The sequence below is a fragment of the Luteimonas sp. Soil_C_5 genome, assembly GCF_057656615.1.
In genome coordinates, this window is the sequence record NZ_JBDGKA010000003.1 from 1 (window position 1) to 55682 (window position 55682).

At 69.6% G+C, this 55682-nt stretch carries 57 protein-coding genes, 1 tRNA gene and 2 riboswitches (1 of these 60 running past the window's edge); of the genes, 32 read left to right on the top strand and 26 right to left on the bottom strand.

All coding sequences use genetic code 11. The annotated features are described in order from the left end of the window. Positions 1–349: 349 nt before the first annotated feature. On the bottom strand, positions 350–1993 hold the full coding sequence (locus tag AC3A5K_RS08485; RefSeq protein ID WP_487617088.1) for a hypothetical protein: 1644 nt from the start codon (positions 1991–1993) through the stop codon (positions 350–352). 27 nt (positions 1994–2020) lie between these two features. Beyond that, positions 2021–2614, bottom strand: a complete 594-nt coding sequence (locus tag AC3A5K_RS08490) for an NfuA family Fe-S biogenesis protein (protein ID WP_487617089.1) — start codon at positions 2612–2614, stop codon at positions 2021–2023. Between the two features lie 87 nt (positions 2615–2701). On the opposite strand from AC3A5K_RS08490, the gene AC3A5K_RS08495 reads away from it, so the two are divergent. After that, positions 2702–3043 (top strand): 4a-hydroxytetrahydrobiopterin dehydratase, encoded by a 342-nt coding sequence (locus tag AC3A5K_RS08495; protein ID WP_487617090.1) that lies wholly within the window; start codon positions 2702–2704, stop codon positions 3041–3043. Further along, a complete protein-coding gene (locus AC3A5K_RS08500; RefSeq protein ID WP_487617091.1) occupies positions 3040–3465 on the top strand; it encodes an energy transducer TonB in 426 nt (141 codons plus the stop codon). The genes AC3A5K_RS08495 and AC3A5K_RS08500 overlap by 4 nt, the downstream gene beginning before the upstream one ends. 280 nt (positions 3466–3745) lie before the next feature. On the opposite strand, the gene AC3A5K_RS08505 is transcribed toward AC3A5K_RS08500, so the two are convergent. Next, entirely contained in the window at positions 3746–4705 is a 960-nt protein-coding gene (locus AC3A5K_RS08505) for an RluA family pseudouridine synthase (protein ID WP_487617092.1), read from the bottom strand. 402 nt (positions 4706–5107) lie between these two features. On the opposite strand from AC3A5K_RS08505, the gene AC3A5K_RS08510 reads away from it, so the two are divergent. After that, a complete protein-coding gene (locus tag AC3A5K_RS08510) occupies positions 5108–8323 on the top strand; it encodes an Rne/Rng family ribonuclease (protein WP_487617093.1) in 3216 nt (1071 codons plus the stop codon). Positions 8324–8786: 463 nt separating this feature from the next. On the opposite strand, the gene AC3A5K_RS08515 is transcribed toward AC3A5K_RS08510, so the two are convergent. The 3 genes from AC3A5K_RS08515 to AC3A5K_RS08525 all read right to left on the bottom strand — a co-directional run bounded on the left by AC3A5K_RS08515 (position 8787) and on the right by AC3A5K_RS08525 (position 11369). Beyond that, positions 8787–9434: a response regulator gene (locus tag AC3A5K_RS08515; RefSeq protein ID WP_487617094.1), complete on the bottom strand. Its 648-nt coding sequence runs from the start codon at positions 9432–9434 to the stop codon at positions 8787–8789. Between the two features lie 95 nt (positions 9435–9529). Further along, positions 9530–10114 carry an SCO family protein gene (locus AC3A5K_RS08520; RefSeq protein ID WP_487617095.1) on the bottom strand — a complete coding sequence of 195 codons (585 nt, stop codon included), beginning with the start codon at positions 10112–10114 and terminating at the stop codon, positions 9530–9532. 109 nt (positions 10115–10223) lie between these two features. Beyond that, positions 10224–11369: a pyridoxal phosphate-dependent aminotransferase gene (locus AC3A5K_RS08525; protein ID WP_487617096.1), complete on the bottom strand. Its 1146-nt coding sequence runs from the start codon at positions 11367–11369 to the stop codon at positions 10224–10226. Between the two features lie 71 nt (positions 11370–11440). On the opposite strand from AC3A5K_RS08525, the gene AC3A5K_RS08530 reads away from it, so the two are divergent. The 12 genes from AC3A5K_RS08530 (at position 11441) to AC3A5K_RS08585 (ending at position 20675) form a co-directional block, all read left to right on the top strand. Continuing rightward, positions 11441–11923: a DUF3293 domain-containing protein gene (locus AC3A5K_RS08530; RefSeq protein ID WP_487617097.1), complete on the top strand. Its 483-nt coding sequence runs from the start codon at positions 11441–11443 to the stop codon at positions 11921–11923. Positions 11924–11993: 70 nt separating this feature from the next. After that, positions 11994–12629, top strand: a complete 636-nt coding sequence (gene ccmA, locus AC3A5K_RS08535) for a heme ABC exporter ATP-binding protein CcmA (protein ID WP_487617098.1) — start codon at positions 11994–11996, stop codon at positions 12627–12629. After that, positions 12626–13318 (top strand): heme exporter protein CcmB, encoded by a 693-nt coding sequence (gene ccmB, locus AC3A5K_RS08540; RefSeq protein ID WP_487617099.1) that lies wholly within the window; start codon positions 12626–12628, stop codon positions 13316–13318. The genes ccmA and ccmB overlap by 4 nt, the downstream gene beginning before the upstream one ends. Positions 13319–13442: 124 nt before the next feature. Further along, positions 13443–14204, top strand: a complete 762-nt coding sequence (gene ccmC, locus AC3A5K_RS08545; protein WP_487617100.1) for a heme ABC transporter permease CcmC — start codon at positions 13443–13445, stop codon at positions 14202–14204. After that, a complete protein-coding gene (gene ccmD / locus AC3A5K_RS08550; protein ID WP_487617101.1) occupies positions 14201–14374 on the top strand; it encodes a heme exporter protein CcmD in 174 nt (57 codons plus the stop codon). The genes ccmC and ccmD overlap by 4 nt, the downstream gene beginning before the upstream one ends. Continuing rightward, the gene (ccmE, locus tag AC3A5K_RS08555; RefSeq protein WP_487617102.1) at positions 14371–14853 is read left to right on the top strand and encodes a cytochrome c maturation protein CcmE; all 483 of its coding nucleotides are present in this window, start codon (positions 14371–14373) and stop codon (positions 14851–14853) included. Before ccmD ends, ccmE begins: the two co-directional genes overlap by 4 nt. 48 nt (positions 14854–14901) lie before the next feature. Beyond that, positions 14902–16842 carry a heme lyase CcmF/NrfE family subunit gene (locus tag AC3A5K_RS08560; RefSeq protein ID WP_487617103.1) on the top strand — a complete coding sequence of 647 codons (1941 nt, stop codon included), beginning with the start codon at positions 14902–14904 and terminating at the stop codon, positions 16840–16842. Then, positions 16839–17402 (top strand): DsbE family thiol:disulfide interchange protein, encoded by a 564-nt coding sequence (locus AC3A5K_RS08565; RefSeq protein ID WP_487617104.1) that lies wholly within the window; start codon positions 16839–16841, stop codon positions 17400–17402. Before AC3A5K_RS08560 ends, AC3A5K_RS08565 begins: the two co-directional genes overlap by 4 nt. Next, positions 17399–17842: a cytochrome c-type biogenesis protein gene (locus tag AC3A5K_RS08570; protein ID WP_487617105.1), complete on the top strand. Its 444-nt coding sequence runs from the start codon at positions 17399–17401 to the stop codon at positions 17840–17842. Before AC3A5K_RS08565 ends, AC3A5K_RS08570 begins: the two co-directional genes overlap by 4 nt. Further along, positions 17842–18852 carry a tetratricopeptide repeat protein gene (locus AC3A5K_RS08575; protein WP_487617106.1) on the top strand — a complete coding sequence of 337 codons (1011 nt, stop codon included), beginning with the start codon at positions 17842–17844 and terminating at the stop codon, positions 18850–18852. Before AC3A5K_RS08570 ends, AC3A5K_RS08575 begins: the two co-directional genes overlap by 1 nt. A gap of 58 nt (positions 18853–18910) precedes the next feature. Beyond that, entirely contained in the window at positions 18911–20026 is a 1116-nt protein-coding gene (gene metX / locus AC3A5K_RS08580) for a homoserine O-acetyltransferase MetX (protein ID WP_487617107.1), read from the top strand. 46 nt (positions 20027–20072) lie between these two features. Next, positions 20073–20675 carry a cysteine dioxygenase family protein gene (locus tag AC3A5K_RS08585; RefSeq protein ID WP_487617108.1) on the top strand — a complete coding sequence of 201 codons (603 nt, stop codon included), beginning with the start codon at positions 20073–20075 and terminating at the stop codon, positions 20673–20675. Positions 20676–20739: 64 nt separating this feature from the next. Here the strand turns inward: AC3A5K_RS08585 and AC3A5K_RS08590 are convergent, their stop codons facing one another. Beyond that, on the bottom strand, positions 20740–21240 hold the full coding sequence (locus tag AC3A5K_RS08590; RefSeq protein WP_487617109.1) for a hypothetical protein: 501 nt from the start codon (positions 21238–21240) through the stop codon (positions 20740–20742). A gap of 114 nt (positions 21241–21354) precedes the next feature. Here AC3A5K_RS08590 and AC3A5K_RS08595 point away from each other — a divergent pair. Both AC3A5K_RS08595 and AC3A5K_RS08600 read left to right on the top strand, forming a co-directional pair. Then, positions 21355–21440: transfer RNA gene (locus tag AC3A5K_RS08595), tRNA-Leu, on the top strand. A 94-nt stretch (positions 21441–21534) separates the two neighbouring features. After that, a complete protein-coding gene (locus AC3A5K_RS08600; RefSeq protein WP_487617110.1) occupies positions 21535–22341 on the top strand; it encodes an NRDE family protein in 807 nt (268 codons plus the stop codon). Between the two features lie 12 nt (positions 22342–22353). Here AC3A5K_RS08600 and AC3A5K_RS08605 read toward each other — a convergent pair whose 3' ends face one another. The 6 genes from AC3A5K_RS08605 to AC3A5K_RS08630 form a co-directional block, all read right to left on the bottom strand. Then, complete coding sequence (locus tag AC3A5K_RS08605) at positions 22354–22857, bottom strand: hypothetical protein (protein ID WP_487617111.1); 504 nt, start codon at positions 22855–22857, stop codon at positions 22354–22356. Between the two features lie 207 nt (positions 22858–23064). Then, entirely contained in the window at positions 23065–23523 is a 459-nt protein-coding gene (locus AC3A5K_RS08610; RefSeq protein WP_487617112.1) for a hypothetical protein, read from the bottom strand. Positions 23524–23530: 7 nt separating this feature from the next. Next, complete coding sequence (locus AC3A5K_RS08615) at positions 23531–23728, bottom strand: PspC domain-containing protein (RefSeq protein WP_487617720.1); 198 nt, start codon at positions 23726–23728, stop codon at positions 23531–23533. 34 nt (positions 23729–23762) lie between these two features. Then, positions 23763–24830, bottom strand: a complete 1068-nt coding sequence (phaC, locus tag AC3A5K_RS08620; RefSeq protein WP_487617113.1) for a class III poly(R)-hydroxyalkanoic acid synthase subunit PhaC — start codon at positions 24828–24830, stop codon at positions 23763–23765. A gap of 1 nt (position 24831) precedes the next feature. Further along, entirely contained in the window at positions 24832–26637 is a 1806-nt protein-coding gene (locus AC3A5K_RS08625) for a poly(R)-hydroxyalkanoic acid synthase subunit PhaE (protein WP_487617114.1), read from the bottom strand. A gap of 58 nt (positions 26638–26695) precedes the next feature. Continuing rightward, positions 26696–27316, bottom strand: a complete 621-nt coding sequence (locus AC3A5K_RS08630) for a CDP-alcohol phosphatidyltransferase family protein (RefSeq protein ID WP_487617115.1) — start codon at positions 27314–27316, stop codon at positions 26696–26698. A 118-nt stretch (positions 27317–27434) separates the two neighbouring features. Between AC3A5K_RS08630 and AC3A5K_RS08635 the strand changes: the two genes are divergently transcribed. The 6 genes from AC3A5K_RS08635 (at position 27435) to AC3A5K_RS08660 (ending at position 31092) form a co-directional block, all read left to right on the top strand. Further along, positions 27435–28286, top strand: a complete 852-nt coding sequence (locus tag AC3A5K_RS08635; RefSeq protein WP_487617116.1) for an SPFH domain-containing protein — start codon at positions 27435–27437, stop codon at positions 28284–28286. Continuing rightward, positions 28286–28627, top strand: a complete 342-nt coding sequence (locus tag AC3A5K_RS08640; RefSeq protein ID WP_487617117.1) for a hypothetical protein — start codon at positions 28286–28288, stop codon at positions 28625–28627. The genes AC3A5K_RS08635 and AC3A5K_RS08640 overlap by 1 nt, the downstream gene beginning before the upstream one ends. Then, on the top strand, positions 28624–28815 hold the full coding sequence (locus tag AC3A5K_RS08645) for a type II toxin-antitoxin system antitoxin (RefSeq protein WP_487617118.1): 192 nt from the start codon (positions 28624–28626) through the stop codon (positions 28813–28815). Before AC3A5K_RS08640 ends, AC3A5K_RS08645 begins: the two co-directional genes overlap by 4 nt. Next, positions 28808–28987: a DUF4177 domain-containing protein gene (locus AC3A5K_RS08650; RefSeq protein WP_487617119.1), complete on the top strand. Its 180-nt coding sequence runs from the start codon at positions 28808–28810 to the stop codon at positions 28985–28987. The genes AC3A5K_RS08645 and AC3A5K_RS08650 overlap by 8 nt, the downstream gene beginning before the upstream one ends. Beyond that, complete coding sequence (locus tag AC3A5K_RS08655; protein WP_487617120.1) at positions 28984–29811, top strand: CPBP family glutamic-type intramembrane protease; 828 nt, start codon at positions 28984–28986, stop codon at positions 29809–29811. Before AC3A5K_RS08650 ends, AC3A5K_RS08655 begins: the two co-directional genes overlap by 4 nt. Positions 29812–30288: 477 nt before the next feature. Continuing rightward, positions 30289–31092, top strand: coding sequence for a M15 family metallopeptidase (locus tag AC3A5K_RS08660; protein WP_487617121.1), 804 nt, complete (start codon positions 30289–30291; stop codon positions 31090–31092). Between the two features lie 38 nt (positions 31093–31130). Here AC3A5K_RS08660 and AC3A5K_RS08665 read toward each other — a convergent pair whose 3' ends face one another. The 4 genes from AC3A5K_RS08665 to AC3A5K_RS08680 all read right to left on the bottom strand — a co-directional run bounded on the left by AC3A5K_RS08665 (position 31131) and on the right by AC3A5K_RS08680 (position 35478). After that, positions 31131–31502, bottom strand: a complete 372-nt coding sequence (locus AC3A5K_RS08665; RefSeq protein WP_487617122.1) for a DUF423 domain-containing protein — start codon at positions 31500–31502, stop codon at positions 31131–31133. A gap of 131 nt (positions 31503–31633) precedes the next feature. Further along, complete coding sequence (locus tag AC3A5K_RS08670) at positions 31634–32863, bottom strand: polyketide cyclase (RefSeq protein ID WP_487617123.1); 1230 nt, start codon at positions 32861–32863, stop codon at positions 31634–31636. Between the two features lie 704 nt (positions 32864–33567). Next, positions 33568–34209: a response regulator gene (locus tag AC3A5K_RS08675; protein WP_487617124.1), complete on the bottom strand. Its 642-nt coding sequence runs from the start codon at positions 34207–34209 to the stop codon at positions 33568–33570. 39 nt (positions 34210–34248) lie between these two features. Further along, positions 34249–35478: a sensor histidine kinase gene (locus AC3A5K_RS08680; RefSeq protein WP_487617125.1), complete on the bottom strand. Its 1230-nt coding sequence runs from the start codon at positions 35476–35478 to the stop codon at positions 34249–34251. Positions 35479–35636: 158 nt separating this feature from the next. Here AC3A5K_RS08680 and AC3A5K_RS08685 point away from each other — a divergent pair, with 158 nt between their 5' ends. Genes AC3A5K_RS08685 through AC3A5K_RS08705 form a run of 5 tightly spaced genes read left to right on the top strand, consistent with a single transcriptional unit; the run spans position 35637 to position 38610 of the window. Next, the gene (locus AC3A5K_RS08685) at positions 35637–36227 is read left to right on the top strand and encodes a GNAT family N-acetyltransferase (RefSeq protein WP_487617126.1); all 591 of its coding nucleotides are present in this window, start codon (positions 35637–35639) and stop codon (positions 36225–36227) included. Beyond that, entirely contained in the window at positions 36227–37006 is a 780-nt protein-coding gene (gene minC, locus AC3A5K_RS08690; RefSeq protein ID WP_487617127.1) for a septum site-determining protein MinC, read from the top strand. The genes AC3A5K_RS08685 and minC overlap by 1 nt, the downstream gene beginning before the upstream one ends. Positions 37007–37030: 24 nt before the next feature. After that, entirely contained in the window at positions 37031–37840 is an 810-nt protein-coding gene (minD, locus tag AC3A5K_RS08695; protein ID WP_487617128.1) for a septum site-determining protein MinD, read from the top strand. Positions 37841–37842: 2 nt separating this feature from the next. Continuing rightward, on the top strand, positions 37843–38106 hold the full coding sequence (minE, locus tag AC3A5K_RS08700; protein ID WP_096209372.1) for a cell division topological specificity factor MinE: 264 nt from the start codon (positions 37843–37845) through the stop codon (positions 38104–38106). 9 nt (positions 38107–38115) lie between these two features. Continuing rightward, positions 38116–38610: a hypothetical protein gene (locus AC3A5K_RS08705; RefSeq protein WP_487617129.1), complete on the top strand. Its 495-nt coding sequence runs from the start codon at positions 38116–38118 to the stop codon at positions 38608–38610. A gap of 16 nt (positions 38611–38626) precedes the next feature. On the opposite strand, the gene AC3A5K_RS08710 is transcribed toward AC3A5K_RS08705, so the two are convergent. Beyond that, positions 38627–39181, bottom strand: a complete 555-nt coding sequence (locus tag AC3A5K_RS08710; protein WP_487617130.1) for a hypothetical protein — start codon at positions 39179–39181, stop codon at positions 38627–38629. A 144-nt stretch (positions 39182–39325) separates the two neighbouring features. On the opposite strand from AC3A5K_RS08710, the gene AC3A5K_RS08715 reads away from it, so the two are divergent. Then, positions 39326–41323: a M2 family metallopeptidase gene (locus AC3A5K_RS08715; protein WP_487617131.1), complete on the top strand. Its 1998-nt coding sequence runs from the start codon at positions 39326–39328 to the stop codon at positions 41321–41323. Between the two features lie 68 nt (positions 41324–41391). Here the strand turns inward: AC3A5K_RS08715 and AC3A5K_RS08720 are convergent, their stop codons facing one another. Beyond that, positions 41392–42645 carry a multidrug effflux MFS transporter gene (locus AC3A5K_RS08720; protein WP_487617132.1) on the bottom strand — a complete coding sequence of 418 codons (1254 nt, stop codon included), beginning with the start codon at positions 42643–42645 and terminating at the stop codon, positions 41392–41394. Then, entirely contained in the window at positions 42642–43430 is a 789-nt protein-coding gene (locus AC3A5K_RS08725) for a hypothetical protein (protein ID WP_487617133.1), read from the bottom strand. Before AC3A5K_RS08725 ends, AC3A5K_RS08720 begins: the two co-directional genes overlap by 4 nt. Before the next feature lie 168 nt (positions 43431–43598). After that, a riboswitch (glycine riboswitch) is annotated at positions 43599–43684 on the top strand. Beyond that, positions 43685–43805: riboswitch (glycine riboswitch) on the top strand. Positions 43806–43897: 92 nt separating this feature from the next. Between AC3A5K_RS08725 and gcvP the strand changes: the two genes are divergently transcribed. Both gcvP and AC3A5K_RS08735 read left to right on the top strand, forming a co-directional pair. Next, entirely contained in the window at positions 43898–46786 is a 2889-nt protein-coding gene (gene gcvP / locus AC3A5K_RS08730) for an aminomethyl-transferring glycine dehydrogenase (RefSeq protein WP_487617134.1), read from the top strand. Between the two features lie 210 nt (positions 46787–46996). Continuing rightward, positions 46997–49060 carry a putative bifunctional diguanylate cyclase/phosphodiesterase gene (locus tag AC3A5K_RS08735; RefSeq protein WP_487617135.1) on the top strand — a complete coding sequence of 688 codons (2064 nt, stop codon included), beginning with the start codon at positions 46997–46999 and terminating at the stop codon, positions 49058–49060. Positions 49061–49069: 9 nt separating this feature from the next. Here the strand turns inward: AC3A5K_RS08735 and AC3A5K_RS08740 are convergent, their stop codons facing one another. From AC3A5K_RS08740 to AC3A5K_RS08765, 6 genes are all read right to left on the bottom strand, one after another. Continuing rightward, a complete protein-coding gene (locus AC3A5K_RS08740; RefSeq protein ID WP_487617136.1) occupies positions 49070–49336 on the bottom strand; it encodes a hypothetical protein in 267 nt (88 codons plus the stop codon). Next, complete coding sequence (locus AC3A5K_RS08745) at positions 49326–50042, bottom strand: glycosyltransferase family 2 protein (RefSeq protein WP_487617137.1); 717 nt, start codon at positions 50040–50042, stop codon at positions 49326–49328. The genes AC3A5K_RS08740 and AC3A5K_RS08745 overlap by 11 nt, the downstream gene beginning before the upstream one ends. After that, positions 50039–50647, bottom strand: coding sequence for a class I SAM-dependent DNA methyltransferase (locus AC3A5K_RS08750; RefSeq protein ID WP_487617138.1), 609 nt, complete (start codon positions 50645–50647; stop codon positions 50039–50041). Before AC3A5K_RS08750 ends, AC3A5K_RS08745 begins: the two co-directional genes overlap by 4 nt. Next, positions 50644–51414 (bottom strand): PIG-L deacetylase family protein, encoded by a 771-nt coding sequence (locus tag AC3A5K_RS08755; protein ID WP_487617139.1) that lies wholly within the window; start codon positions 51412–51414, stop codon positions 50644–50646. Before AC3A5K_RS08755 ends, AC3A5K_RS08750 begins: the two co-directional genes overlap by 4 nt. Continuing rightward, complete coding sequence (locus AC3A5K_RS08760) at positions 51402–52301, bottom strand: acyl-CoA dehydrogenase (protein ID WP_487617140.1); 900 nt, start codon at positions 52299–52301, stop codon at positions 51402–51404. The genes AC3A5K_RS08755 and AC3A5K_RS08760 overlap by 13 nt, the downstream gene beginning before the upstream one ends. Positions 52302–52510: 209 nt before the next feature. Further along, positions 52511–55408, bottom strand: a complete 2898-nt coding sequence (locus tag AC3A5K_RS08765; RefSeq protein ID WP_487617141.1) for a bifunctional diguanylate cyclase/phosphodiesterase — start codon at positions 55406–55408, stop codon at positions 52511–52513. A gap of 270 nt (positions 55409–55678) precedes the next feature. On the opposite strand from AC3A5K_RS08765, the gene AC3A5K_RS08770 reads away from it, so the two are divergent. After that, positions 55679–55682, top strand: partial view of a hypothetical protein gene (locus AC3A5K_RS08770; protein WP_487617142.1) — the beginning only. The gene runs 287 nt beyond the window's last position; only the first 4 of its 291 coding nucleotides appear in the window; its start codon is at positions 55679–55681; the stop codon falls past the right edge of the window.

Here is a 55682-nt window from a genome sequence, read left to right on the forward strand (position 1 = left end):
AAAGGAACCAAAAAGCCCGTTCGCCGGACGCGATCCGGCACGGCTGCGCCGCGCCGGTGCCCTGCGCTTCTCGGACAACGGGGCACGCAGCCCAAACTCGCTGCGCTCAGACATGGGCTGCTCTACGGCCCCGCCGTCCTGCGATGCTCGGCTCGCTTTACGGCTCGGCAGGTCAAGAGCAGACAGCCAGAGCCGAAGCAAGAGCCATAGCCGAAGCCGAAGCCAGCGCTAGAGCTAGAGCTAGAGCCAGAGCCAGAGCCAGAGCAGGCGCCGGCGCCGGCGCCACAGCGGAATCGAAAAACGAAAATCGAGGCAAGGCCCACCCGCATCCGCGGGGAGCACCCCTACCTCACCCGCCCAGGCTGTCCTGGTCTTCCTGCAATTCCGGCTTCCACGGCACATCCGGCGGCGGCCGACCGTCCGTCTCCACATCCTGCAGGTTGGGATCCGAAATCCCGCACCCGCCCCCGAACGCCAGCAGCGCGACGTTGCACTGGATGGTCTTGCTGGTGCCGGGAATCGGGATCAGCACGGTCTTGATGCTGCGGCGGACCCATTCTTCCAGCAGGGTTTCGCTGGGCACCCAGAAGCGGTCGAAGCTGGTCGGCTCGTATTCGGTCGGCGGACGCCGCAGCCACGTGCCTTCGCGGTCGATCTTGGCGAAATCCTCGGTGATCGTGCCCGGCGGCAGGCCGCCGCCGACACGGCCGCCGTCGGCCAGGCGCGGGCGACCATCGGCGCCGAGCAGACCGGAAGGGCGTCCCAGCTGGCCACCGTCACGCGCGGTCGCGCCGTCGCCCCAGTCGTCCGCAGCGCGCGCCGAAGGCGCGGCGCCGGGGGGCGCGCCTGCGGTCGGGCCACGCCCGGGTGTCGGCGCAGGCGCGCGGGCGCCCTGCCCGGTTAAGGGCGTCGGCGCGGCGCCGCCTGCGGTGGACGGGGACGGCTGCGGATTCGCCGCGACCGCGGCGGGCGCAGGCGCGGGATCAGGGGACGGACGCGGCGCAGGGTCGCGCATCGGCACCGCACGATCGCGGGCGGTGAGTTCGGGCGCCGTTCGCGCCGGCACGGTCGGGGCGTCCAGCGCCACCTCGCGCCGCCGCACATCGGGGACCGGCGCGCGCTCGACGATCTCGGCCATGGTGCGTTCGCGGACCTCGACCTGGACCTCGCGCGGCCGTACGGCCTCCGGTGTCGCCGCGACCGGCGTCGGCGTGCGCAGGACCGGCACCTCGACCGCCTGCATCGGCGCGCCGGCGATCTCGCGCTCACGCACTGCGACTTCGGGCATCGCCTCGCGCGGACGCGGCGGCGGCAGGGTGAACGCGATGTCCGGCATCGGCGTTTCAGTGACCTGCAGCACCTGCGCAGGCGCCGTATCGCCATCGGCCGTCGGCGCGTCGGCCGGCTCGGAGATCTCGACTTCGGGCGGCGATGTCGACGCCACGGGCACGGCATCGGCTGCAGGCGCTGGGGGCGCTGCCGTGGCGGCAGCTTCCTGCGGCTGCGGGGTCTCGTCGGCCGCGCCGCCGCCTGTGTCCTCGGGCGTACCGGCGCCGATGAAGACCGCCTGCACGACGTGTTCCTCGCCCAGCGCAGCCGGCGCTTCGGCGCCCAGGAAACGCGCGTTCATCAGGACGAACAGCAGGCTGATCCAGACCACCTGGATCAGCAGGGTCGTCGCCAGCGACAGGCGCCGCATGCCGCGCTCATCGCGTGGCCGGGGTTCCCCCAGCGGATACGCCAGGCTCGCCCAGGCGCCGAGACGCGTGCGCGGTCCTTCGATGCGTGGGCGCGGACGCGGCGCGCGCGCGGTGAGTACCGCGATGATCGCCGCGGCAGTGGCACCGGTCACCGCGCCGACCCGGACCCGGACCCGCATCGAGGCGAACCAGTCCAGCCACCCCGGCGGAAACCCGTCGCCTGCCGCCTCGGGCCGGATCGAACGCCGCCGACGACGGCGGAACACATCGATCAGGTCGGCGGAGGTGAACATCCGTTCGCGTGCGCCCGGGGCTGGCGGTTACGCGGCGTCGCGCGGCATGTAGGGCGCGTCGCCGGTCTCGTGATCGGTCGCGTCGCGCACCGCGGTCACGCCGGGCACCTTGTCCATCAGCGTCTTCTCGATGCCCTGCTTGAGCGTGACATCGACCAGGCCGCAGCCGTGGCAGCCGCCGCCGAAGCGCAGCACGACCACGCCATCGGCGGTCACTTCCTGCACGGTGACGTTGCCGCGGTGCTGGGCCAACTGCGGATTGACGTCGTTCTCGACCACCCAGCGCACGCGTTCCACCAGCGATGCGGCTTCCGGCGGCGCCTCGCCCTTGATCCGCGGTGCGCGGATCTGCAGCTGGCCACCGGTGGCGCGGGCTTCGTAGTCAATCTCGGCGCCGTCCAGGTACGGCACGCTCGGCGCATCGAGCCACAGCGTAAAGCCGTCGCAATCGATGGCCCATTCGTCGCCGGTCAGATCGCCGCTGTCGGCGAACTCCAGGCGCACGTCGGCGCGGCTGGTGCCGGCGTGCACGGCGGAGAGGCGGACGCCGAGTCCCGGTGCCGACTCGCGCTGGAGCAGCGTGCGGAAGTGGGTCTGGGCGGTTTCGGAGATGTTGATCATGGGGCGTATTCTAGCGGGCCTGCGCGTCGGCACGTGGTCGTGTCCGTCTGCCGCATGAACGTCCCCGCGTCTCCAGGAGCCTGCCGCATGTCCGACCTCATTCCCCTCGCCCAGACCCACTGCATCCCGCGCCGCAGCGCCGAGCACCGCCTGCCCGAGGCGCGCGTGCGCGAACTGCTGCCGGACGTGCCGGAATGGACCCTGGCCGAAGACGGCGCGGCGCTGACCCGGACATTCCGGTTCGACGACTACTACCGCACGATGGCGTTCGTGAATGCCTTGGCCTTCATCGCCCATCGCGAAGATCACCATCCGGACCTGGGCGTGCATTACGACCGCGTCGAGGTGCGCTATTCCACCCACGATGTGGGCGGACTGTCGGAGAACGACTTCATCTGCGCAGCCAAGGCCGGGGCGCTGACCGCATGAGCGGGGCCCGTCCGCGCCCGATGGCGCATCGCGTCCTTGGTCTGGCCCGTCCGCGCGCCGCACGGCCTGCCGTTGCCGCGCTCGCGCTAGCCGGCGCGCTGCTGGCGGGCCTCTGCGCACCGGTCTTCGCGGCGCCGGATCACGGCCCATCGGTCAACATCGCGTCGAAGAACATGAACCCGCCGGCCTACCCGGTGTCGGCCTACCAGGCCGGGATTGGCGGCACGGTGTTTCTGCGCGTCGCGGTCGATGCCGCGGGCACGCTGACCAGCGTCAAGATCGACACCAGCAGCGGGCACGACGCACTCGACGAGGCCGCCATGGCCGCGGCGCATCGCTGGACCTACGCCGCCGGCAACGAAGACGGCAAGCCGGTCGCCGGCACGTTGCGGATTCCGGTGGACTACAGCACCGCGCCCTGACCGAGCGCAGCACGGCCGCGGGCGATCGCGTCCACCGCCTGAAGAATCAGAGCCGTGTGCCGTCGGACCGGCCTGGACACCGCATGCCGCGCGGGTGTGGGCATCCGGCGGTGCGCCGACCGCACGCTGTCAGAGGAAGGCGCCAACCTGGTGCAGCTCGCGCCCTGGGCGTCGCCCTCTCCGGCTGCCGCCCGGGCGACCCGGTCAAGAAACGGAGAGCCGCTACCGGACGCGGGATCGGGGCGCCCGGGACACGCCCGCCTGTCGGCGGGTCATCGGTTCAGCGCAAGCGGTCCAGCGCCTCGCGCAGATCGTCGGCCAGCGGTGCGTTGAGGACATAGGCCTCGCCATCGTCGAGGGTGAATTCCAGCGAAGACGCGTGCAGGAACAGACGCTTGAGCCCGATCTGCTCGCGCAGGCGCTTGTTGACCTCGACATCGCCGTACTTGTCGTCGCCCGCCACCGGGTGGCCGATGTGCTGGGCGTGCACGCGGATCTGGTGGGTGCGGCCGGTCTCGATCCGGACCTCGCAATAGGACTGGCCACCGCGCCGCTCCAGCACGCTGAAGTGGCTCAGCGACCGCTTGCCCTGCGGATTGACCTGCACGTGCCGCTCGCCGCCCTGGCGCAGGCCGACGTGCAGCGGCGCATCGACGCTCATCCGGCCGTCGGGCATGCGGCCGGCCAGCAGCGCCAGATAGCGCTTGCGGATGCCGGCGCCGTGATCCTCACGCAGCAGGGCCTGCAGCTGGGTCAACGCCGAGCGCTTCTTGGCCAGCACCATCAGGCCGGAGGTGTCGCGGTCGAGCCGGTGCACCAGTTCCAGCGACTGCTTGGGCCGCAGCGCGCGCAGGGTCTCGATGACGCCGAAGCTGATCCCGCTGCCACCGTGGCTGGCGATGCCGGACGGCTTGCTGATCGCCAGCAGGCGTGCGTCCTCGAACACGATGCTGGCCTCCATGGCCGCCAGCAGCCCCTTGGACGGAGTGCCGACCTCGCCCGGCGTTTCCAGCCGCACCGGGGGAATCCGCACCTCGTCGTCGGCGTCGAGTTTGCGCTCGGCCTTCGCGCGTCCGCCATTCACACGGACCTGTCCGCTGCGGATGATCTTGTAGATGATCGACCGCGGCGCGCCCTTGAGATAGCCGAACAGGAAATTGTCGAGGCGCTGGCCATCGCGGTCGTCGGACACGCGTACCAGGCGTACGCCGCCGGGGGGGTTGGGGCTGGGATCGGTCATCTCAAAGCTTTATCTGCTACACTCGCGCCGCGATATAAGGTGCTGATTTCTCTGGAAGAACCCGGGCCAAAAGCCTGCCTTCCAAAGGCCTCCGGACAGTGCGCGGCCACCGCCTCAGGGGCGGCCATGTTAGCGGCTGTTCGGCAACACCGGTTATCGCCCGATGCCTGGCATCGGCGCTGAACACGTCCCGCTGGGCGTTTTCGACCCGTCGACACGACCGGTCGTGCACGCCCGCGGCCCTGCACCACCCAGAGAACAACGAGCGCTCCCGCGGCCCGCCGTGGTGTCGTAGCGCTGGACAACCCGGTACGTCGCTGCGCTTGCGCGGCGGCCTCAGGCCTCATCCAGGCGAAACGCCCCGGCGTTCCGCGCGCGAGAGCGCGTTAAGGAACGTCCACCATGAAGCGCATGCTGATCAACGCGACGCAGGCAGAAGAACTGCGCGTCGCCATCGTTGATGGTCAGTCCCTGTACGACATCGACATCGAACAGCCGTCCAGGGAACAGAAGAAGTCCAACATCTACAAGGGCCGGATCACCCGGATCGAACCCTCCCTCGAGGCCGCGTTCGTCGAGTACGGCGCCGCCCGCCACGGCTTCCTGCCGCTGAAGGAAGTCTCCCGCGACTATTTCCAGGCAGGCGCCGACCCGAACAAGGGCGTCATCAAGGAACTCCTGCGCGAAGGCCAGGAAGTCGTGGTCCAGGTCGACAAGGAAGAGCGCGGCAACAAGGGCGCCGCCCTGACCACGTTCATCTCGCTGGCCGGCCGCTACATGGTGCTGATGCCCAATTCGCCGACCGCCGGTGGCGTGTCGCGCCGGATCGAAGGCGAAGACCGCGCCGAGCTGAAGAAGGCGATGGACGCGCTCGACATCCCCGACGAGATGGGCGTGATCATCCGCACCGCCGGTGTCGGCCGTGACGCCGAAGAGCTGCAGTGGGATCTCGACTACCTCCTGAGCATCTGGCGCGCGATCGCCGAAGCCGCGTTGAGCAAGCCCTCGCCGTTCCTGATCTACCAGGAATCGCGCCTGATCACCCGCGCGCTGCGCGACTACATGCGCGCCGATATCGCCGAGATCCTCGTCGATACGCCGGAGATGTACGCCGAGGCGAAGGAATTCGTCGAGCAGGTGATGCCGCACAACCTGCGCAAGCTCAAGCACTACACCGACGATGTGCCGCTGTTCAACCGCTACCAGATCGAGTCGCAGATCGAGAGCGCCTACGAGCGCACCGTGCGCCTGCCGTCGGGCGGCGCGCTGGTCATCGACCAGACCGAAGCCCTGACCGCGATCGACGTGAACTCCGCCCGTGCCACCAAGGGCGGCGACATCGAAGAGACCGCGTTCAACACCAACCTGGAAGCGGCCGAGGAAGTGGCCCGCCAGCTGCGCCTGCGCGATCTGGGCGGCCTGGTGGTCATCGACTTCATCGACATGTCGTCGAACAAGCACCAGCGCGATGTCGAGAACAAGCTGCAGAACGCGCTCAAGTACGACCGCGCCCGCGTGCAGCAGAACAAGATCTCGAAGTTCGGCCTGCTGGAGATGAGCCGTCAGCGCCTGCGCGCGTCGCTGGGCGAGTCGAGCCAGATCGTCTGCCCGCGCTGCGAAGGCCACGGCCGCATGCGCAGCATCGAGTCGCTGTCGCTGTCGATCATCCGCGTCGCCGAAGAGCACGCGATGAAGGACAACACCGGACAGGTGCTGGTGCAGGCCCCGGTCGAGATCGCGAACTACCTGCTCAACGAGAAGCGCAGCGCGCTCGAGGAAATCGAGAAGCGTCACGACGCGCCGATCATCATCGTCGCCGACGAACAGCTGCACACCCCGCACTACGATGTCTCGCGCATCCGTGAGAACGAGCTCGGTGAGGAAACCGCGCGTCCGAGCTACCAGCGCGGCACGCCGCGTCGCGTGGCGACGATCGCGTTGAGCAAGAACAACCTCAACGTGCCGCCGCCGGCCGTGACCAACGTGCGTCCGACGCAGCCGGCTCCGGTCCGCGAACCGCGTCCCGAGGCGGTCGCCGCGCCCGCCCCGGCACCGGCCGCACCCGCACCGGCGCCCACGCCCGTCGCAGCACCCGCTGCCGTCGGCTTCATGGGCTGGCTCAAGGCCCTGTTCGCACCGCCTGCCGCCGAGCCGGCCGCGCCGCAGCGTCGCAACGACAAGCCCGCTGCACGCCAGGATGCGCCGCGTGACGGCCAGCCGCGTGGCGAAGGTCGCGGTGATCGCGGTCGCAACGGCCAGCGTCGCGACCGTCGCGGCAACCGCCAGGGCGGTCAGAACGGCGCGCCGCCGTCGACCGGCCCGCGTGACGAGCAGCCCAGCGCGCAGCGCGAACCGCGTCGCGAGCAGGCAGTACCGGAAGCCCGCAAGGAGCGGTCGCCGGAACGTCAGCAGGAGCGTCGCCAGAAGCAGAAGACGCCGCGCCCGCCGCGCCAGCCCCGCGCCGAATCGGACGCCGAAGTGACGTCGGATCTGGCGGCAACGTCGGCCATCGTGGCAGCGGCGCCGGGTGTCGAGGCCATCGTGGCCCCGACGACCGACCGCCCGCGCACCGACGCAGCCACTGCCGAAGCCCCGCAGCCCACCCACGTTTCGACGCCGCGCGATGCGGATGACGACGTGCCGGTGCAGGTCGATGGCGCCCGTCCGGCCGATGCCGAGGACGAGCAGAACGGTGACGACGAGGCAGGCGGCGCAGGCCGTCGCCGCCGCGGACGTCGCGGTGGACGCCGTCGTCGTCGTGGCAAGGGCGAGAATGGCGCAGCCGGCGACGACGCGCAGCAGGATGGCGACCACGAGGACCAGGACGAGGACGCCGAGATCACGCCGTCGGACCGCGCCCAGCCCGAGTTCGACTTCGACGATCTGCCGGCGGCGACGCCGGTGGCCAAGCCGGCACTTGCCGCCGTGCAGCCGGTCGAGTCAAAGCCCGTCGCGCCGGTCGCGGCCGCGGCAGCGTCGGCGGCAGTGCTCACGTCCGTGCCGGCATTCGCTGCCGACACGGAGGCAGCACGCCAGCCGGCGACCGAAGCCGCCGATTCGGTGAGCCGCGACACCGCCGATGCAGCGCCGCAGGCCAGCACCGCTGCCGACGCGTCGCCGACCCCGGATGCGGACACCGTCCAGGCCCCGCCTGCTGCGCCGCCCTCCCCGGTCGAGGCCACGCCGCCCGCACCGGTCGAAACGCTGCCGGAGGCGCCGGTCGTGACGGCGTCGCCGACGGACGCGTTCGAGCCGCAGACCGCCGACACGACGGCGCCCGAGTCCGTTGACGCCGACCCGGTCGATCCGATGGCGACATCGCAGCTGCAGGCCCCGGAGGCCGATCCGGTCGCCGTCGCATCGCCCGACCCGGTGGTGCATGCCGAGCCGGTCGGAACGCCTGCGCCGCAGGCGCCGGTCGCGCCGGGCCTGTTCGACGCCGCACCTGTCCACGCACCGGAACCGGCGCGCGAGGCGAGTGCCGACGTCGCTGCGGTGAACGATCTCCACGAAGACGCCGAAGCAGCCGAGACGTCGGAGACGGACGACAACGTGAGCCGCGTGTCGCATGACGACACGGCCCACGACGACACGTCGACGCCGCGACGCAACGCCTGACGTTCGCTCGCAGTTCGATGAAACGCCCCGGTCCTGCCGGGGCGTTTTTTTTGGGGTCATCGGAGTGCTGCGGCGGCGACTCCGGCACCCGTGCATCCGGTCAGTCGCGGACCGTCCCGGCTCCGCCCGCGCGTCGCCCGTCGCTCCATCCGCCAGGCACCCGGCTGTCGCGCATCTGCTGCTGCGCCGACGACCAGACACGACGCGCGCATCAGCACGCGCGGCCCGGGTCCTGCCAGCGGAACTTGCCTGGATGACGACGTGGCCGTTGCCCTGCGCGCTCGCACATCGGCCAGCGACGCAGTGCAGGCGCAACGACACTGCAGGACGCGTCAACACGCCGCTCGCCCGCCTCGCCAAGAACGACGCCTGCCGCGCGCCGCACGACGGAACGCCCCGGTTTTTTGCCGGGGCGTTTGCTTGAAGGCGTTGCGCGGAGTGGAAGCGCCGCGCGCTGTGCAGATCAGACGGCCTGGTCGGGTGCGACGATGCCGTACTGCCCCACCAGACGGGCCAGCGTGATGCTGTCCTGGATCTGCAGCTTCGCGAACAGGCGCGACTTGTGGGTATTGATGGTCTTCGCGCTGAGGCTGAGCCGCTTGGCGATGTCTTCCTGCCGCAGTCCCTGCACCAGCAGCATCGCGACTTCGAGTTCGCGCGGCGACAGCGCGTCGAAGGGCGTGCCATCGCCGCCGATGCCCGACAGCGCGAGGTTCTGCGCGATGTTGCTGGCGAGATAGCGCTTGCCGCGCGCGACATCACGCACCGCCCGCACCAGTTCCTGCGCATCGCCGCCCTTGCCCACGTAGCCGGACGCCCCGGCCTCGATCATCCGCCGCGGCATCGGTCCGTTCTCGAGAATCGACACCACGATGACCCGCGTCTCCGGCTGTCCACGCACGACACGCTCGGTCACTTCCAGCCCGCTGATACCGGGTAGATGCAGGTCGCACAGCACGATGTCGGGCTTGAGCCTGCGGATCTGCGGCAAGGCGATTTCACCGCTGTCGGCTTCGCCGACGATCTCGATGTCGTCCTCGTTGGCCAGAATCATGCGCAGCCCGGTGCGCACAAGCGCATGGTCGTCGACCATGAACACACGAATCTTCATCTCGTCCTTGACTCCCCTCGTCTCCATCCCCCCGGGGGCCGAGGCTACGACGGGCATTGTCGATGCCGCAAGTCAGGAAAACCCCGAGTCAGTCGTCAGCCGGGGGTCTGCGCACCGTGCATTGCACGCTGGATATCTTCGACGATCTCCGACGCAGGCTGGTCGTACTGGAACGCGAGGCGCAGGCGTCCGTCGGGGCCGATCAGGTAGTTCACCATCGTGTGGTCCATCGCGTACGACGAACTGGTCGGCACCTCGCGATAGGTCACGCGGAATGCCTGGGCGACGAGCCGCGTCTGCATGTCGTCGCCACGCAGCGCGATGATGTCCGGACCGAAGGCACCGACGTAGTCGGCCAGGATCTCGCCGGTATCGCGCTTCGGATCGACGGTGACGAACACGATGCGCAAGCGCTCGCCGTCTTCTGCCAGCGCGCGCCGCACCTGTGTAGCTTTCAGCAGACTGGTCGGGCACACCTCGGGGCAGTGCGTATAGCCGAACGACAGCAGCACGTAATCGCCCCGGAAATCGCCGAGTCCGCGCAACTCGCCCTCGGTGTCGACGAGATCGAGGGTGCGGCCGTAGGAGACGCCGCTCAGGTCGGTGCCGTGGTACGGGCTGGGCGGCGCGCCGCAGGCGGCGAGCAGCAACGCAAGCATCAGGGCGATCGACACACGCACGGGACACGGCACCTGCTGGCGGCCGCACGTCGCGACCGGGTCCGATTTTAAGGCCCCGGGCCTGAAGCGGCAGTTGCGACCAAAGGTCGCAGGGCGCCGACGGACTGGATCAGAGCGCCTGCAGGCGCGCGATCGCAGCGTCCAGCGTGGCTTCGTTCTTGGCGAAGCACAGCCGCGCCAGCCGCTGGCCGACCGGCGGCTGCGCGTAGAACGGCGACAGCGGAATCGCCGCGACGCCCTTCTCGATCGTCAGCCAGCGGCAGAACGCGGCGTCGTCCAGATCGCTGACCTCGGAATAGTCGACGAGCTGGAAATAGCCGCCCGGGACCGGAAGCGGCTTCAGCCGCGTGGTCGCGAGCTGCGCGGCGAAGGCGTCGCGCTTGGCCTGGTAGAAGGCGCCGAGCTGCTCGTAGTGTTCGGGTTCTTCGCGCAGCATCTCCGCGAACGCATGCTGCGCCGGCGCGAAGGTGCAGAACACGTTGTACTGGTGCACCTTGCGGAACTCCGCGCTCAGCGCGGGCGGCGCGATGCAGTAGCCGAGTTTCCAGCCGGTGCAGTGATAGGTCTTGCCGAAGCTGGACACGACGAACGCGCGTTCGCGCAGCTCGGGATGGCGCAGGATCGATTCGTGACGCGCGCCGTCGAACACGATGTGTTCGTAGACCTCGTCCGACAGCAGCACGATGTCGGTGCCCCGGAGCACATCGACCAGCGCGGCGATGTCGTCGGCGCCGAACATCGCGCCCGACGGGTTGTGCGGGCTGTTGACGATCAGCATCCGCGTCTTCGGCGTGATCGCATCGCGCACGCGCTGCCAGTCGACCGCGAAGCTGCGCGGATCCAGCGGCACGTGAACGGGAATCGCGCCGGCCAGTTGGATCGCCGGCTCGTAGCTGTCGTAGGCCGGATCCAGCACCACCACTTCCTCGTCGGCGCGGACCACGGCGTGGATCGCATTGAACAGCGCTTCGGTGGCACCGCTGGTCACGGTGATCTCGGCATCGGCATCCGGCCGGTGGCCATACACCCGCTCGGTCTTGTCGGCGATCGCCTGGCGCAGCGCCGGAATGCCCGTCATCGGCGCATACTGGTTGTGCCCCTGCCGCATCGCGGCCGCCAGGCTGTCGACCAACCGCTGCGGCACCTCGAAATCGGGAAAGCCCTGGCCGAGATTGACGGCCCCGTGCTCGGCCGCAAGTTGCGACATCACGGTGAAGATCGTGGTGCCGACCTTGGGCAGCTTGGTCCGGATCATGGGTGTCTTTCCGTTGGGATGCAGAAGGGCCACGAGTGTACGGACGCGGGCGAAGGGGATAAACCGCAGGCATGAACGACCAGCATTCCATCGACGACACGCGGCTGATCGCGCTGCTGCACGCGTATCTCGATGCCCGCTACCGCTGGCAGTCGCGCGCCGACTGGCACGACGTGATCATCGGCCTGCCCACGCCGGGACTGGACCTGCGCTATCCGGACGCGCAGAGCTTCGGAATGCTGTCGGCCTGGAACCCGCTGTCGGTCTCGCGCGCGCCCACCGAGAACCGGCGCGCGGACAAGGCACTCGAAGCCGACCTCGCCGCGACCGGCCTGACGCACATCGCCGCGTTCGCCAGTGCCGCCGACCGCAGCTGGCGCGAGCCGAGCTGGATCGTCTTCGGCATGCCGGTCAGCGAATTCGATCTGCTGGCGCGCCGCTACGGCCAGCTCGGCACGCTGTGGTGGTCGCGCGAGACGCCGGTGCGCCTGCGCATGGACGCGCGCCGGCCCGACGGCCTGGCAGGCGACGGCGACGTCGACTGGCTGCGCTGACGCCGCGCCTGCACACCGCCTAAGATGGCGCGCGGCCGGCCGGGTCGCCGAACCGGATCCGTTGCGCCGCATGCCGTCTTCCGCCCCGCCCCTGCTCGCCGTCCGCCGCCTGTGCTTCACGCGCAACGAGCAGCCGGTGTTCGGGCCGCTGGATTTCGACGTCGCCGCGGGCGAGGCCTTGCTGGTGCGCGGCGACAACGGCGCCGGCAAGACGACACTGCTGCGGGTGCTGGCCGGCCTGCTCGAGGCCGGGTCGGGCACGGTCGATGTCGAAGGTCGTCCGGTTGCACGCGCCATGCGCGCCGGCAACATGGCCTATCTCGGTCATCTGCCCGGACTGAAGGGCGATCTCGACGCCCACGAAAACCTTGCCTTCCTTGCCGGGCTGCAGGGCTGCCGCGCCAGCCAGGACAGCGCGCGGGCACTTGCAGTGGTCGGACTGACGGCGCATGCGCATCTGGCGGTGCGCCGCATGTCGGCCGGCCAACGCAAGCGCCTGTCGCTGGCCCGGCTGTGGATGTCGCCGGCGGCGCTGTGGCTGCTGGACGAGCCCTACGCCAACCTCGACCTGCAGGGCATCGAACTGGTCAACCGCATGGTGCGCGCGCAGCTCGACGCGGGCGGCGCCGCGCTGATCACCACCCACGGCGCCTATGCGGCGCCGCCGGTGCGCACGCGCGATCTGCAGCTCGGAGCTCCGGCATGAGCGCGGGCGAGACTCCCACCCTGCCCGGCGCCGCGTGGGCCCTGCTCGCGCGCGATCTGCGCCTGCTGTGGCGACGCCGTGGCGATGCCCTGCAGCCCGCGCTGTTCGCGCTGCTGGTGGTGGTGCTGTTCGCGCTGGCGTTGGGCAACGAACCCACCATGCTGGCGCGGGTCGCGCCCGGCGTGCTGTGGGTCGCGGTGGTGCTGTCGGGGCTGCTGGCACTCGACACCCTGTTCCGCGGCGATGCCGAAGACGGTTCGCTCGAACAGTGGATGCTGGCTCCGGTACCGCTGGCCTGGCTGGTGCTGATGCGGACGCTGTCGCACTGGACGACCACGGCCCTGCCACTGCTGCTGGCCACGCCGCTGCTGGCGACGCTGCTCGGTCTGCCGACGGCGCAGTTGCCGGTGCTGATGGCCGGCCTGGCGCTGGGCACGCCGCTGCTCAGCCTGCTGGGCGCGGTGGTCGCGGCGCTGACCATCGGCATGCGGCGTTCCGGTATCCTGCTGGCACTTCTGGCCCTGCCCCTGTACGTTCCGGTGCTGGTGTTCGGCGCCGGGAGTGTCGCGATCGCGGCGCAGGGACACGATCCGTCCGGTGGCCTGTTGCTGCTGGCCGCAGGTCTGGTCACGGCGCTGGTGCTGGCGCCGGTGACCGCCGCTGCCGCCATCCGGATCGCACTCGATTGATCGGCCCCGCGACGGGTCTGGAGGGTCCCGTCGCCGACGTGAAATTGCTCGCCCCGTATCCGCAAGCGCGCCCGCGCCTGTGCGCTGCGGAACCGCCAGCCCGCCACGCCTCACGCCTCGTCGAATGAATCCGATCGTCCGCTGGTTCCACCAACTCGGTTCGCCCCCCGTCTTCGACCGCTTCGCGCGGCGCTGGGCGCCGTGGGCCTACGGCCTCGGCCTGCTGACGATGGCGGTCGGCCTGTACGGCGCGCTGTGGGCGGTGCCCGCGGATTACCAGCAGGGCGACAGCTTCCGCATCCTCTACATCCACGTGCCCAGCGCGTGGATGAGCCTCGCGGTGTTCGCGCTGATGGCCATCTACGCGGTGATCGCGCTGGTCTGGCGGATCAAGCTGTGCGAGATCCTGGCGATGGCCTGCGCGCCGATCGGCGCCGCGTTCACCGTGATCACGCTGGCCACCGGTTCGATCTGGGGACGTCCCATGTGGGGTGCCTGGTGGAGCTGGGACCCGCGGCTGACCACCGAACTGATCCTGCTGTTCCTCTATCTCGGCGTGATCGGCCTCTACAACGCGATCGAGGACCGCCGCGCCGCCGCGCGCGCCGCGTCGCTGCTGGCGATCGTCGGCGTGACCTTGCTGCCGGTGATCCGCTACTCGGTGGTCTGGTGGGATTCGCTGCACCAGGGCCAGACCATCCGCGTGTTCGGCGAATCGACGATCGATGCCAGCATGGCCTGGCCGCTGGTGTGGATGGTGGTGGCGACGAAGTTCTGGTTCGTCGGCTCGCTGCTGGCACGCGCGCGGGCCGACAACCTGCGTCGCGAGGCCGGCAAGGACTGGGTGCGGCGCCTCGTCGAACCCGCACCCGGAGACGCTGCATGAGTTATCTGGAATACGTGGTCGCGGCCTACGCGGTGTTCGGTGCCGTGCTGGCCTGGGATTTCGTCGCACCGCGCATCCGCATCGCGCACACGCTGCGCGCGGCGAAGTTGCTGGCGGCGCGCCGGCGGTCGGCTGCGGCGGCACCGGTGGACGGAGACCTGGTCCGATGAACACCGTACGCCGTCGCCGGATGTGGTTCGTCGTCGCACTGGTCGCGGCCAGCGCGCTGTCGATGACCCTGATCGCGTTCGCCCTACAGCGCAACGTGGCCTATCTCTACACGCCCCACGAAATCCTCGGCGGCGCGGCCGGGGAATCGGTCGAATCCGGCCAGGCCCGCTTCCGCCTCGGTGGCATGGTCGAGCGCGGCTCGTTCACCCGCGCCGAAGGTTCGATGGAGGCGCGCTTCCGCGTCACCGATGGCGACGCCGAACTGCCGGTGCGCTACACCGGGCTGCTGCCGGATCTGTTCCGCGAAGGCCAGGCCGTGGTCGCGACCGGGCGGATGGAGGGCGAGGTATTCGTTGCCGAGCAGGTGCTCGCGCGTCACGACGAGACCTACGTACCGAAGGAAGTCGCCGACAAGATGGGCCTCGCTCACGACCGGCATGGCGTGTCGACGCCCGCCGACGCGGTCGAGCGGCAGTGAGCGCTGTGCGCGCGCCCAGCGATCTGAAACGCGTCGGGGAGTCTGCCGTTGCTGCCTGAGCTGGGTCAGATCGCATTGCTGCTGGCGCTGGTCGCGTCGCTGCTGCAGACCCTGCTGCCGCTGCTCGGCGCGCAGCGCGGCCTGGCGCCGTGGATGGCCAGCGCGCGCCCGGCAGCGTATGCGCAGTGGCTGCTGATGTTCGCGGCGTGGGGCCTGCTGACGGCCGCGTTCGTGCTGCAGGACTTCTCGGTGCGCTACGTCGCCGAGAACTCCAATTCGCTGCTGCCGATGGTCTACCGGTTCACTGCGGTCTGGGGCGGCCACGAAGGCTCGCTGCTGCTGTGGGTGTTCGTGCTGTCGTGCTGGAACGCGGCGGTGGCCTGGCGATCGCGCTCGCTGCCCGATGTGGTGCTGGCGCGCGTGCTCGGCATCCTCGGCGCGGTGAGCTTCGGCTTCCTCGCGTTCCTGATCTTCACCAGCAATCCCTTCGACCGCATCCTGCCGATGCCGATCGAAGGACGCGACCTGAATCCGCTGCTGCAGGATCCGGGGATGATCATCCATCCGCCGATGCTCTACATCGGCTATTCCGGATTCATCGTGCCGTTCGCGTTCGCGATCGCCGCGCTGCTCGACGGCAAGGTCGACGCGCACTGGCTGCGCTGGACGCGGCCGTGGACGAACATCGCCTGGGCGTTTTTGACCATCGGCATCGCGCTGGGGTCGTGGTGGGCGTACTACGAACTGGGCTGGGGCGGCTGGTGGTTCTGGGATCCGGTCGAGAACGCCAGCTTCATGCCGTGGCTGGCCGGCGCCGCGCTGATCCATTCCCAGGCGGTCACCGAGAAGCGTGGCAGCTTCCACGGCTGGACGCTGCTGCTTGCGATCGCGACGTTTTCGCTGTCGCTGCTGGGTGCGTTCCTGGTGCGCTCGGGCGTGCTGACCAGCGTGCACAGTTTCGCCGCCGATCCGACGCGCGGCCTCTTCATCCTCGTCTTCCTCGGCATTGTCGTCGGTGGCTCGCTGCTGCTGTACGCACTGCGCGCGCCCGATGGCCGTGACGGCAAACCGTTCACTGCGACTTCGCGCGAGACCCTGCTGCTGGCCAACAACCTGCTGCTGGTCGCGGCCTGCGCCATGGTGCTGCTGGGCACGCTGTATCCGCTGCTCGCGGACGCGCTGGATCTGGGCAAGATCTCGGTCGGGCCGCCGTACTTCTCGCTGCTGTTCCTGCTGCTGATGACGCCGCTGGTGCTGCTGCTGCCCTTCGGCCCGCTGACCCGCTGGCAGAACGAGGACGCCGCGCGTCCGCTGCGCATGCTGCTGCCGTGGGCGGTGCTGGCGCTGGTCGCCGCCGCGCTCGCCTTCGTCGTCGCACCGCAGGGGCCGTGGAAGGTCGCGATGGGCGTTGCCGGTGCGGTCTGGGTCGGCGCGGGCACGCTGCGCTTCGTGTGGACGCGGATGCGGGCGCGGACCTCGGGCGCGCGTTTCACCGCGGAGATGGCGGGCATGGCGCTGGCGCATTTCGGGGTCGCGGTGTTCGTGGCCGGTGCGCTGCTGGTGGAGGCGCTGAACATCCAGCGCGAGGTCGCGCTGATGCCCGGGCAGACGCTGGAGATCGGCCGTGACGCCTTCGTGCTCGAGGGCGTCGCCCATCACGACGGCCCGAACTACGCCGCCGAGCGCGGCACCGTGCGCATGCTGCGCGACGATCGCCTGGTGACGACGCTGCACCCCGAAAAACGCACCTATGCCAGCGGTGGCCAGGTGATGACCGAGACCGCGATCCGGCCCGGCGTCACCCGCGATGTCTACGTCGCGCTGGGCGAGCCGCTGGGCGGCGGCGCCTGGGCGCTCCGCGTGCACGTGAAGCCCTTCGTGCGCTGGGTCTGGGCCGGTGCGCTGCTGATGGCGCTCGGCGCCTTCGTCGCCGCGGCCGACCGCCGCTTCCGGCGTCCACGCACGCCGCCGGCAGGACGCAGCGCATGACCGCGCCCGCGCCACGCACGTCGCATGCGCGCTGGCTGCCGCTGGTCGCCTTCGCGGTGATCGTCGCGCTGCTGGCCGCTGGCGTGTGGATCAGCCGCGATCCCGATCGCGACGCCCTGCCCTCACCGCTGATCGGCAAGCCGGCGCCGGCGTTCCGGTTGCCGCTACTGCACGAGGCCGGCCGCCTGGTCACGTCCGAGGAACTGCGCGGCGAACCCTACCTGCTCAATGTCTGGGGCAGCTGGTGCCCGGGCTGCCGCGAGGAACACGCGGTGATCAACGAATTCGCCAAGACCCGCCGCGTCCGGGTGATCGGCTACAACTGGAAGGACGAACACGCCGACGCGCTGCGCTGGCTGGAGCAGTTCGGCAATCCCTACTGGATGGTGCTGGTGGATTACGACGGCCACGCCGCGATCGACTGGGGCATCTACGGCGCGCCCGAAACCTTTCTCGTCGATGCCGACGGCATCATCGTGTGGAAGCACGTCGGGCCGATGCGTCGGGACACCCTGTACACGCAGCTGATGCCGCAGGTCGAAGCCTTGGAAGCGCGGTGATCAGAAGTCTTCTGCTCGCACTGGTGGTGTGTCTGGCCTGGCCCATGGCGGCGCGGGCGCAGGTCGCCGTGGACGCCACGCCGCTGCGCTTCGAGGATGCAGCCGAAGAACGCCGTTTCCACCGGCTGGTGACCGAACTGCGCTGCGTGATGTGCCAGAACCAGTCGCTGGCCGATTCCAACGCGCAGATCGCGCACGACCTGCGCCGGGAAGTGCTGACGCTGATGCGTCGCGACCTCAGCGACGCCGAGGTCAAGGACCATCTGGTGGCCCGCTACGGCGAGTTCGTGCTGTACCGCCCACGCGTGCAGCCCGCGACCTGGCTGCTGTGGTTCGGGCCGCTGGTGGTGCTGGGTGCAGGCGGTGTGGTCATCGCACGCATCGTCGCCGCACGCCGTCGCGGTCCCGCGCTGCCTCCCGACGACACACAGGCCTGGTGATGACGCTCTTCGTCGCGCTCTCGATCGGCATGCTGCTGGCGACCCTCGCCCTGCTCACCTTCGGTTTGCGCCGCGGCGCACCGCGCGTGGCCATCGCCGTGGCGCTGCTGGTGCCGGTATCGGTCGGCGGCCTGTATCTGCTGGTCGGCACGCCCGCCGCGCTGGACCCGGCCGCCATCCGCGCGCCGGATTCGCTGGAGGATGCGGTCGCACGCCTGGAAGGCGATCTGCAGCGCGACCCGCGGCAACCCGAAGGCTGGCTGCTGCTGGGCCGTGCCTACGCCGGCATGGACCGCGTGGACGACGCACGCGATGCGATCGGACGCGCTGCGCGCCTGATGCCGGAGGACGACGGCCTGCAGGTCGAATACGCCCAGGCGCGGGCCAACGCCGATCCGCAGCGCCGTTTCGACGCAGCCGCCGTGCAGGGGCTGCGTGCGGTTCTGGAACGCAATCCGGAGCACCAGCACGCGCGCTGGTTCCTCGGCATCGCCCAGCGCCAGGCCGGTGACGACGCGGGTGCGGCCGCGACCTGGACCCCGCTGCTGGCGCAGCTCGATGCCGGCACTGCCGCCACCCTGCGCGCGCAGATCGATGTCGCGCGCACCGCGGCCGGCCTCACGCCGCTGGAAGAGGGCGACGACACACCGGCAGTGGCGCCGACCCTGCGCGTGCGCGTGCAACTGGACGATGCCGCGCGCGTCCGGGTCGCAGCGCTGCCCGATGGCGCGCAGGTGTTCGTGATCGCACGCCAGGCAGACGGCGGCCCGATGCCGGTCGCCGTGCAGCGGCATCCACTCGCTGCCTTGCCGCTCGACATCGTGCTCGACGACGGCGACGGCCCGATGCCGACCCAGCGCCTGTCCGCGCTCGACACCGTCGACGTGATCGCGCGCATCTCCGTCTCCGGCAGCGCCGATCGCAGTGAAGGCGACCTGGAATCGGCACCCGTCCGCGTGCGCCTGCCTGCGCGCGAACCGGTCGACCTGCGGATCCGCGCCGGCGAGTAAGCCGCGTGCGATGGCGAGTTACACCGGGCACACCGGGCCCAGTCGCTACACTGCGCCGATGACCGAATTCATCCCTGCGGGCTCGCGCTTCGTCGACCTGCCCTCGCCGTTCCCGATGAAGCGTGGCGGCGCGCTGCACGGCGCGCGCATGGCCTACGAGACCTGGGGCACGCTGGACGCCGCGCGCGGCAACGCGATCCTCATCGTCACCGGCCTGTCGCCCGACGCCCACGCCGCGCAACACGTCGACGATTCCACGCCCGGCTGGTGGGAGGCGATGCTCGGACCGGGCAAGCCGATCGACACCGATCGCTGGTTCGTCGTCTGCGTGAATTCGCTCGGCAGCTGCAAGGGCTCGACCGGGCCCGCGTCGACCGATCCGGCCACCGGCGCGCCCTATCGCCTCGCGTTTCCCGAACTGTCGATCGAAGACGGCGCCGACGCAGCCGCGCACGTGGTGCACGCACTCGGCATCGAGCGCCTCGCCTGCGTGATCGGCAATTCGATGGGCGGCATGACGGCGCTGTCCCTGATCGCGCGCCATCCCGGTATCGCGCGCGGCCACATCAACATCTGCGGCGCCGCGCGGGCGCTGCCGTTCTCGATCGCGATCCGCTCGCTGCAGCGCGAGGCGATCCGGCTGGATCCGGCATGGAACGGCGGCGACTACGACGAGGCCGCGTATCCCGAAAGCGGCATGCGCATGGCGCGCAAGCTGGGCGTGATCACCTACCGCTCCGCGCTGGAATGGGACGGGCGCTTCGGCCGCGTGCGTCTGGAATCCGACCGGCGCGACGACGACGATCCCTTCGGACTGGAGTTCGAGGTCGAGAGCTATCTCGAAGGCCACGCGCGCCGCTTCGTGCGCCGGTTCGATCCCAACAGCTATCTCTATCTCAGCCGGTCGATGGACTGGTTCGACATCGGCGAAAGCTGCGGCGGCACCACCGGCGACGGGCTGGCATCGCTGCAGCTCGAACGCGCGCTCGCGATCGGCGTCCACACCGACATCCTGTTCCCGCTGCAGCAGCAGCGCGAGATCGCCGACGGCCTGCGCGCAGGCGGCATCGAGGCCACTCTGCTGCCGCTGGAATCGCCGCAGGGGCACGATGCGTTCCTGGTCGATATCGAACGCTTCGGCCCGGCAATCGGCGGGTTTCTCGCCGCCTTGTGACGGCCCCGGGCCTGCAGGCCCGGGCGCCAGCGGCTAGACTGCCCGCATGATTCAACGCCAAGCCGAGGCTCTGCCCGACGTCGCGTTTCCCGGTCGCGATCGCCTGATCGCCGCATTCGATGCCGCCGTGATGCTCGAGGATGACCACGCGGTCACTGCCGCCCTGCGCGACGTGATGTGCGAACTGATCCGCGACCCGGTCGTCCAGTTGCCCGCGTGGGTGCATGCGCCGGTCGACGGCCATTACGCACGCCGCGAGCTCTACCGCAGCCCCGTGCACGGCTACAGCCTGGTCGCGATGACCTGGGCGCCCGGCCAGGGCACGCCGATCCACGACCACGATGGCCTGTGGTGCGTGGAAGGCATCTGGCGCGGCGCGCTGGAAATCGCCCAGTACGCCCTGCTCGAACAGGACGAGTCGCGGTTCCGGTTCCATGCCGCGACCGGCATGCAGGCTGGCCCGGGCAGCGCCGGCAGCCTGATTCCACCGCACGAGTACCACACGATCCGCAACGCCAGCAGCGCCACGGTGGCGGTGTCGCTGCACGTCTACCAGGCGCCGATCGAACGCTGCGCCAGTTTCCAGCCGCTGGGCGACGACTGGTACCTGCGCGTGGAAAACACGCTGCAGACCGACGCACTGCGCTGACGCGCAGCGGGCGACTCCGTCCCGTCGATTCGAAGCAGACCCGGCCGCCTTGCGGCCGAAGCGGTCAGTCGTCGGCCAGCAGCCGGGTGACCTCGACGCGCAGCGTGCGTCCACCTTCGATCAGCCACGCGCGCCCTTCGACGACGATGCCGTCGCCCACGTGCGCCTGCTCGACCAGGCCGTCCTCGATCGCCCCGCCCGATGCCGCGTCGAAGCGGACCTGCTGCGGCATCCGCGCCACCGGTTGCGGCACGTCGGGCCGCAGCGCGGCCGGGTGGCCTTCGACGTCAGACACCATGTAGCCGTTCGGACATGGCGCGCGCACGCAGCGGATGTTGCTCAGGTGCACGCGGAATACGCCCTGCGCCAGCCGCACCTGGCCGGCGGGCTGCGCCGGGACGACCGCATCGAGCTCGCGCTCGGCCACCGGCTCGGCATCGGCCGGACGCAGATCCGGCGGCGTCGCACAGGCCGCCATCGCAAGCGCCACCAAGATCGCTAGCCCGACCCGCAGGCCGTCGCGACGGGTGCGGGATGTCGTCGATGTCGGTGTCGCCTTGCGCATATCCGCCTCCGGAAGCCGGCGGGCGCCGGCCCGCGGATGATGCCTGCGCACATGTTGGCATTCCGCAAAGACCGGTCTGCCGCGCGCGATCGATCCGCTATACTTCGCCTCCGCGCCGGAGTGGCGGAATGGTAGACGCAGCGGATTCAAAATCCGCCGCCCTTAAAAGCGTGCGGGTTCGAGTCCCGCCTCCGGTACCAGGCGTCCTGTCAGGACGTCGCGCGCAGCGGTCCACCTGCGCAGCAGCATCGAATTCCACGGATCCCGCTGCCGCCATCGGCTAGCATCGACCGCATGTGTCTGATCGCGCTCGCCTGGAATCTCCGCCCCGATCTCCCGCTGGCGCTGATCGCCAATCGCGATGAATTCCACGCGCGTGCGTCGGCGCCGGCCGGTATCGATCCCGATGCGCCCGAAGTGTTCGGCGGACGCGATCTTGTGCAGGGTGGCAGCTGGCTGCAGGTGTCCGCCGGGCGGCGTCTGGCGGCAGTGACCAATGTGCGTGCCGGCATCGCGCCCGAGCAGGCTGCGCGTTCGCGTGGATTTCTGGTCCGCGATTTCGTCCGCGGCGCGATGCGCGCGGAGGCGTTCGCGAACGCGCTGCAGGACGAGGCCGAACGCTACGGCCGCTTCAATTTGATTGTCTGGGACGGCGATGCGCTGTGGCATGCGAGCAACCATCCGGCGTTCGTCGCCGGACCGGTGGCGCCGGGCCTGCATGCGATGTCGAACGGCGCCTTCGATGCGCCCTGGCCCAAGACCAACGCCGCGACCGGCGCGCTACGATCGTGGCTCGACGGACTGCCGCCGTTGCCGGACGCCGATGCGGTTCGTGATCTTCACGACGTCGATCTGCTGGCGCCGTTGTTCGACGGCCTGCGCGACACCCGCCGCGCGCCGGATGACGCGTTGCCGGACACGGGCGTCGGGCTCGCACTCGAGCGCCGGCTCTCGCCGCCCTTCATAGAAGATCCGGTCTACGGCACGCGCTGCAGCAGCGTCGTGCTGGCATCAGCTGATGCCATGGTGTTCGCGGAGCGACGGTTCGACGCTGCCGGTGACGTCAGCGGCGAGACGATGGAGACGATCCCGCCGCGCTGAAACGCGCGTCGGTCAGGGCGAGATCGCGGTGCAGCGGACGGGCGCGTCGTTCTCCAGCGCCTGCTCCCAGCCGTTCGGATTCCGCGTCGCCACCGTGTTGTTGATGCAGCTCTCACTGGCACCGGCCTGTCGCGCCGTGACCGGCCCGGGCAGTGCACGGCCGGCATCGACATCCGCGCCTTGCGCAGGCGTCTCCGGCCATGCCGGCGCCGGTGCTTCGGTGGCGAGATCCGCAGCGGCCTCGGGCGCCGGCGGCACGACCGGTTCCACGGGCGTGGGCGCCGCGACCGGCATCGGCGGAGTGACGACCGTCGGCAATGCAGGCTCGTCCCGAATTGAAGGACGGTCCTCCGATGCCGGCACGACTGCCGCGTGTCCCGCTTCGGGCGCGTCGCGCGGCCACACGGCGGCGCCGATCCAGTCCGCGGCCAGCTGTCCGACGAGGACCGCAAGCGCCACCGGTAGAAAGAACGCCCACGGCGAGCGGGCATCGCGGAATTCATGGGCTTCACGCATCACGTTCGCTCCGGTCAAAGCTATCGACGAGGCGGCGCCGGGAGGATCCGGATCGCGCTGGCAGCAGTGTGCCGGAGTTCGCGGTGGGCGCACGTCGAGGCCCGATGCCGCCGCGGTCACGGATCAGCGCAGGCGCCCTCGGCCTGCGAGCCGCCCTCTGCGGACGATCGATCCAACATGGAGATGCAGGCCGCTGACGCGATGCGCTCACGGCGTCGGCCAGGGCCACCAGCCGCGTCCGGTGAGCGCATAGCGGTCGGCCGCGCGCTCGAATCGGTTGCGCACGCCGACGCCGCCGCACACGAGATACAGCGGCAGGAACAGCGGCCCCAGCACCATGTACTGGTAGACGTGCGCACGTTCGTGATCGGCCAGGCGGATCGGCGCATCGACGCACAGGCCCGCACGATGCGAGTACGTCGTGCACGGCGTGTCCAGCGACGCGCCGGTATGCAGGATGACGTTGCCGAACGTGATCGCCCCGCCCGGCCCCCAGGGCCAGCGGTCGAACACGAGAGCAAGATCCGACTGGCGCCAGCGCGGACGCGCGCCGAAGGGCATGCCCGCCAGTCCGCCGACGATGCCGATCAGCGTGTTGGGCAGCGTCCAGACGGCGCCGAGCAGCAGGCCCAGCGTGCGCGATGCGGGAGACCAGGGCCTTGCCACCGGCGGATCATCCGTCGCCTTCAGGCATCAGCAACCACAGCAGCACGTAGACGAAGATGCCGGGGAACGCGGCCGACACCACCGAGATGATCACGAACAGCGCGCGCACCACGGTGGGATTCCAGTCGAAGCGACGCGCGACGCCGCCGAGGACGCCGGCGACGACGCGGTCTTCGCGGGTACGGCTCAGGTTCGATGCGGCGATGGACATGGATCGGGGTTTCCGGAAAGGACGAAAGTCAGACCCGCTGCGCGAGCCAGTCGTGGATGGCCGAGGGCACCTGCGTCTGCGCGCGTCCCGACACGTAGATGCCGATGTGGCCGCCGCGGAACGAGAGTTCGGAATAGTCCTGCGTGCCGACGAGATCGCGCAGCGCGCGTGAGGCGTCGGGCGGCACCAGGTGGTCCTGCTCCGCATAGATGTTGAGCACGGGCATCTCGACCAGTCCCAGGTGCACGTCGCGTTCGCCGATGACAATGCCGCCGTTGACGAAGCCGTTGCCCTGGTAGAACTGGTGGATGTACTGGCGGAACGCTTCGCCGGCCTGGTCGGGTGAATCGAAGATCCACTTTTCCATGCGCAGGAAATCCTCCAGCGCCGCGGGATCGTCGAGGATGTCGACCACACCGACGTATTTCTGCACCAGCAGGCGCCACGGCTTCAGCGTGAGGTAGCACGCGTTCATCATGTCGGCGGGCACGTTACCGAGCGTGTCGACGAACAGGTCCACGTCGAGTTCGCGCGTCCAGTGCGACAGCATGTTGTCATCGGTGTGGAAATCCACCGGCGTCACCATCGTTACCAGATTGCGGATCTTCTGCGGATGCAGGGACGCATAGCTGAGCGCGAACGTGCCGCCCTGGCAGATGCCGAGCAGGTTGATCGACGGCAGGCCGGCGCTGCGGCGCAGATGATCGACCGCACCGCCGAGGAAACGTTCGATGTAGTCCTCGAGCGTGAGGAACCGGTCCGATCTGTCCGGATAGCCCCAGTCGAGGATGTAGACGTCCTCGCCCCGCTCCAGCAGTCCCTTGACGATCGAGCGGTTGGCCTGGAGATCGACCATATACGGCCGGTTGACCAGGGCATAGGCGATCAGCAACGGCACCTCGGCGGTCGGCGCCTTGTCGCCGATGAAGCGGTACAGCACGACCTTGCCGTCGCGCCAGACTTCCTGTTTCGTCGTCGCGCCGTAATCGAAATCGCCGACGTCGCGCATTGTCTGCAACGCGGCGCCGAGCTTCTGCTGGACGCGCATCGCATCCTCGGCGATGCGCTGGGGCGTGATCTGCAGGGGTCCGGTCATGTCAGCGCTTCCGTCGGCCGAACTTCGCGGCCTTCATCGGTTCGGGGGCCTCGGGAATCGGCGAAATGAAACCGAAGTTCGGGATCTTCCCGACGCGCGCGGGCGTCGGCGCGTTGGCGCGCGCGGCACGTTTCGCCGCAGGCGTGCGCGTCGTCGTCCCAGCGCTGCGGGCGGTGCCACGGCGCGAGGTGGACTTGGCCGGTGCGCGTGCACTGCTGCCCGTCGCACGCCGCGAGCGCCTGCCGGCGCCCGCGTCGCGTCGCGTGACCGCCGCTGCTGTCGCGGTGTCCTTGGGCATCGTCGGTTCCGGCGTGACGCGGGCAGCGGTCTTCGCACTGCGCGTGGGCGTCTTCGCGGCGGCGGCTTTCTTCGCGCGGCCTGCGTTGCGTGCGGCGGCCGGGGCCGTTCTCGCCGCGCGCCTGGCTGCGGACTTCTTCGCGGTGGACGTCTTGGCTGCAGTCTTGCTCGCTGCCTTCTTCACGGCGGGCGTCTTCGTCGCCGCCTTTTTCGTGACCGTCTTCGTTGCTGCCGACTTCTGCGTGGTTGCGGTCCCGGTTGCGGCGTTCTTCGCAGACACTTTCTTCGCAGCAGCCTTCTTCACCACGGACTTTCTGGCGGCGGCCTTCTTCGCGACCGGCGCGCGTGCCGCGACCGCTGCGTCGCTGCCGGCTGCCCGGTTCGGCGCGACCTGCCTGGCGGCGCGCGTGGGTGCCGACGCTTGGTCCGCCTTCGCTTTCGACGCAGCACGGCGCGGCGCACCGTCTGCGGCGGCGGTCTCGCCCACGGCCGACGTCACGACCACGCGTGTAGGCCCTGCCGGACGACGCGGCGGCACGGCCGGCATCGACGCACGGTCTTCGCCGGTCTCCACCGCTTCGACACGATCGCGCAGGCGACGCAGCGCACGCTCAAGCTCGGCAACCTTGCGATGCGCGCCGTCGAGTTCGCTGCGCGTGGGCAGGTCGAACGCGCGGCACAGCTGCTCGATCTCGCGCTGCACCGCCTGCCGCAGGCGCATCTGGCCGGCCACCATCTCGGCATAGGCGCTGCGGAACGGGGGCGACAATGCGACCTCGGCGTAGGCATCCTCGGCGGCATCGATCCACAGATCGAACAGCGCGCGGGGCGAGTCGATCGGCTGTGCGGCGTCGCGCGCGCGCAGGCGCTGCTCGAAGTGCGCGAACGCGCCCTGCGAGGCCTGCTGCAGCAGGCCCTGGAAGCCCTGCTGGCTGCGCTGGTAATCGGCAAACGCGTGCGCAAGCAGTTGCCAGCGCTCCTGGTGTTCGCGGGTCAGGCCCATCGTCGGCAGCTGCGACCAGTCGCGGCCAGCGCCCTCCGGCCCGCCGAACAGCGGCGCCATGCGCTGCGCCCAGACCTCCCAACCTTCGAGGCCGGGACCCTTCACGTCGGCGAACATCTGCGCGAACGGATTCGCGCCTGCACCGCCGAGCAGCTCACGCCACGCCGTGACCACGGCCTCGGGCGTCGCATCCCGGCCGGCGAAACGACCGGCCAGCTGCTGCATCTGTGCGAACCACTGCCCGGCCGGTCCGGTAAAACGGGCCTGCAGATCTTCGAATCCCGATCGCGTCGGCGCGCCCTGCCGCGCCCACCAGTCGCGCAGCTCACGCCAGGGATCGGCCGGCTCGGCCGCCGCACCGGGCAGTCCGAAGCCCGGCATCGGGCCAGCAGCCGCAGCACCCGGCATCGTGCGTTGCAGGGCGTCCTGCCACGCGTTCCAGTACTGGCGTGCCAGGCGCTCCAGTTCCGCGCCCGACGCTGCCGGACCGTACCCACTGTTGGCCATCATCGACTCCCCACGCAATGGCCCGATCATAACAACAGGCCGTGGCGCGCCCGCGTGCTCAGAATTTCGGAATCCGCAGCGTCTTGCTGATCATCAGCGAACCCGACAGCGCGAACACCAGCACCAGCGGATGCAGCAGCCACGGGCCGAGCTGCACTTCGCCGAGCCACAGCGCGTCGCCGATCCGGCCTTGCCATGCGGCGATCGCCAGCAGCACGACCAGCAGCAGGCTCGACGGGATGGGCGTGCCCTCGAAATGCTTCACCTTGTCGCCGCCGTCGGACAGCGTTTCGGCGGTCACGTTGTAGCGCGCCAGGCGGCTCACGCCGCAGCAGACGAAGTAGCTCAGCACGATCCAGTCCCAGCCGCCCTGCATGCCGCAGGCATAGGCCAGCGCGGCCGGGGCGATGCCGAAGGAGATCACGTCGGCCAGTGAATCCAGTTCCCGCCCGAGCGTCGAGGCGACCTTGCGCCAGCGCGCGATCCGGCCGTCGAGCGCGTCGAAGGCGAATGCCAGCGGAATCAGCGCCATGCCGATCATCAGGTCGCGGACGACACCGTCCTGCAGATAGCGCATCGCCGCGAAGACCGCGCCGCTGCCGCAGAACGCATTGCCCAGCGTGAACCAGTCGGCCAGCTGGAAATCGCGGAGCATCGAGAAATGGCGGGGTCGGGACATCGGGGCTCCAGAAAGTGGCGTCGGGCGATGGTGCCCGCCGCGTGCCTGCCATCGCGTGAGCGTTGACAGGACGATATCAATTCGATATCACTTCACTAACCCATCCGAGGACGCCGCGATGCAAGAGAACCCGATCCGCTCCCTGCCCGGTATCCCGGTCGTGCTGGCCCAGCTGGCGATCCTTGCGGTCTGCGCATGGGCGCTGGTGTCCACCGGCGGCGTGCTGCCGGCGATCGCGATCCTCGTCGCGCTGGCGACCGCGTTCACCCTGATCGGCCACTACATGATCGAACCCAACCAGGCCGCGGTGCTGAGCCTGTTCGGCAAGTACGTCGGCACGGTCAAGGACGCCGGCCTGCGCTGGAACAACCCGTTCCTCACCAAGAAGAAGGTGTCCCTGCGTGTGCGCAACTTCGAGAGCGGCCGGCTCAAGGTCAACGAACTCGAAGGCAGCCCGATCGAGATCGCCGCGGTCATCGTCTGGCGCGTCGTCGATTCGGCGGAAGCCGTGTTCAACGTCGACGACTACGAGAGCTTCGTGCACATCCAGTCCGAGGCGGCGCTGCGAGCGATGGCGACCAGCTATCCCTACGACCAGCACGAGGACGACCAGATCTCGCTGCGCAGCCATCCCACCGAGATCTCCGATCGCCTGAAGGAACACCTCGACGAGCGCCTGACGGCGGCCGGCGTCGACGTCCTCGACGCGCGCATCAGCCATCTCGCCTACGCGCCGGAAATCGCCCACGCGATGCTGCAGCGCCAGCAGGCGAACGCGGTGATCGCCGCGCGTACGCGCATCGTCGCCGGCGCCGTCGGCATGGTCGAGATGGCGCTGTCGGAACTGCAGAAGAGCGGTGTCGTCACGCTGGACGAGGAGCGCAAGGCGGCGATGGTCAGCAATCTGCTGGTCGTGCTGTGCGGCGATCGCGGCACCCAGCCGATCGTCAACACGGGCTCGCTGTACTGATGGCCGCGCACCACCTCGCCGCACTCGTATTCGCACTGATGGCGGTGCCGGCGTTCGTGTCGGCACGCTGGCTGGCGCAGGGCCGTCTGCCGCTGTCGAGCGGCAGCCACGGCATGACCGTGCGCGACAAGGCCGTACTCGACGACAAACTCGCCCGGCTGCTGCGCATGATCGGACTGGCCATGCTGGCCACGGCCATCGGACTCGCGCTGTGGGGTGATCAGGAGCGTCGCCTGCTCGTGTTGATCGTGGTGATGTTCATCGCCGTCAACGGTCTGGCCGCCGCCTGCATCTTCACCGTCGCCAGCGCCAAGCGCCGTGCGCGCGGAGGCGGCGGGTGAGCGACAAGAAGGCCTATCCGCTGCGCATCAATGCCGCGATTCTCGCGGCCGTGCAGTGCTGGGCCGACGACGATCTGCGCAGCGCGAACGCGCAGATCGAATTCCTGCTGCGCGATGCGCTGCGACGTGCAGGCCGGATCGCGCCTGCATCCGAACCCGAACCGCTGAAGGACACCGATCATGAGTGAGCGCTGGCAGTACAAGGTCGAGGAGATCAAGGTGGGCATGCTGGGCAGCATCAAGCCGGCCGCCATCGAGGAGCGCCTGCATTCGCTGGGCCTGCAGGGCTGGGAGCTGGTCAACGCCGTGCATGCCTCGCCCGTCGGGCCCACCCTGCTGTTCCTCAAGCGGCGCGTATGAGCACGGCGCCCGCGCTGCCGCGTCCGCGGCAGGATCTGCGCATCGCCGTCCTGCTGGCTGCGGCCGGCGCGGTGGCGACCGTGGCGGTGATTCCCTACCTGCTGCAGATCGATCCGGCGCGCATGACCGGCGGCGGCGCGATTCCCCTGCCGGCGCTCATCGCGATCCAGGCGATGTCGATGTTCATTCTCTGCGCGCTGCTGGCCTGGGCCGGCCTGCGCATGGGGCATCGCGTCGGTCTGGGCAGTCCCCTGCTGCAGGCCTGGGTGAACCGCCATGGCGACGCGCGTATTCGCGAACGCAGGCCAGGGCAGGCGATCGGGCTCGGCGTGGCTGCGGCGATCGCGATCCTCCTGCTGTCGCGCGTGCTCGATCCGCTGCTGTTGCCGGCCACGCAGGTCGAAATGACCGACATCGCGGGGGCGCGCAGCGCGCTCTACGGTCTGATGGCCTCGCTCTACGGCGGCGTCGTCGAGGAACTGCAGCTGCGCCTGTTCCTGATGACGCTGATCGCCTGGGCGGCGACCTGGCTGCTGCGCCGGCGTGCGGGCTTCGACGGCACGCTGTCGCCGCGGGTTGCATGGATTGCCATCCTGATCGCCGCGGCGCTGTTCGGACTCGGCCACCTGCCGACCGCGTCGGTGGTCTGGGGGCTGGATGCCGGCGTCATCGTCCGCACCTTGCTGCTCAACGGCATCGGCGGCGTCGTCTTCGGCTGGCTGTACTGGAAGCGCGGTTTCGAGATGGCCGTGGTGTCGCATATCGCCGCAGATCTCGTCCTGCATGCGCTGGTGCCGCTGCTGTTGCCGCAGGGCGTGCTCTGAGTTGGGCGCCTGACGCGCACGCGTTCCATCGAATGCCGGATCCCGAATACCGGATCCGGCATTCGCTTTCGGCGCCCTGACGGCTGTCCCACGCTCAGCGCCTCGCGCCAGGCGCTGCGATCCCCTGAGCAGTTCCATCGCCGCCTGACACGCCCTGCCCCGGCGCTTGTGCGACCCGGTGCCGGGACGCCGCATCGACACCTCGGCATCGATCGGCAGGTCACAGCCGGGCGCTGCTTCGACGTTCGGCACTGCAGTGCCGATACAGATCGGGAATCGCCCAGAGCGCGGGCTTGCTCAAGGCGCCGCGTACCGCCGGTCAAAAGCGGCACCGATGGATCAAAAGGGAGCGAACCCGCGCGAGAAAGCTTCGATGCGACCGCGGTGATCGATGTCCGGGGCGTGTCGCCGGCCTGCATTTCAGCCCGGTTGCCACCGCGTCCTGACGCCACGCGTAGGCACCGCTAAGCTGCAGCCATGCACACACCATCGCCCCGCTTCCTGTTCAACACGCCCGAGATCGAGCTGTGGCCGGCGTCCGTGCTGCGCGCACGTGGCAATCGCGATGCACGTGCCCTCGCGCGTGCGACGCAGGTGCTGCGGCGCAAGCGCGATGGCGCCTACCTCGCCGCAGTGCTGCCGGAGGGTGTGCTCGGCCTGCTGCCCGGCTGGCAGCGCGTGCGCGGCATCGACGACGCCCTCGATCTGCTGGATGCAGGCGTCGTTCCTGCGCCGCAGGACATCGCGCCGACCTTGTCCCTGTCACAGGTCGAAACGCAGCTCGATGCCCTGGGCCTCGACGCCGACGCGTACGCGGCGCGCACCGGACTGGACCTCGTGGCCGAACCGGCGTGGCTGTCGCTCGCCGGTGACGACCGCTACCGTCGTCCGCTGTGGCTGGAGGCTGCGACCGCGCGCGCCTGGCACCGGCTGCGGGCCGCGGCCGCGCGCGAAGGCATCGTGCTGGAGGCGGTGTCCGGTTACCGCAGCCACGCCTACCAGCTGGGGATCTTCGAGCGCAAACGCGCGCGCGGCCTGTCGCTCGATGCGATCCTCGCCGTCAACGCCGCGCCCGGCTACAGCGAGCACCACGCCGGCAGCGCGCTGGACATCAGTACGCCGGGAGAACCGGCCGCGGAAGACTCGTTCGAGCGCACGCCCGCCTTCGACTGGCTCACCCGGCATGCGCGCGACCACGGATTCACGATGAGCTATCCGCGCGACAATCCCCACGGCATCGTCTACGAACCCTGGCACTGGCGGTATCAACCCGCCGGTTGAATGCAACGACCGTCGCGATGAGCGGTCCTGCGATCGGCTCAGTGGCGGAACGCGGCGATCGCCTGCAGCAGCCAGCCGAGCATCGTCAGCATGCCGCCCCACGGCGCGAAGAACGCGGGTCCCGCAAACAGGTGCCGCGAGACCAGCGCGCCTGCGAACAGCAGTGTCCCGAGCAGCAATGCTGCCAGCGAGGCGAGTTCGAGCGTGCCGCGGACCGCGCGCCCCAGCACCACCAGCGCGATGCCGTGACCGAAGGCGAATACCGCCGCGGTCTGCAGCGCCGCGCGCGCCTCGCCGTCGACCGCATGCGCGGCATAGGCCGACAGACCGACCGACAACCCGGCGAGCAGCGCACCGGCCGCGACCAGGCCACCGACGTGACGTGCATTGCGTGACGTCCGGATTCCCATTGCACATCTCCGATGCCGACCGCGCGGCGCTGTACGGGCGGTGATGCCCGCGGAATTGAACGTCTGAAACGACACACGCCGCATCCCGGGGGATGCGGCGTGTGTGGATCAAGCAGCGCGCTGGACTGCGCTTACTCGGCCGGGGCTGCCTCGGCTGCAGGCTGTGCCGGCGCCGGACGTGCCGCCGGCGCGACCGGCGCCGCGTTCGGATCACGCAGCGTCCAGAACACTTCGAACTCGCCGTTCTCGGTGAACGCCGCATCGATGCCGTTGCGGTAGGCCTCGTACGGACGGTCGGTGACTTCGTAGCCCTGCGTCAGCGCCCAGGCGCGGACCGCGTTGCGCACGTTGTCGAGCTCGGCCATGAAGCCCTTGTAGTTCGCCTTGGCGACGCGGGCCGGCTGGGTGTGGACGTACTTCACCGGGCCCAGCAGTTCCAGACCGGTCAGCTCGGCGGCATCGGTCGTCGGTGCCTCGACCGGCGCGGCGGCGACCGGTGCGGCTTCTTCACCTTCGGCGGCGGGCGCGGCGGCAGCCGGGCTCGAACCGCCACGGGTGCGGACCGGCAGCGCGATGTCGAAGGTGTAGGTCTCGCGGCCCAGTTCGGTGGTGATCACGCGCAGCGGACCGGCAGCCTCGAGGTTGTTGGCGGCCATCGTGCGGTTGATCCACTCCAGGTTCGACTTCATCGAGTCCTGGATGACCTGGTTGTTGCGCTCGACGCCACCGGCGCTGACCAGCAGCAGGTTCTCGGCCGGACGCTGGACGGCTGCCAGCTCGGTGAGGTTGCTGCCCTCGACGCGGTAATCGACGTTCGGCACGCCCGCCAGCATGTTGCCCATCTGGCCCAGGCTCAGCTTCATGTCGTCACCGACGTTGCGGCTGACGTACAGGCCCGCGAAGCGGCCCAGCAGGTCCCAGCCGTAATCGACGCTGTAGGTCTGGGTGATTTCGATGTTGCGGTTGTTGCGGCCGGTAGGACGCAGCACGAACGCCATCGTCTTGTTGCTGCCGCGCTGCGAATTCTCCAGCGCATAGACGACGCGGGTATCGGGCTCGGACTCGGTGATTTCCCAGCTGCCCTCGCCGACGCGCTTGTCTTCGGAGGTGTAGTCGAGACGGGCGCCGACGCCAGCGTCGGGACCGGAGGTGCGCAGCTGGACGGCGGGGTCGTAACGCGGGATCGCCGACCAGTCCTTGAAGCGGCGGACGCTGTTGATCGTGTCGAACACGATCGACTGCCGACGGTTGGTCTCGACCGATTCGGTCAACGTGCGGCTGGACGGGAGCAGCACGGCCACCACGAGAAACATCACGGCGACGATGACACAAGAGATCAGCAGTTCAAGCAGACGGGTCATTCAGGGTTCTCCAGGACCAATTCCGGCCTCACGGGCACAGACCGGCAATCGTAGCAAGTTGCGCGTTGGCGAGCGAGTGTGGGGAACGGGTCCGTGAGCGCGCTGCGATCCGGCGGTACCCGCGCCCGGTCCGCCATTGTCCATCGGTGGCAGTCGTGTTGCGTGACACCCGTGCACGCCGCCGCATCCGGGGCACGCCGGGCACGCACGACGGGGCGGTTCGCGCCTCGACAGGCGCCACCCGTCCGGGCACACCGGCCGCGCTGGAAAACGTGCTTGGGGAGGCTGATGCATGACGTCCTGCGCGCTTCAGCGGGGCGAGCACGCCGCACGATCGCCAGGTCACACGACGGCCCAACGGAGGGGACAGCCTGCGGCGCATATCCGCCGCATCCAGTAGAAATCAGGCGCGCAGCACGCGATTGAAGGCACTGCTTTGCAGGCTGGGAAACGCTCGCCTCGCTGCGGCGAGCCGGGTCAGATGCCACGGCCTGCGCGGCAGGCCGCGCGTGATGAAGAACGACAGGCGCACTGCGCCGCCAGGCGCATCCTGTCGTCGGATCACGACAGACCGAAGGCCCTGTACGGCACGGATGCAATCGCACACCGAGCCTGGGCAGAGTGCGCGTGGCCCGCTTGCGAGGCACTGCCTCGCGGGCCGCGCGAACGCCCGCCGCGCTGCGGCGGACGGGACATCCTGCCGCTCAGACCAGCTGCAGCTCGAAGGCCTTGAGGACGGCCCGGGTGCGATCGCGGACGCCGAGCTTCGACAGGATGTTCGAGACGTGGTTCTTGATCGTCCCTTCCGCCACGCCCAGCGAATTGGCGATCTCCTTGTTGGAGAAGCCCCCGGCCATCAGCCGCAGGATCTCGGTCTCGCGATCGGTCAGCGGGTCCGGCTTGTCGAGGCTGACGAACTCGTTGCGCATCTGCTCCAGGCCGGTGAGCAGGCGCTGGGTCACCGCGGGCTGCACCAGCGAGCCGCCATCGGCCACGGTACGGATCGCGCCGACCAGCTGGTCCAGCGACACGTCCTTGAGCAGATAGCCCTTGGCCCCGGCCTTGATCCCGGCCAGCACCAGCTGGTCGTCGTCGAAGGTGGTGAGGATGATCGTCGGCGGCAGCGTGCCGGCCCGCGCCAGGGCCTGCAGCGCCTCCAGCCCGGACATCGCCGGCATGCGCATGTCCATCAGCACGACGTCGGGCTGCAGCCCGGGGATCAGGTCCACCGCCTGCCGGCCGTCCGAGGCCTCGCCGACGACCTCGATGCCGCCGTCGAGCGCCAGCAGCGAGCGGATGCCCTGGCGGACAAGGGTCTGGTCGTCGACCAGGCAGACTCGGATCATGGTGCCTCCCATCGGTTCTGGCGCATCGGGTCCGACACGTCAGGTTGCAGCATTCGCCGGCGCATCCGGGCCCACGGCACCGGGCGCAGCATCGCGCACCCGCACGTCCGCCGCCAGCGGCAGTTCGAGCCGCAGGACGAAACCGCGATCCGGTGCGGTCTCGACCTGCAGGCTGCCGCCGTAGGCCGCCAGGCGTTCGCGCATCCCGTTGAGGCCGTTGCCGGCGCGCGCGTGCTCGGCCCCGCGGCCGTCGTCACGCGCATCGAGCCGGATGGCCGCGTTGTCGCGGGTGTAGGACAGCCGCAACAGGCCTGCGCCGGAATGGCGCACGGCATTGGTGATGATTTCCTGGGTGCAGCGCAGCAGCACGTGCGCGCGTTCGGGATCGTCGACGAGGAAATGCAGCGGCATCTGCATGTCGACGCGCAGGCTGGGCACGTTCTCGGCCAGCGGCAGCAGGGTCGCGCGCATGTCGATGGCGTCGTCGTCGCGCAACTGGCTGACCGCTTCGCGAACGTCGCTGAGCAGCAGCTTGGCGAGGGTCTGCGCCTGGCTCACGTGTTCCTGCGCCTGGCCCGAGGCCAGATGGCTGGCGATCTCCAGATTCAGGCTGAGCGCGGTGAGGTGATGTCCCAGCAGGTCGTGCAGTTCGCGCGCGATGCGGGTGCGTTCGTTGACGCGCACGCTTTCGGCCAGCAAGGCGCGCGTTGCCCGCAGTTCGGCGTTGAGCCGGCGCTGGTCCTCGCGGGCCTGGGCCTGCTGGTGGGCGACCAGACCGGTGACGAAGGCGAAGCCGGTGAAGCCGACATACAGCGCGGCCTGCAGCACGGCCTCGGCCCAGGTGAAGTCCAGACCGCGCACGTAGACCGGCACGATCACGAACTCGCAGGTGATCAGCAGCGCCACGCCCACCCAGACCGGCAGCAGCCACGGCAGCACGCACGCGACCAGCATCAGCAGGATGCTGCCCAGCCCGCTCTGGCTGTAATAGCTGATCGCGATCGCGCTGCCGGCCAGCAGCAGCACCAGCAGATGGTCGAATCCGCCGATTCGGCGCTCGCCTAACCCCCGCGTCAGCCAGGCGTAGCTGAGGCCGAAGATCGCCCAGGCCACCCACGTCGGCCAGCTGTCGAGGAAGGCCCGCTGGCCGCCGTCGGCCAGTTGTTCGGCCGGCAGCATCGACAGCATCAGCAGGGGCAGCCCAATCACCGCCCAGGTGAAGAGGCCGGCGATACGCAGCAGTCGGTTGTGGTTCAGATGCCGGATCATGCCGGCATGTTAGGCGCGTGGCGGGCCTGTTGGGACGGGCCTGAAGTCATGCCGGGCGTCGCCGGCCCCGGCCGGCATGCAATAATCGTGTCCTGCGATGCAGCCCGGCCGACCGTCCGGCGCCCGCGTCCAAAAACACCCGCTTCATGGAGTCTGGAATGTCGATCGTCGTCCGCGACGTGCATGCGCACGAGCTGGATTCCATCCTCGAACTCAACAACGCCGCCGGCCCTTCGATCCTGCCGCTGGACGATGCGCGCCTGCGCCAGTTGCACGACACCGCCGAATATTTCCGCGTCGCCGAGCGCGACGGCGCCATGGTCGGCTTCCTGATCGGCTTCGGCTCGGGCAGCGACCATGCCAGCAGCAACTACGCCTGGTTCGGTTCGCACTACCCGGATTTCTTCTATATCGACCGTATCGTCATCGCCAGCCGGCGTCGCGGCGGCGGTGTGGGCCGCGCGTTCTATGCCGACGTGCAGAGCTACGCCGAAGTCCGCTACCCGCTGCTGACCTGCGAGGTGTTCCTGGAGCACGACAACGATCCGGTGCGCCTGTTCCACGGCAGCTTCGGCTTCCGCGAGGTCGGCCAGCACGTGATGCCGGGCACCGACATCCGCGCGTCGATGCTGGTCAAGGACCTGTGCAGCTATCCGTGGGTGCGCGACACCTACGGCGGCGTCCTGCCGGACGAGCCCTGGCTGGGCCGCCCCCGTGCGTCGCAGCCGGATCCGGGAGTACGCGGTTGATGGCCGGTCGTCCCGCCGCCAGCGCGGCCGGTTTCGAGCAGGCCGGTGAACTGAAGATCGGCCAGGTCGGCATCGCCAACCTGCGCATCCGCACGCTCGACGTCGAGCGCCTGGGCGCGGAAATGCGCGACCGCGTCGCCCGTGCGCCCAAGCTGTTCGAGCGCGCCGCGGTGATCCTGGATTTCGGCGGCCTGCCGTCGACGCCCGACGTCGCCACGGCGCGGGCCCTGATCGACGCGCTGCACGCCGCCGGCGCCCTGCCCGTCGCCCTGGCCTGGGGCAGCAGCGACAACGCCGCCCTGGCAGAAGCGCTGGGACTGCCGCTGCTGTCCAAGTTCCGCGCCCAGTACGAAGCCGACGCCATGGCGGCAGCCCCGCCGGCGCCGCGCGCCGCACCCGAACCCGCGCCTGCCGCCGCGCCGCCTCCGAAGGCGCCGCAAGCGGCCGGCGAGCCCGGCCTGGTGCAGACCACCGCCGTGCGTTCGGGCCAGCAGGTCTACGCGCAGAACCGCGACCTGACCGTGCTGTCCCAGGTCGGCGCCGGCTCGGAGGTCATCGCCGACGGTTCCATCCATATCTACGGCCCGTTGCGTGGCCGTGCGCTCGCCGGCGCCAAGGGCAATCCCGGCGCGCGGATCTTCTGCCGCAGTTTCCATGCCGAACTGGTCGCCGTGGCGGGCCACTACAAGGTGTTGGACGATATTCCCCGCGAACTCCATGGCAAGGCCGTCCAGGTCTGGCTGGAGCATGACGAATTGAAGATCGCCGCACTCGAGTGACGGCGACACACCAGGAGATGTGTTTTGGCTGAAATCATCGTAGTCACCTCGGGCAAGGGCGGCGTCGGCAAGACCACCAGCAGCGCGAGCATCGCCATCGGCCTCGCCCGACAGGGCAAGCGCACGGCGGTCGTGGACTTCGACGTGGGTCTGCGCAACCTCGACCTGATCATGGGCTGCGAGCGCCGCGTGGTGTACGACCTGGTCAACGTCGTGCAGGGCGAAGCCTCGCTCAAGCAGGCGCTGATCAAGGACAAGCGCTTCGACAACCTGTACGTGCTGGCCGCGTCGCAGACCCGCGACAAGGACGCGCTGACCACCGAAGGCGTGGAGCGCGTGCTCAAGGAACTCGCCGACGACGGCTTCGACTACATCGTCTGTGATTCGCCGGCCGGCATCGAGAAGGGCGCGTTCCTGGCGATGTATTTCGCCGACCGCGCCGTCGTGGTCGTGAATCCGGAAGTCTCGTCGGTGCGCGACTCCGATCGCGTCATCGGCCTGCTGCAGTCCAAGACCCGCCGCGCCGAAAACGGTGAGCGCGTGCAGGAACACCTGCTGCTGACCCGTTACAGCCCGGCGCGCGTGGAAACCGGCGAAATGCTGTCGATCACCGACGTCGAGGAAGTGCTGGGTCTGAAGACGATCGGCGTGATTCCGGAATCGGGCGACGTGCTCAATGCGTCCAACAAGGGCGAGCCGGTGATCCTGTCGGCCGAGTCGAGCGCCGGCCAGGCCTACGATGACGCCGTCGCCCGCCTGCTCGGCCAGGAGCGCCCGATGCGCTTCACCACCAACGACAAGAAGGGCTTCTTCAGCAAGCTGTTCGGAGGCTGATCATGGGCATGTTCGATTTCCTGAAACCGAAGAAGAACACCGCCACGATCGCCAAGGACCGGTTGCGGATCATCGTCGCGCAGGAGCGGACCAACCGCGGTGCGCCCGACTACCTGCCGCTGCTGCAGCGCGAGCTGCTCGAGGTGATCCGCAAGTACGTCAGCATCGACGTCGAAGCGGTGAAGGTGGATCTGGTCAAGGACGGCGACCACGACGTGCTCGACATCTCGGTCGCACTGCCCGAAGAGCGCGCCGCGAACGCCTGAGCCGCGATGATGGAGCCGCTTCCCACACCGGCGCCGACCGGCGAAGCGGCCGTCCTGCGGCTGCGCGACATCGGCTTCGACGCGCCGCGGGCCCTGCTCGCGGGCTACGGGCTCACGCTGCACCGCGTGGCCGACGGCGTACCGATTCCCGGCAGTTATTGGGGCGACGACGAGGCCGGAATCATCGGCCACGACGTCCACGCCCGCGACGACACGCCGGTGCATTCGCTGTTGCACGAAGCCGGTCATCTGATCGTGCTGCCAGACGACCGCCGCGCCGCGGTGCATACCGACGCCACCGATTCGGTCGAGGAAGAAGACGCCACCTGTTATCTGCAGATCGTGCTGGCCGATGCCCTGCCGGGCGTCGGACGCGACCGGCTGATGGCGGACATGGACGCCTGGGGCTACACCTTCCGCCTGGGGTCGGCGCGGGCCTGGTTCGAGCAGGACGCCGACGACGCGCGCAGCTGGCTGGTCGCGCGCGAGCTGTTGCCGCGCTGATCGCCCGCGAATCGCGTCAGGGCAGCGTGCGCACTTCGCGCTCGGCGCCCGGGGATTTCTCGTCCGCCCAGTCGTCGATCGCGCCGAGTGCCTGGAACGGCGCGGCCCGGGTCGCCGACAGAAAGACCGTCAGCACCGGCTGCTGCGCGCAGCCCGCGATTGCCGGCGCGCGTTCGGCGCAGCGGGTGTGCAGCATGCCGGCGGCCAGCACCGCACGCGTCGCGGTGTCGTAGACGACCGCGCCCTTCTCCATGCAGCTGTGCTGGCGGCAGCCGGTGTGCAGCACCCGACCGTCACCGAGATCCCACGCGCGCGTCGCCTTGCCGTCGCCGCCGTCGGGAATGCCGAGCGCCGCGCCCATCTGCGCGCGTACCGGTCCTTCCTGATGCAGGTAGGCACCGCGTGCATCGCCGAAGAACGCGGTGAGTGCGGCGGCGCTGTACTCGGGCACCGGCCGGACCTCGCGCGCGTTGGCGGACTGCGCGAACGCCGATGCAGGCGCTGCGAGCGCGCAGACCCCGATCAGCGCGGCGGCGAACGAATGGACGGGAAGGCGGTGGCGTGTCGGCATGTCGGGGACTCGTGGGATCCGTGCGCCGTCATCGGGCGCGGCGGACCACTGGCAGGAATGGACGCCACCCATAGCACGCCGACACTTGCGGGCCTGTATGGGGCGCACTAGCCTCCCGGTTCCCCTGCCAGACCGGATGCCGTCGTGACCCATCGCCACGCCCTGCTCGCCCTTGCCGTCGCCGCGAGCCTCACGCTCGTCGGCTGCAACCGCGCGCCGTCGCCCGACGCCACGTCGCCGACCGGCGCCGCCATTCCCGCAGGCGAGACCGCCGACCAGTTCATCGTGCGCGTCAACGCGGAGCTGCGGGCGATGATGCCGGAGGTGACCGCCTCGCAATGGCTGTCCTCGACCTACATCAACGACGACAGCCAGCTGCTGGCGGCGAAGTACAACGAACGCTACCTCGCGCAGCTCAACAGCTGGATCGAGCAGGCGCGCCGGTTCGAGGGCCAGACGATGTCGGCCGACACTGCGCGCGCGATCAACCTGCTCAAGCTCGGCGCGTCGATGCCGCCGCCGCGCAACCCGGAACACCTTGCCGAACTGACCCGCATCGCTTCGAAGATGGAAGGCGTCTGCGGTTCCGGCCAGTACTGCACCGGCGAAGGCGATGCGCGCAGCTGCCGCCAGCTGGGCCAGCTCGAAGACGTGCTGCGCACCAGCCGCGACTACGACGCCCAGCTCGATGCCTGGCAGGGCTGGCACACGATCGCCCAGCCGATGCGCCCGGACTACACGCGCTTCGTCGAACTGGTCAACGAAGGCGCACGCGACCTCGGCTTCGCCGACGCGGGCGAGGCCTGGCGCTCGGGCTACGACATGCCGCCGGCCGAGCTGGCCGCGGAGACCGACCGCCTGTGGGGCCAGGTCAAGCCGCTGTACGAGCAGCTGCACTGCTACACCCGTGCCCGCATGGACGCGCGCTATCCCGGCCGTGGCACCGTCGACGGCGGTCTGCTGCCGGCGCACCTGATGGGCAACATGTGGCAGCAGGACTGGGGCAACCTGTGGGACGTGCTGCAGCCCTACCCCAATGCTGGCAGCCTCGACATCACCGGCGCGCTGGAGCGGCAGTACCAGTCCACGCTCAACGAACGCATGATCCGCGAGAACGTGCTGATCGACGCCGACCGCCGCGCCGACATCGCGCATGCCGCGCAGGTCGACAACGCCAAGCGCATGAACGAGCGCGCGCAGGATTTCTACGTCTCGCTGGGCATGCCCAAGCTGCCCGACAGCTTCTGGGAGAAGACCCAGTTCGTGAAGCCGCGCGACCGCGACGTGGTCTGCCACGCCAGCGCCTGGGACATGAACATGGCCGGCGACGTGCGCACCAAGATGTGCACCAAGCCGACCGAGGAAGACTTCACGACGATCTATCACGAGCTCGGCCACGTCTATTACTACCTCGCCTACAACGGCCGTCCGCCGCTGTTCCAGGGCGGCGCGCACGACGGCTTCCACGAGGCCATCGGCGACACCATCGTGCTGGCGATGACGCCGGAATACCTGCACACCATCGGCCTCACCGGCGCGCAGGTGCAGACCCAGGAATCGCTGGTCAATTCGCAGATGCGCATGGCGCTGGCGAAGGTGTCGTTCCTGCCCTTCGGCCTGATGATCGACCGCTGGCGCTGGGGCGTGTTCGACGGCTCGATCACGCCGGACAACTACAACAGCGCGTGGTGGGCATTGAAGGCGGAATACCAGGGCGTCGCCCCGGCGACGGCACGCGGTGAGGAGTTCTTCGACGCCGGCGCCAAGTACCACGTGCCGGGCAATACGCCGTACACGCGCTACTTCCTGTCGCACGTGCTGCAGTTCCAGTTCTACAAGGCGCTGTGCGATGCGTCGGGCCATACCGGCCCGCTGTACGAGTGCAGCTTCTACGGCAACCAGGCGGCCGGCGAGAAGTTCTGGGCGATGCTGGAGAAGGGCAACAGCCAGCCGTGGCAGCAGACGCTGAAGGAACTCACCGGCGGCGAGCAGATGGACGCTGCACCGGTGCTGGAATATTTCGCACCGCTGCAGGCCTGGCTGACCGAGCAGAACGAAGGCCGGACCTGCGGCTGGACCGCGCCGGCCACCGCGCAGTCGCCGGTTCCCGCGCCGGCACCCGCAGCCCCGACCCAGGGCTGACCGCAGCACGCACGAACAGAAGGGCCGGCAATTGCCGGCCCTTCTGCGTTGCAGCGTCTGCCGCCGGCCTACATCTGGTCGGTCGGTTCCAGCGCTGCCGGATCACGCGGACACGCGGGCGGCGGCGCGGTGCCGCGCGACAGCTCCCAACGCCAGAACAGCCAGCCGACCAGCATGAAGGCCGCCGACGTCACCGCCAGCAGCACGGGCTGATGGCTGACCAGCGGCGACAGCAGACCGGCGACCGCGGCGTTGAGCACCAGCCCGGTGAATGCCTGCAGCGACGAGGCCGAGCCGCGCTGACGCGGATACATGTCGAGGATCGCGAGCGTCAGGATCGGGAACGTCAGCGCGATGCCGAAGGAATTGAGCATCGCCGGCATCACCGCCCACGGAATCGCGGGCTGGTCGACCAGCAGGTTGTAGGCGACGTTCAACGCCACCGCGACGCCGCTGCAGGCGAACCCGATGTTCGCCAGACGCGTGCCGGTGATGCGCCCCGCCGCGCGTCCCGAGACCCAGGAGCCGAGCATCATGCCGCTGATCATCGGCACGAAGAACCAGCCGAACTGGCGTTCGTTGAGGCCCAGCACGTCGACGACGAAGACCGGCGTCGAGGCGATGTACAGGAACAGCGCCGAGAAGTTGAAGGCCCCGGCCGCGGCGATGCGCTGGAAGCGGCTGTTGACGAAGATCGACGTGTAGTCGGCCAGCAACCGCCGCGGCGCGAGCGAAATGCGGTGTTCGCGCGGATGGGTTTCCGGCAGCCACAGCCAGACCACGACCAGCAGCACCAGCGAGAACGCGACCAGGAACCAGAAGATCAGCGGCCAGCGGCCCCAGCCCAGCAGCCAGCCGCCGATGATCGGCGCGATCGCCGGCGCGATGCTGAAGATCATCATGACCTGGCTCATCAGCCGCTGGGCATCGTCGCCCTGCAGCACGTCGCGGATCACCGCACGGCCGACGATCAGGCCCACGCCGGCCGACAGCCCCTGCAGCGCGCGGAAACACAGCAGCGTGGTCAGATCGGTCGACAGCGCGCAGCCCACCGACGCCAGCACGAAGATTGCCAGCCCCCCGAGGATCACCGACCGGCGGCCGATCGCATCCGACAGCGGCCCGTGCACGATGCTCATCAGCGCGTAGGCGATCAGATACACCGCAATGGTCTGCTGCATCGCCGCCGGGTCGGCATCGAGATCGCCGCCCATCGCCGGGAATGCCGGAAAGATCGTGTCGATCGAGAACGGGCCGAACATCGCCAGGCCCGCGAGCAGCAGGGCCAGCGTGCGCAGGCTCGGCATCTTCGGCGTGCTCATCGTGCAGGCGCCGGGGCCGTCGGCGCGGGCACAGCGGGCCGGGGCGCGGGTCGGTCGGGCTGCGCCGGCGGCGATCGAGGCACAACGGTCTCCGGACGCATTGCGATCCGGGCCACCGACGACACGGGAATCACCTCGGCGCGCCGTGCCTCGGGCCACCACAAATAGACATAGGCGCTGCTGGTGCCCAGCAGCCTGGCCTCGGGCAACGGCGCCGGCTGCCCGACCAGCCGGACCTGGACGCGATCGCCGCTGCGGCCTTCGTGGATCGCACGTGCTTCGTTGTGGTGGACCACGAACGAGATGTAGATCGCCAGTACCGCGGAGCCCAAGACCAGCTGGGACTCGCTGCGCGCGCCCCAGAAGTTCATCCAGCTGTCGTTCGCCGGAAACAGCCAGCCGCCCCACCAGCGCGTGCGGATGCGGGCTGCGCGCTCGGGGTCGCGCTCGTTGAGACGCTGCGGCCAGGTGGACAGCCACATGCCGGCGATCGACAGCAGCAACAACAGCAGATAGACCGGCCGACGCAGGCCGGCGAAGAACACGTCGCTGGTCTGCAGATATTCGAGAATCGGAATGCCGAAGCGTCGGTAGAACCAGTAGCTCGACCACAGCCCCAGAAACGAGACCAGCGCGTAGCCGAGTGTCAGGAACAGCACCGGTTCGCGCTGCAGCATGCCGACCAGCCGGAGCACCAGTGACGGGGCCTGCGTCCGCGTCACGCCGACAGGCGGTGGTACCGGAACGGCGGGCTGCCCGGCGGGTGGCAAGGATGAAGACTGCATGGCGCGGATCCTGTTCAGTGACGACATCCCGAGACGGGCGCGGGAGGCCCGATGTGCCGCGCCGCGCGACCGGCATGCGGACGCCGGCAGCCGCCCATGATAGTGGCCCTGCACACGCGACAGCGGCCCTCGCGCGATGCGATCCGGCGGCGCGCCGGTATACTGGCCGGGTTCGCAGTGGGAGAAGCGGGGGTCACCCGCTGCCGTAGGCGCAACCGCCCGGAATCGCTCAGGCCCAGTACCGCTGCGGGGCACACACTCTGGAGAGATCGGCGGCCGGATCATCGGTACGCAGGCGCCGAAGGGGCACGAAGTCCGGCCAGGCAGCGTGGCGGCGGCTTCCAAACTCTCAGGCAAAAGGACAGAGGGGCGCGAGGAAGGCCGCAGGTCTTCCGGTGGTGTCCGGCCATGGCCGGGTGCACGCCGGACCGCAGGCGCTTCCGACTTTCGCGTCTCCTCACTTCCGGATGCCTGCCATGACCGCTTCGACCCTGCGCGACCTCGAACACCACTCGGCCTTCGTCGAACGCCACATCGGCCCGAACGATGCCGAGATCGCCCACATGCTCGGCGTGGTCGGCCACGACTCGCTCGACGCGATGACCGATGCGATCGTGCCGGGCAAGATCGCCTCCCGCGCGCCGCTCGCCCTGCCCGATGCGATGACCGAAGTCGACGCGCTGGCGAAGATCCGCAAGGTCGCGAAGCAGAACACCGTGCTGCGCAGTGTCATCGGCCAGGGCTACTACGGCACGCACACGCCGAACGTCATCCTGCGCAACATCCTCGAGAACCCGGCCTGGTACACGGCGTACACGCCTTATCAGGCGGAAATCTCGCAGGGCCGCATGGAAGCGCTGATCAACTTCCAGACGATGGTCACCGACCTGACCGGCATGGACATCGCGAACGCCTCGCTGCTCGACGAGGCGACCGCTGCCGCCGAAGCGATGACGCTGGCCAAGCGTTCGGCGAAGTCGAAGTCCAACGTGTTCTTCGTCGCCGACGACGTACATCCGCAGACGCTCGACGTGCTGCGCACGCGCGCCGACGGCCTCGGCATCGAACTGCTGATCGGCCCCGCTGCCGATGCATCGGGCGCCGACAGCTACGGCGTGCTGCTGCAGTACCCGAACACCTACGGCCGCATCGGCGTTCACGCCGAAGTCGCCGATGCCGTGCACGCGCGCGGCGGCATCGTCGCGGTCGCGACCGATCTGCTGGCGCTGACCCTGATCCAGGCGCCGGGCCGCTGGGGCGCAGACATCGTGGTCGGCAACTCGCAGCGCTTCGGCGTGCCGTTCGGCTTCGGCGGTCCGCACGCCGGCTTCATGGCCTGCCGCGATGCCTACAAGCGTTCGATGCCCGGCCGCCTGATCGGCGTATCGGTCGACGCGGCCGGCAACCAGGCCTACCGCCTGACGCTACAGACCCGCGAGCAGCACATCCGCCGCGAGAAGGCGACGTCCAACATCTGTACCGCGCAGGTGCTGCTGGCGGTGATGGCGTCGATGTACGCCGTCTACCACGGCCCCGACGGCCTGACCCGCATCGCCCGTCGCACGCACCGCTTCGCGTCGATCCTGGCCGCTGCGCTCGGCAAGGCCGGCGTCACCGTTGGCGATGCGTTCTTCGACACGCTGCACGTGACCGGCGTCGACGCCGATGCGCTGCACGCCAAGGCGCGCGATGCCGGCTTCAACCTGCGCGCGATCGACGCGTCGTCGGTCGGCGTCAGCCTCGACGAGACCACGACCCGCGATGAAGTCGTCGCGCTGTCCAAGCTCTTCGGCGCCGAGATCGACATCGAAGCACTCGACACCGCGACCACCGACGCGCTGCCGAAGACGCTCGCGCGCGACACGAAGTTCCTGACCCACCCGGTGTTCAACACGCACCACAGCGAACACGAGCTGCTGCGCTACATGCGCACGCTGGCCGATCGCGATCTGGCGATGGACCGCACGATGATCCCGCTGGGCTCGTGCACGATGAAGCTCAACGCGACCGCCGAGATGATTCCGGTGACGTGGCCCGAATTCGGCAACATCCACCCGCTGGCGCCGGCCGACCAGACCGTGGGTTACACCGCGCTGATCGACGGCCTGGAAGCGATGCTGGTCGAGATCACCGGCTACGACGCGGTGAGTTTCCAGCCGAATTCCGGTGCGCAGGGCGAGTTCGCCGGCCTGCTCGCGATCCGCGCCTACCAGGAGGCGCAGGGCCAGGGCCATCGCGACATCTGCCTGATTCCCGAATCCGCGCACGGCACCAATCCCGCGTCGGCGCAAATGGTCGGCATGACCGTCGTCGTGACCCGCTGCGACAAGGACGGCAACGTCGACGTCGACGACATCCGCGCCAAGGCCGAGAAGTATTCGGATCGTCTCGCCGCGATCATGATCACCTACCCGTCCACGCATGGCGTGTTCGAGGAAGACGTGGTCGCGATCTGCGACATCGTCCACCAGCACGGCGGCCAGGTGTACACCGACGGCGCCAACATGAACGCCCTCGTCGGCGTGGCCAAGCCCGGCAAGTGGGGCTCGGACGTCAGCCATCTGAACCTGCACAAGACCTTCTGCATTCCGCACGGCGGCGGCGGCCCGGGCGTCGGCCCGTGCGCGGTCAAGTCGCATCTCGCGCCGTATCTGCCGCGCGCGCTCGGCGGCGGCGGCGAGGTGGGCATGGTCTCGGCGGCGACGCATGGCTCCGCTTCGATCCTGCCGATCAGCTGGATGTACATCGCGATGATGGGCGCCGACGGTCTGCGCCGCGCCACCCAGGTCGCGTTACTCAATGCCAACTACGTCGCCAAGCGCCTCGCACCGCATTACCCGACGCTCTACACCGGTCGCAACGATCTGGTCGCGCACGAGTGCATCCTCGATCTGCGTCCGATCAAGGACGCCACCGGCATCAGCGCAGAGGACGTGGCCAAGCGCCTGATCGATTTCGGCTTCCACGCGCCGACGCTGAGCTTCCCGGTCAGCGGCACGTTGATGGTCGAGCCGACCGAGAGCGAATCGCTGCACGAGCTCGACCGCTTCATCGACGCGATGATCCAGATCCGGGGCGAGATCCGCGCGATCGAGGACGGCCGTCTGGATCGCGAGGACAACCCGCTCAAGCACGCACCGCACACCGCGATGCAGGTCACCGCCAGCGAGTGGACCCACGCCTACCCGCGCGAACTCGCCGCGTTCCCGCTTGCGACGTTGCGCCACACGAAGTACTGGCCGCCGGTCGCGCGTGTCGACAACGTGCACGGCGACAAGAATGTGTTCTGCAGCTGCATCCCGGTCGGTTCGGCCGAGGACGAGCCGGAAGCCTTCAGCGAGCCCGACGTCGTCTGATCTCCCGCATGCCGGCGCCTGCAGCAGGCGCCGGTGTGCCGGTTTTTTGACGCGTCAGATTGCGACGTGATCGCCCATCCGCTGCGCTGGCGGTTCGCGCGGCGCCGCAGTTGTTCAGGCCGATGACCGCAGGCGCGGGGGCTTCGAACAGGCTGAATACTGGCATGTGGCTTGCTTGAAGGAGGGCTCCCCCACCTGCGGCATCCGCACATGCTTGTCGGAAGCTACAACTTCACCCTCGTCGCGGTCTCCTACGTCATTGCCGCGTTCGCGTCCTACGTCGCGCTCGACATGGCCGGCCGTATCGCCGCAAGCCAGGGCCGCACCGCGCACGGCTGGTTGTCCGGCGGCGCGGTCGCGATGGGCTTCGGCATCTGGTCGATGCACTTCGTCGGCATGCTCGCCTTCGACCTGCCGATCCCGCAGGGCTACGACCTCGCGATCACGCTGTATTCGCTGCTGATCGCCATCTGCAGTTCGGCCTATGCGCTGAGCATCGCCTCGGGCAAGAGCCTGCCCGCGAGCCGCTTGGCCGTGGGCGCTCTGGTCCTGGGCTGCGGCATTGCCGCGATGCATTACGTGGGCATGGCTGCGATGCAGATCCAGCCCGGCATCGACTACCACTTCGGCTGGCTGGCGCTGTCGGTGGCGATCGCCATTGCCGCCGCCGGCGCTGCGTTGTGGATCGCCTTCGCGCTGCGCACCGAAGGCCGCGGCGTGCCGTATGCGCGCGTGGTCGCCGCTGCGGTGATGGGCATCGCGATCGTCGGCATGCACTACACCGGCATGGCGGCCGCACGGTTTCCCGCCGACAGCATCTGCGGCGCGGCGATCGCGGGCGGCATCTCGCCGACATGGCTGGCCAGCCTGGTCGGCGCGACCACGTTCGCGATCCTCGGTCTGGCACTGGTCACCTCGATCCTCGACCGCCGCCTGCAGGAGCGCACGGCGCAGCTCGGCGAGTCGCTGCTCAAGGCCAACCAGGAGCTGAGTTACCTGGCCCTGCACGACACGCTGACCAAGCTGCCGAACCGGCTGCTGCTGCGCGACCGGCTGGAGAACGCGATCCGTCGCGCGGTGCGCCACGGCCGCCGCTTCGCGGTGCTGTTCGTCGATCTGGACGGCTTCAAGGCGATCAACGACGTCTACGGCCACGCCACCGGTGACCGCCTGCTGCTGCAGATCGCGCGCCGCCTGGCCGAAGCGGTGCAATCGGATGCCGACGACACGCTGGCGCGCCTGGGGGGCGACGAGTTCGTGGTGCTGGCCGAGATCGGCGAACCGGGCGATGCCGCCACGCTGGCCGAACGCATCATGGAAGCCGTCGCACAGCCGGTCGCACTCGACCGCGTCGAACTGCACGTCACCACCAGCATCGGCATCGCGATCTTCGGCCCTGACGGCACCAGCGAGCGCGAGTTGCTGGCCAATGCCGACGCGGCGATGTATTCGGCCAAGGACCAGGGCCGCAACGCCTACTGCTTCTTCGAGCCGTCGATGAACCAGGGCGCGCACCAGCAGCTTGCGATGATCCAGGACCTGCGCCGCGCGGTCGCGCTGGAGCAGTTCTCGCTGCACTACCAGCCGAAGATGCGCGCGCCCGATGGCCCGCTCGAGGGCGTCGAGGCGCTGCTGCGCTGGCACCATCCCGAAGCCGGCACCGTGATGCCGGACCGCTTCATTCCGCTGGCCGAAAAGACCGGGCTGATCATCGAGATCGGCCGCTGGGTCATCAACGAAGCCTGCCGCCAGCTGATGGAATGGCGCACCGCCGGGCATCTCGTGCCGACGGTCTCGGTGAACCTGTCGGCCACGCAGTTCCGCTCGCCCGGTCTGCCGGGAAAGATCGAGGACGCGCTGGCGCGCTACGGCGTGCCGCCTTCGTCGCTGGTACTGGAGATCACCGAATCCACCGCGATGCACGATCCCGACACCAGCCTGGCGATCCTGCAGCGCCTGTCGGCCCTGGGTGTGCGCATCTCGATCGACGACTTCGGCACCGGCTATTCCAGCCTGCTCTATCTCAAGCGCCTGCCCGCCAGCGAACTCAAGATCGACCGCGCCTTCGTGCGCGATCTGGTGCCGGGTGGCGAGGACGCGGCCATCGTCTCGGCGATCATCGCCCTCGGCCGCACCTTGAACCTGTCGGTGATCGCAGAGGGCGTGGAAACCGAATCGCAGCAGCGCCTGCTGACCGAACTCGGCTGCACGTCCCTGCAGGGCTACCACCTCGGCCGCCCGGTCGACGCGACCGCGGCCGCGTCCCGCTTCTGATCGGCGGCGCTACGCGCGGGCGCGGCGACGCCGGCGCAGGGTCACCACCTGGCCGACGATCGCAGTGATCAGGATGCAGACGTTGGTGACCACGAACACCCGGTCACCGACCAGTGCGCTGTAGGTGACGAAGCCGGTCGACGCTGCGATCTGGCCGACGAACAGCCACTTCGACACGCCCTGGGCGCTGTCGTCGCGGACCTGGGTGACGATCTGCCGGACCAGTGTCACCAGCAGGATCGCCGAGGCCGTCCAGCCGACGATTTCAGGTCCCATGGACGATCCCGGTCGCGTCGAGGCTGGCCGCCGGGCGCGTGGCCGCGGCGCGCAGGCGCGCTTCCAGGGCCAGCAGATAATCCGCGAAGCCACCCTGCGCGCGTGCCGTCCGGCGTGCGCTGGTCAGCACCACCGGCGCCGCGCGGCGCACGATCCGCGCGCCCGAGGCCGCCAGCGCCTGGACCATGGCGACGTCCTCGTGGGCGGCGATCGGCGGGAAGCCGCCGCAGGCGAGATACGCCGGCACGGACACGCCGAGGTTCGCACCGTGCACATGCAGATGGCCCTCCAGGTGCGCATGCGCCTGCGCATAGACGTGCTGCACGTCGCGCGGATAGTCCAGCCAGTCGTCGACCGACACCATGCCGCAGAACGCATCACCGCCGCAGGCGCGCTGCGCCGACAGCCAGTCGGCGGGCACGGTGGAATCGGCATCGGTACTCGCCAGCCAGTGCGCACCGGCATCGATGGCCGCGCGCATGCCGGCTGCGCGCGTCGCGCCGACGTTGCCGCCATCGGCGACGATCACCGTGGCGCCGGCTGCGCTGGCGATTTCCGCCGTGCGGTCGCTGCAACGGTCGACCGCCACGAAGATGCGCACCGTCTCGCCGCGCAAGGCCGCACATCTCGACGCGTCCTGCACCGAGGCGATGCAGTGCGCGATGGTGGCGGCCTCGTCATGGGCCGGCACGACGACGCCGATCATCGCAGCGCCTCGCGCTGGGCCACCGAGCGGTCCTGCACGGACCACCCTTCCAGACGCAGGTCGGCATCCTCGTAGTGGAAGGCCGACACGCCCAGGACCGCGGCGAGTCGCGCATGCACGCGGCGTCCGCACAGCGGCGCAGCGTCGAAGGGATGCAGCCAGTGGCAGGCGACCAGCGTGCCGTCCGGCGCGAGCGCATCGCGCATGCCCGACGCGACCTCGGCCAGCGCGGCTTCGTCGAAGTAATAGCCGACCTCGCTGAAGACGATGAGATCGAACTGCGTGGTCGGCCATTGCCCGGGGTGCTGCATGCGCGCGATGCGCACATGCGGATGCAAGGCCGTGCGCGCCTGCGCCATTGACACGGCGCGGGCGTCGAGATCGGTGGCCAGCAGGTGGTCGCAGCGCGCCGCCAGCGCATCGGTGAGTTCGCCGTTCGAGCAGCCCAGTTCCCAGACCGATTCGAACCGCGCCTTCGGCAGGCTGGCCAGCAGCAGGTCGCGCTTGCGCGCTTCGTACCAGCGGCTGCGGTAGCCGAAGGGATCGTCGTCCGCGTAGATCGCTTCGAAGTAGGCGGCCGGTGTGGTCCGCGGCTGCGCCGTCATGGCAGCAGGACCTCGAAATCGCGCTCGAAACGCGCCATCACCCGCGGCGGCAGGATCGGCGCGCCGCCGTTGCGCGCACGCTGGGAGGCGAACGCCGCCAGTGCCTCGCGTTTGGCCACCTGCGCCGCGTCCGACAGCCGGCACGCGAAGGCGCCCTGCAAGCGGTCATCGCCGCGCTCGGGATCGATCCAGTGCCAGGCCCAGACGGGGTATTCCACGACGCGCGCGCCGACGGTTTCAGCCGCGCGCGCAGTCGCCCGCGCCGTGGCTTCGTGATCGGGATGGCCATCGAAGCGCCAGGTGGTCAGCACGACATCGCCAGGCGCGAGCAGCGACTCGAGGATGGACGCGAGCGCGTCTTCGCGCGCGGCCACGCCACCATCGCCGATGTCGAGCGCGACCAGCGCGTCATCCTCGACGCCCAGCGTGGTCAGCGCGGCGCGCAGCTCGGCGCGGCGCACGAGGCGGGTGCGCTCGGGCGGCCATTCGGGATCGTCGGCGTAACACGCCTCGCCATCGGTCACCGACAGCACCAGTACCGGCACACCCAGTCGGCGTGCTTCGGCGATCAGGCCGCCACAGCCGAGGGTCTCGTCGTCCGGATGCGGCGAGACGACGACCAGGCGGCCGACGTCCGCCAGCCAGCGCGCGGCCTCGTGTCGGGGCAGCGCCTGCAGCCAGGCGGACGTATCCCAGCTCGATTCCGCGTGGCCCGCGCCGACAATCACCGGCGCTGCATCGGCCTCGACGCCGATCACAGCGTCCATCCCGCAGGGCGCGCCTGCGCAGCGGCGCCGAGTGCGGCCCAGTCGCGCTCCGCGTGACTCTGGCGGATGAAGGTCGTCAGGTCGGCGCAGCGCTGCGCGTGGGCGCCGTCTTCGCACAACGGGCCCGGCCCCAGCGCACGGCCGACACGATCGATCGTCTCCGTCGCCACGCGTTCGAGCAGCGCGCGTGCCCGCATCACCGCGTCGACATGCGGCTGGTCGGGGCGCGCGTCGATGGCCGCCGCGGTCTCGCGCAGCACCGCGGCCGCAGCCGTCAGTCCGATGTCGATCGCGCCCAGATGCGCGGCTGCATGCGGATCGCGCGCAACACGCGGATCGATGCGCAGAACATCGGCGATCGCGCCGGCCGCGCCGAACCAGCAGGCGGCGATGCCTGCCCCGCCGTGCCAGAAGCCCGGACGCGCGAGATACGCGCCCGGCGCACCGATGCGCCGCGCACGTGCCTGCCGGAATTCGACCCGTCCGCTGTGCACCCGCGCCATGCCGACCGCATGCCAGCCGTCCGTCGCGATGTCGACGCCGGCCTGGTCGAGATCGACCTCGACCAGCACGCGCGCCTCGCCCCTATGCGCGGTGACCAGCGCACGGTCCACGATCGACGCGCCCGAGCACCAGGCCTTGCTGCCCAGAAGCGTGCCGGCGCCGTTCTCGTTTTCGATAAATTCGACGCGCGCATCCGGCGGCTCGGCCGCCCACACCGCGTAGAGGACGTCTACCGATGCAGCCGGCGCATCCAGTTCGGCCAGAATCGCCTGCGCGTCGTAGTGCGCCTCCATGACCTTGACGAGGCAGACGTCCTGCGCGGCCCAGGCCGCGAGCGCGCGCCAGCGATCGAGCGTGGCGCCGTGGCCAGGGCGCGGCAGCACAGGCCGCTCCACGCACGCACGCCTCGCTGCAGCAGCGAGGTCGGAAACCGATGAAGACGGATGTTGCGGCGTGGGCGCGGCGGCGGCGCGGCGCGCGGACAGGGGCGAAGGCGACATGCGCCCGACCCTAGGGTGCCGGCCATGACGGCGATGCGAGCCCCGCAGCCGCCAGCGCGGCGACCGTGCACAAGCTGCCGACGCCTGCAGATTCAGGGCGCTGTGGCGGCTTCCAACTGCGGGAGCAGCGTCGCCAATGCCTGCGGACGCCCGAGGTGGTAACCCTGCGCCTGGTCGCAGCCCTGCGCGCGCAACCAGTCCAACTGCGCCACTTCTTCCACGCCTTCCGCGATCACGCCCAGCCCGAGACCATGTCCGAGCGCGATCAGCGCGCGGCAGATCGCCGCGTTGCGCGCGTCCTTGTGCACATCCCGGACGAAGGCCCGGTCGATCTTCAGATGATCGATCGGCAGGTCGCGCAGATAGGCCATGCTCGAGAAACCGGTGCCGAAGTCGTCGATCGACAGGCAGACGCCCTCCTCGTGCAGCTGCGCCATCAGTCCATGCGCCGCTTCCGGATCGCGCAGCAGGACGCTTTCGGTCAGCTCCAGATGCAGCGCGTAGCGCGGCAGTCCATGCGTTTCCCGCAGGGCGTGCATCACGTCGCGCGTGATGCCGGCCTCGAACTGCAGTGCCGAGACGTTGACCGCCACGGCGATATCGGCGCGCCCGGCCGCTGCCAGCCGTCGCCAGGCGCGCGCCGCTTCTTCCAGGATCCACGCACCGAGCGGCACGATCAGGCCGGACTCCTCCGACAGCGGAATGAACTCCCCTGGCGAGATGAAGGACCCGTCCGCCTGCGGCCAGCGGATCAGCGCCTCGACCGCGACCACGTGACCATCCGACAGGCGCTGGATCGGCTGGTAGACGAGTTCGAACGCCTGCCGCTCGACCGCTTCGCGTAGGCGATGCACCAGCGCCAGCCGGGTCGCCGCGTCGTCGGACATGTGCCGGTCGTACTGGAGCATGGGCACGCGTTCGCGCCGCGCGCGCAATGCCGCCAGCGCGGCATGTGCGATGACCTGCTCTGCACCGCCCGACGCGCAGGGGCCGCGGGCCAGCCCGATCCACGCCTCCAGCGCGAACGTACCGCCATCGGCCTGCACCGGCGCCGCGATGGCCTCCGCGAGCGCCTGCACCATGGCCTGCAGTTGTTCGGGGTCCATCGCGATCACGACGAAGGTCTCCGCTGGCGCATAGGCCACATGACCGAAGCTGTCGGCGACCCGCGCGAACCGCGCCGCCGCCTCGCGCAGGACCCGCTCGCCCGCAGCGCGCCCCAGCGTCGGCGCGATGAGTTCGAGATCGCGCAGCTGCACATAGGCCACCGCGAAGCCGGCACCGCCCTCGGTCTCGCAGCGTGCATCGAGACGCTCGGCCAGCACCGGCAGGGTGAGCATGCCGGTGGTCATGTCATGGCTGGCCCGCCAGGCGAGATCGCGCTCGTACGCCAGCCGCGCACCGACGTCCTCGGCCAGCATCAGGCGCGCCGGGCGGTTCTGCAGCTCCATTTCGCGCGCATGCACGCGGGCGTCGATGCGTCGGCCGTCACGGGCCACGATGGTCCACAGGCGTTCCTGCCGCGCCTCGGCGGTGCCGCCCAGGCGATGGCAAGCCCGGGTATCGCGCGACTGTGGCGGGATCAGCTCGGTGACCGTCAGCGCCATGAAGGCGTCCCGCGAATAGCCATAGGCTTCGATCGCCGCATCGTTGACCGCCATCATCTGCAGCGACGCCGTGTCGTAGACCCAGGCCGGCAGTGGATTGCGGTCGAACAGAAGGCGGAACTGGGCTTCCGCCCGTTCGATCCGCTGCTGCGCCAGGCGACGCTCGGTGATGTCGCTGACGGTGCCCGTCATCGCAGGCGGGTCGCCATCGCCGATCGCATTGCCGCGCGCCTTGAGCCAGCGGACCTCGCCGTCAGGCAGCACCACGCGATATTCCTCCTGCAAGGGACCCTGCCCGTTGCGCACGGCCTCGAACGCCAGCCGCACCGCCTCCGCGTCGTCGGGATGCATGCGCCGGAAGAAATCGTCGAGCGGGATCAGGCCGTCGCGCGTCGTAAGCCCGTACATCGCGGCAAGTTCCGGCGACGCGCGGACATTCGTGCTGCCGGCATCGATGCGCCACACGCCGATGCCGGCCGCCAGTTGCGCCTGCTGGAGCCAGTCGCTCTGGGTGCCGATCTCTTCCAGCATCGCGTCGCGTGCACGCTCGTCGTTGCGCAGGCGGCGCACGACGTAGGCCAGCACGGCCCAGTACAGGGCGCACAAGGCGAAAGCGCAGATCGCGTAGAGCCACCACGGCCGCATCGCTTCGCGCAGCCCGAGACCGCTGCTCACGACGAGCGGATAGCCGCTGGTGGCGCTGAAGCTGGCCGCACGCTCGATCTGGTCGAGCGGACTCACCAGCGGGCCGTTGAACTGCGCGTGCGTCCGCAATGCGTCCGGCAGCCTGACCCGACGTCCGGTGTGGTCGCCGGTCCGTCCGAAGCGCGTGATGATCGTGCCGTCGACGGCATAGATGGCGACGCTGCCATCCTGGCCGACATCCAGACCGCCGACCATGGTGGCGAAAGTGCCGGTGCGGAACAGGGCCACGACCGCGTGGTCGTCGTCGGCGATCATGGCCAGAGGCAGCAGCCAGGTGCCTGCGCGCTGCTGGAGCGGCCCGATCGCCAGCGTTCCCGCGCGCGGCCCAGCCGCATCGAGCCAGACCGGTCTGTCGGTACGCCCGGGCCCGGCATCCGGCGCGTAGAACGCCATTTCGGCCAGTTCCTCATGCCGACTCGCGACGCCGCGCAGCGCAAGTTCCCGTCTGCGGTGCGCTTCCCCGGCCGACAGGTCGGCGTAGGTGTCGACGTCGGCGAGCAGTCCGCGCAACGCGCGTTCGACATTGCGGAGCTCGAAATGCAGCAACCGGTCCACGCCGGTGGCGAGCGCCCGGCTCTGGCGTTCCGCCGCATCGAGCCGTGCCTGTCGATCCAGGCCCACCAGAATCGCCATGCCCACGGTGATCACGAGACCGAGACAGATTCCCGCGATCCGCATCACGCGGGCCGATGCCAGCCGTCTGTCCCGTGAATCCCGTGCCAAACGTGCGCCCATTCCGTGGCCTCCCTCCCCGCGCGACCTGCCCCGATCTTTCGTAGACCCGGGCACGACGATGTGAACGATCCCGCTCCCGATGGCGAACATAGCGCAGGAATTCGCGAGGCGTCACGAGCGACCTATTCAGCTTCGATGGCGGCGCAGCGCGATCACGTGGGAACGCACCCGGCCCGTCCACTGTGACGCGATCACCACGCCAGAAGGATTCCCATGA

Coding starts and splice junctions, on each gene's coding strand:
- ccmD (WP_487617101.1), top strand. CDS start 14,201: ATGAGTTATCTGGAATACGTGGTCGCGGCCTACGCGGTGTTCGGTGCC.
- phaC (WP_487617113.1), bottom strand. CDS start 24,830: ATGACCGGACCCCTGCAGATCACGCCCCAGCGCATCGCCGAGGATGCG.
- AC3A5K_RS08640 (WP_487617117.1), top strand. CDS start 28,286: ATGGCCGCGCACCACCTCGCCGCACTCGTATTCGCACTGATGGCGGTG.
- AC3A5K_RS08590 (WP_487617109.1), bottom strand. CDS start 21,240: ATGCGCAAGGCGACACCGACATCGACGACATCCCGCACCCGTCGCGAC.
- AC3A5K_RS08510 (WP_487617093.1), top strand. CDS start 5,108: ATGAAGCGCATGCTGATCAACGCGACGCAGGCAGAAGAACTGCGCGTC.
- minC (WP_487617127.1), top strand. CDS start 36,227: ATGGCCGGTCGTCCCGCCGCCAGCGCGGCCGGTTTCGAGCAGGCCGGT.
- AC3A5K_RS08755 (WP_487617139.1), bottom strand. CDS start 51,414: ATGGACGCTGTGATCGGCGTCGAGGCCGATGCAGCGCCGGTGATTGTC.
- ccmE (WP_487617102.1), top strand. CDS start 14,371: ATGAACACCGTACGCCGTCGCCGGATGTGGTTCGTCGTCGCACTGGTC.
- AC3A5K_RS08625 (WP_487617114.1), bottom strand. CDS start 26,637: ATGGCCAACAGTGGGTACGGTCCGGCAGCGTCGGGCGCGGAACTGGAG.
- metX (WP_487617107.1), top strand. CDS start 18,911: ATGACCGAATTCATCCCTGCGGGCTCGCGCTTCGTCGACCTGCCCTCG.
- AC3A5K_RS08650 (WP_487617119.1), top strand. CDS start 28,808: ATGAGTGAGCGCTGGCAGTACAAGGTCGAGGAGATCAAGGTGGGCATG.
- AC3A5K_RS08765 (WP_487617141.1), bottom strand. CDS start 55,408: ATGCGGATCGCGGGAATCTGTCTCGGTCTCGTGATCACCGTGGGCATG.
- AC3A5K_RS08745 (WP_487617137.1), bottom strand. CDS start 50,042: ATGATCGGCGTCGTCGTGCCGGCCCATGACGAGGCCGCCACCATCGCG.
- AC3A5K_RS08515 (WP_487617094.1), bottom strand. CDS start 9,434: ATGAAGATTCGTGTGTTCATGGTCGACGACCATGCGCTTGTGCGCACC.
- AC3A5K_RS08525 (WP_487617096.1), bottom strand. CDS start 11,369: ATGATCCGGACCAAGCTGCCCAAGGTCGGCACCACGATCTTCACCGTG.
- AC3A5K_RS08635 (WP_487617116.1), top strand. CDS start 27,435: ATGCAAGAGAACCCGATCCGCTCCCTGCCCGGTATCCCGGTCGTGCTG.
- AC3A5K_RS08705 (WP_487617129.1), top strand. CDS start 38,116: ATGGAGCCGCTTCCCACACCGGCGCCGACCGGCGAAGCGGCCGTCCTG.
- AC3A5K_RS08575 (WP_487617106.1), top strand. CDS start 17,842: ATGACGCTCTTCGTCGCGCTCTCGATCGGCATGCTGCTGGCGACCCTC.
- AC3A5K_RS08740 (WP_487617136.1), bottom strand. CDS start 49,336: ATGGGACCTGAAATCGTCGGCTGGACGGCCTCGGCGATCCTGCTGGTG.
- AC3A5K_RS08660 (WP_487617121.1), top strand. CDS start 30,289: ATGCACACACCATCGCCCCGCTTCCTGTTCAACACGCCCGAGATCGAG.
- AC3A5K_RS08735 (WP_487617135.1), top strand. CDS start 46,997: ATGCTTGTCGGAAGCTACAACTTCACCCTCGTCGCGGTCTCCTACGTC.
- AC3A5K_RS08685 (WP_487617126.1), top strand. CDS start 35,637: ATGTCGATCGTCGTCCGCGACGTGCATGCGCACGAGCTGGATTCCATC.
- ccmC (WP_487617100.1), top strand. CDS start 13,443: ATGAATCCGATCGTCCGCTGGTTCCACCAACTCGGTTCGCCCCCCGTC.
- AC3A5K_RS08720 (WP_487617132.1), bottom strand. CDS start 42,645: ATGAGCACGCCGAAGATGCCGAGCCTGCGCACGCTGGCCCTGCTGCTC.
- gcvP (WP_487617134.1), top strand. CDS start 43,898: ATGCCTGCCATGACCGCTTCGACCCTGCGCGACCTCGAACACCACTCG.
- AC3A5K_RS08725 (WP_487617133.1), bottom strand. CDS start 43,430: ATGCAGTCTTCATCCTTGCCACCCGCCGGGCAGCCCGCCGTTCCGGTA.
- AC3A5K_RS08505 (WP_487617092.1), bottom strand. CDS start 4,705: ATGACCGATCCCAGCCCCAACCCCCCCGGCGGCGTACGCCTGGTACGC.
- AC3A5K_RS08600 (WP_487617110.1), top strand. CDS start 21,535: ATGTGTCTGATCGCGCTCGCCTGGAATCTCCGCCCCGATCTCCCGCTG.
- AC3A5K_RS08495 (WP_487617090.1), top strand. CDS start 2,702: ATGTCCGACCTCATTCCCCTCGCCCAGACCCACTGCATCCCGCGCCGC.
- AC3A5K_RS08500 (WP_487617091.1), top strand. CDS start 3,040: ATGAGCGGGGCCCGTCCGCGCCCGATGGCGCATCGCGTCCTTGGTCTG.
- AC3A5K_RS08485 (WP_487617088.1), bottom strand. CDS start 1,993: ATGTTCACCTCCGCCGACCTGATCGATGTGTTCCGCCGTCGTCGGCGG.
- AC3A5K_RS08490 (WP_487617089.1), bottom strand. CDS start 2,614: ATGATCAACATCTCCGAAACCGCCCAGACCCACTTCCGCACGCTGCTC.
- AC3A5K_RS08530 (WP_487617097.1), top strand. CDS start 11,441: ATGAACGACCAGCATTCCATCGACGACACGCGGCTGATCGCGCTGCTG.
- AC3A5K_RS08665 (WP_487617122.1), bottom strand. CDS start 31,502: ATGGGAATCCGGACGTCACGCAATGCACGTCACGTCGGTGGCCTGGTC.
- AC3A5K_RS08675 (WP_487617124.1), bottom strand. CDS start 34,209: ATGATCCGAGTCTGCCTGGTCGACGACCAGACCCTTGTCCGCCAGGGC.
- minE (WP_096209372.1), top strand. CDS start 37,843: ATGGGCATGTTCGATTTCCTGAAACCGAAGAAGAACACCGCCACGATC.
- ccmA (WP_487617098.1), top strand. CDS start 11,994: ATGCCGTCTTCCGCCCCGCCCCTGCTCGCCGTCCGCCGCCTGTGCTTC.
- AC3A5K_RS08585 (WP_487617108.1), top strand. CDS start 20,073: ATGATTCAACGCCAAGCCGAGGCTCTGCCCGACGTCGCGTTTCCCGGT.
- AC3A5K_RS08680 (WP_487617125.1), bottom strand. CDS start 35,478: ATGATCCGGCATCTGAACCACAACCGACTGCTGCGTATCGCCGGCCTC.
- AC3A5K_RS08655 (WP_487617120.1), top strand. CDS start 28,984: ATGAGCACGGCGCCCGCGCTGCCGCGTCCGCGGCAGGATCTGCGCATC.
- AC3A5K_RS08710 (WP_487617130.1), bottom strand. CDS start 39,181: ATGCCGACACGCCACCGCCTTCCCGTCCATTCGTTCGCCGCCGCGCTG.
- AC3A5K_RS08750 (WP_487617138.1), bottom strand. CDS start 50,647: ATGACGGCGCAGCCGCGGACCACACCGGCCGCCTACTTCGAAGCGATC.
- AC3A5K_RS08565 (WP_487617104.1), top strand. CDS start 16,839: ATGACCGCGCCCGCGCCACGCACGTCGCATGCGCGCTGGCTGCCGCTG.
- ccmB (WP_487617099.1), top strand. CDS start 12,626: ATGAGCGCGGGCGAGACTCCCACCCTGCCCGGCGCCGCGTGGGCCCTG.
- AC3A5K_RS08670 (WP_487617123.1), bottom strand. CDS start 32,863: ATGACCCGTCTGCTTGAACTGCTGATCTCTTGTGTCATCGTCGCCGTG.
- AC3A5K_RS08605 (WP_487617111.1), bottom strand. CDS start 22,857: ATGCGTGAAGCCCATGAATTCCGCGATGCCCGCTCGCCGTGGGCGTTC.
- AC3A5K_RS08630 (WP_487617115.1), bottom strand. CDS start 27,316: ATGTCCCGACCCCGCCATTTCTCGATGCTCCGCGATTTCCAGCTGGCC.